Genomic DNA, 57,671 nt, shown 5'->3' on the forward strand with positions numbered 1-57,671 from the left:
GCGATGCGCCTGCTGATCGCCGAGCAGGAAGCGCCCCACAGCCAACCGGCCGCCACCGCCAACTTGCTCCGTTACATGCTGCTGCAATTAACCGCGCTGGCCAGGCCGGCCGAACCGGCGCTGCTGGTCCGGCGCGATGTCGAGCAACTCGCGCCGGCACTGAAAAAAATCACCGGCAGCTATATGGAAAAACTGACCGTGGCCCGGCTGGCCAGACTCTGCCACATGAGCACCAGCAGTTTCTACCGGCTTTTCACGGCAGTTTTCGGCCGGTCGCCGCAACGCTATCTCACCCAATACCGGGTTCAGATGGGCGCTTATCTGCTGCGTCACAAAAACTGCGGCGTCGAAGCGGCTGCCGTCGCCGTCGGCTACGAAACCCAATCGGCATTTCACCGTCAATTCAAAGCCGCTTACGGCCTCTCCCCGGTCGCCTACCGACAGGGAAAGAAGCCGTCGGAAACCCCGGCAGGCAAAAGCTGAAAGCGCCGGAAATTCCGGCGCTTCCAGGTCCTGAAACGGAGAATCGGGACAGCAGCGGCTTACCAGCCGTATTTGCCGCTCTTGTTATTGCCGATGCCGAAACCGGGAAATGCCATGCCGTATTCGCGGAAGTCGTTGACATAACGACCGGAATAGCTCTGGCTCTCGGCATGGCCGTCGCCAAAGCCCAGATTGTGGCGCATGCCATGCTGGGCGAAAATCATCGATTCGGTCCAGCCGTCCTTGACCGCCAGGTCATAGATCGCTCCGGTCACCGCTTTCCAGACCGAATCGAAATCCATCAGCACCATCAACTCCGACGGGCTGCCCAGCGAAGTGGATTTAACCGGCACGCCTTCCGTTCCGCCAGTGACCGCCTCGGCGCCGAACGCCTCCGAATTGTAACCGTAACTGCCGCACAATTTGCCGTTGGTCGCTCCCGGACACGCATAGACCTCGAAGGAACCGACATACGGATGGATCAGATCCATGTAGCTTTCGTAATAATCGCCGCCTTCCCAGCAGAAAACCGCCGTCTGGAATTCATTGCCCGGCACACTCGCATTTTTATCTTCCGGTTTCGTATAAGCTGCGGGATCCGGCCGGAACAGCGGAAAATAATCGTTGTAATCCATCGTGTACATCGTCGTCGCCAACGACAACTGCTTCACATTGCCGATACATTTGATCTCCTGCGCCTTGGCTTTGGCCTTGCCCAAAGCCGGCAGCAGCATGGAAGCGAGGATGGCGATGATCGCAATGACGACCAGCAGTTCAATCAACGTGAATTTCTTGTTCATCTTCTCGTACCCTTTCCATTGGTTGTTATGATTATTCGGACTCAATTCCGGATATTCAAGCGGATTCCCGCAAAATCAACTGAGGCTTCAAGGTCAAATTCACCCGGCTTTCCTTGTGCCTGATCAAGTCCAGCAGCCCGGCGGCGGCGGCCCGGCCGACTTCCCGGCGCTGCAGGTCCACCGTGCTCAAAGCCGGGACGGTGAACTGCGACACTTCGACATTGTCGAAACCGAACACCACCACGTCCTCCGGCACCTTGAGGCCGTGGGCGTGGGCGGCGGCCAGAAAACCGGTCGCCAGGATATCGTTGCCGCAGAACACGCAGTCGAACGAAGCGCCGGCCTGCAATAATTTCAGGCAACTGGCGAAACCGTCGGCGTAAGAATAACCGCCGCGAATCCAGACGACCTCCTCCCGGCCGGCCTTCATGCCGTCGAGGAAACCGCGCTCCTTGCCGCGGGCCAATGGCCGTTCGATGTCATCGAGACATTCCCGCTTGTAATCGCCGAGCACGACGACCGGCCGCCGCCGGCCGATCCGCCGGAAATATTCGCCGACCATGCGGCCGCCGGCTTCGATGTCGACCCGAACATTGTCGGCGCCATGCGGATTGTGGTTGCCGACCAGCACGAACGGCTTCGCCCAGCAGTCGAGCCGTTTCTTCAAATCCGGATATAAATCGGTGTCGCAGCCGCAGATGATGCCGTGAATGTTGGCCGCCTTGAACACATCGTAGTAAAAATCGCCGAGCAGCGGAATATCGTTGAACAGCAGATGGGGACTGACCTGCCAGCCGACCGTCTGGAACACCGCGTTGATGCCTTCGTACATTTCGGAAAAGAAGAAATCCAACCCGAGCCGGATCCCCGGCAACGGATGGATCACCACGATCTGCTCCCGGGCGAACGGCAGATTGTTGCTGGCCAGATGACCGTTCGGACGGTAGCCGAGCTCGGCCGCTTTCTGGAAGATGCGACGCTTGGTCTCATGCCGGACCGGCGATTTTCCGCTGAACGCCCGGGAAACCGTCGACTCGGAAATATCCAATATTTTTGCGAATGTCCTGATGTCCATCTCGTGCCCGCTCATAGGTTAAGTGCCTGCAACTGGTGTTTACTATAAGTATAGCAAAAAACGAAAGCAATGTCAATAGGTTGACAAAAAAAAATTTAATCTTTTTTTATTAGCATTAAAAATAAAGAGCTTATAAAGAAAATTTGCATGCAACCAGTTGCTGCAACAAAGATGAAACCGGCAGCATTTTTTTGAATTAATTTTTCCAGGGGGGTTGACTTTTTTTCCAAAATATAGTATAAATAACAAGGGGAGTCCGTCTGCCAAGGCAAACCGCCGAAGTCAGCCTCCCTGAACCCATATTTCCGGCACCGGAACGATTGGACCGGAAACTTCATTCCGCCAATCGCCGTTCCGGAGCGGTGCAAACCTTATTTATGGAGAAAATTTATATGAATCGGAAGCGCATTTGCCTGCTGGCCATCGGCTGGCTGGGGTGTTGCATGGCGGCACCCCTGCCGGCGGCCGAGACCGCCCCCGCCCGCCTGGTCACCGTGGAAAACGGCCCGGATTCGGTGACGCTGGACCTCGACACCGCCGATCTGACGGTGACCACCCCGGCGGGCACCCGGACGCTGCAATGCTACGCCTCCAACTATCTCGACTGGGGGGTTTACTGGCCGCGGCCGAAGGCCGCCGTCGCCGAAATCGCGGAGGAAGCAACCGGGAATCAGCGGTCGGTCACCGCGGTTTTTCCATTGCAGGACAACCGGGAAGTGACGGTCCGGCTGACGGTCTACGATCACCTGCCCGGCGTCCATGTGGAGAGCGCGGTGCGCAATCTGGAAGGCTTCCGGCGGGAGTTGTTCTTCTGGGGCTGGGATGAGAGTGTTTTCGACTACGCCACCCGCGACGAAACGGACGGCGTCTGGCGCGGCAAGGCGTCGGAGTACATGGCCTATCTGCCGCCAATCGAAGGCGATGTCGATGTTTACGGCTGGCTGGTCTGGGGGGAAAAGGACCAACCGCAATGGTGTCTGCTGGCACAGGCCAACTACTCGCTGGCGGTCCGCAGCTCCGAATACGTCGTACACAACGCGATGCTGGTGCCCTCGCCGCGCGATCTGCTGCTGAACAAGGATGAAAGCATGGCGGTGAATTTCTGCCTGACCTCGGTGCCGGACGAGCAGGCCGCCGAGGCACTCTATCAGCAGGTGCTGGCGGCCGGCGTCAGCGCCGCCCGGGCGCCGGAAGCGCCCTGCGACCTGGCCAACCTGGATTACGGCACCCCGGCGCCGGACTGGCTGCTGGCACAGGACAAATGCGGCCGTTTCCCGGTGCCGAACGCCTGGCAGAAGCCGATCGAGGAGTTGACGCCGGCAGAGGTCCAGGCGCGCTGGGGGCAGTTCTCCTTCTTCAACCATTCCCCCGCCAAGCTGCCGCCGCGCGAGGCGATGAAGGCGGGCGGCGTCCGCAGCATTCTCTATTATAACTGGATGGAAATTTACGAGTCGGACAGTGATTACGACATGGCGCACCACCCGGAATGGAAAGCGTTGAATCCGGACGGCACGCCGATGCATTCGCTGTGGTCGCTCAATCACAATCTGCCGGATTTATATTCCACCTGTGTGCACCAGAAAACGCTGCATTACCAGGCGGTCAAACAGATGCGCAACCTGATCGAAAACCTCAAGGCCGACGGCGTGTTCATCGACAACGCCTACAACCTGCCGCAATGCCGCGGCGAAGAGGCCGGAATGCACCGCCACACCCCCGGACGCAACGACCATGATTTGTACATGGAGCTGCTGAAACACGTCTACGCCACGGTAAAGAGTTACGGCAACGATCACATCGTCATGCACAACAACGGCAACGCGCCGCAGCAGTGGGCTTTCTGCGACACCGCGATGGCCGAAGAAACCGTCGCCAACGTCGACTGGGAAACGCTGGAATACAAGGGCATCTGCGCCGCCGACGCCTTCCGGCACGGCAAAGCGCCTACCCTGCTGAGCTACCTGAGCATTTATTACGACCGCGACAAGCAGGCTTATTCCTATCAGGCCGCCCCGCAGCAGATGGTCGAAAACTGCCTCTTCAGCGTCGTTTACGCCCGGCTGTTCGATCTGCAGTGGAACGACTGGAATACGCTGCGCGAAAATGAACAACTGCTCCCTTGGGCGGACCGCTTCTATCAGCTCGACCTGCGCCAGCCTTCCGGCGAACGGCAGGCCGACGGCGCCCTGCGTTACCGCTGGTTCGAAAAGGGGCTGGTCGTATTGAACAGTTCGCGCCGCCATCCGCTGACCGCGCAAATTCCGGTGGAAAGCGGCGAAACATTCCGTGATTTCCTCACCCCCGGGCAGGCCATCCCGGTGCAGGCCGGCGAAACGCTCACCGTGGAGTTGAAACCCTACGAAGCCAAGATCTTCCTCCGGGAGAAATGAACTAAAAAAAAACGGCGGCCCCCGCCGCCGTCTTATCGACAGACAATTTCGCTCCGGGGCAACCGGAGCGATTGATTTATCATCGATTCAGCATTGCACCGGCTGGCCGGTCGCCGCCGATTTATAGATGGCATCCAGCAGCCGCATGACGCAGACGCCCTCTTCCGGCTGGACCAGGAACGGTTTGTCGTCACGCACCGCATCGACGAACATGTGGAAGGCGCTTTTCACTTCCGGCACCGGCGGATGCAGCGTGCAGTCGAACTGCTTGCGGTCGATTTCCTGGTAATATTCGACGTCGTAGGTATAGCCTTCGTTCAGGTTGTACTGGTAAAGGCCGCCTTTGTCGCCGAGCAGGCGGGTCGACATCTGCTCATTTTCCTTGATGTTCGCCGCCCAGGAGGCATCGAGCTCCAGCGTCGCGCCGTTTTTGAATTTGATCATCGCACAGGCGAGGTCTTCGACCGTATAGTTCTGGTTGTAATATTTGGCCATTTCCGGCGCCAGTTTGCAATAAGTGCTGCCCATCACCCAGTCCGGTTCCGGATAGCCCATCAGCCACAGCGCCAGGTCGAGGCGGTGCACGCCCAGATCGATCAGCGGACCGCCGCCGGACTGGCTCTTGTCGAAAAACCACGAACCGGAGGCGCCCTGCGTGTTGAAACCGGCCACAAAGCCCGGCACGCCGCGCCGGCGCAGCCAGACGCTGCGGGCGTAATAGATCTCGCCCAGCCGGCCATCTTCCACCAGGGTCTTCATCGCCCGCGACTGCGGGCTGAACCGGTAGCTGAAATCGATGCCGAGTTTGAGGTTGTGCTTTTTCGCCGCGGCCAGCATCTCCTCGGCTTCGGCGGTATTCATCGCCATCGGCTTCTCGCAAAGCACATGGGCGCCGGCTTCCAGCCCGGCAACCGTCAGTTCCTTATGCTGGTTGTTCGGCACGGCGACCGACAGAATGTCCAGCTTTTCCTGCCGGATCATATCGATGCCCTCGGCATAAATTTTCGGCAGGTTGAATTCCTTTTTGGCCGCTTCGCGTTTCGCTTCGATCCGGTCGGCCACCGCCACCACTTCGACATCCGGGTGACTCGCATAACCGGCCAGGTGCCCCCAGCCCATCCCCAGTCCAATGACTCCGGCTTTCAATTTCGCCATGATCCACTACCTTTCTAACAATTATATTTCACGCCGGCAAACCGGCTTATTTGTTGGTGCCGTCGGCATTCTGAACCACGCCGGCCTTCGGCGCGCCCGGATCGACCGAACGGATCTCCTCCAGCGCCGGATAACAGGGGGCTTCCATCTCCCGGAAGAACACCGGCCTGGCCCAGCGCACCGCATTGCCGATCACCTTGAGGACGTCGGCATTGTAAAACGAACGATAGGATTCATGGCCCGGCTGGAAATAGAACACCTTGCCGTACCCCCGTTCAAACGTCACGCCGCTGCGGAACACATTGCCGCCCTCGAACCAGGAGATGAAAATCAATTCGCCGTCTTTCGGAATGTCGAAGCGTTCGCCGTACATCTCTTCATGCGGCAGCTCGAAATATTCGCCGATTCCCTGGGTGATCGGATGGAACGGCGCGATATTCCACAAACGCGCCTTTTCCGCCGCCTCCCGCCATTTCAGCGAGCAACTGCAGCCGGTGACCGCTTTGAAGATTTTCGAAAAATGGCCGGAATGCAGCACGATTAGTCCCATGCCTTCCAGCACCCGCTGGTGGACGCGCCGGACGACCTCATCCCGCACTTCGCCGTGCGCGCAATGCCCCCACCAGATCAACACATCCGTGGAATTGACCACCTCTTCGGTCAGACCGTGCTCCGGTTCATCCAGGGAAGCCAGGCGGATGTTCAAATCGTCGGCGGCGATCCCTCTGGCAATGGCGCTGTGAATGCCCTCCGGATAAATGGCCCGGATCGCTTCACTCTCCTTTTCATGACGGTACTCGTTCCAGATGGTAACATTGATTTTCGCACTCATTTTCTATCCTTTCAATCGGGTTGAAAAATTGATCTTCCTACAATTATAACCAATTTTCCGGTAAAAAGCAATATTTCCGGCATTGATAATTTGTGATAAGAAAAATCGATTTGTGAGTTGGACTTTGTGAGGTTGTGATGTTATTATATGATATCGGGAAGCATTTTCATGAGCGCATGATGGTATTTTTGAGGGAAAACATTAGACATTTTGTGATATCCATTGATTTGAGGAGAGTCCGCACATGTATGGAGGCTTTGCCTGCCGGCTCTGGCAGGTCGATTTTGAAGTTCATATGCCGCTGAAAACCCTGCCGTATCCGATGGTCGTCGTCGAAGAGGAGCAGGGCAAGCCGTCCTACCGGCTGGACGGCTACAACCGGCGGGAACGCGGCGGGCAACTGTCGGTGACGCTGCAGGGCCGCGGCAAATTCCGCCAGGGCAGGCACTATTACGATCTGACGCCCGGCATGGCTTTCCTGCACGCCCACGCCGATCCCGAAATCAGCTACCTCTACCCGCCGGACGGCACCGAAACCTGGCGTTTCCTCTGGATCAGTTTCGGCGGCCGGATGTCGGTGCCGATGATCCGGGATATCAACCGGCGCTACGGTTATCTGTTCCGGCTGCCGCTGGACCGCGGCATCGTCCGGCAACTCCAGAAATACCGCAACTGCCGCGGCGCACTGCAGTTGCTGACGCCGCTGGCGGCCGGCAAACTGGTGATGGATTTGTTCGCCGAGCTCGGCAACACCTATGAAAAGCAGTCGATCCAGACTCCCCAGAGCATTCTGGTGCGGCGGACTCAGGAGTATATCGTCGAGAACCTGCACCGGGCCGGGTCGGTCAACGCCATCGCCGCCGAGCTCAAGGTGTCGCGCGAACACCTGTCGCGCAGTTTCCGCGAGCAGACCGGCATGAATATCAGCGAATACATCGGCCGGCGGCGAATCAACCTGGCGCTGGATTTGCTGCTGCAAACCAACCTGAGCTGCAAGGAGATCGCCGAGCGCACCGGTTTCTCCGACAGCTCCAGTTTCTCCCGTTCGTTCAAGTCGCTGGTCGGCGTCACCCCCGGCCTGGTGCGGGAGAGCGGCTGCCGGCCGGACGTCTGAAAAATTTCATGTTATTTTCGCAGCGGGGGGTTGACTTTTCGGTTGTTTTTTGCTATACTGTTCTACGTAGAACAAAATTTCCCAAAACAACCAAGGATTGTCACGATTATGAACAAGAAATTCACCCTCATCGAACTGTTGGTGGTGATCGCGATCATCGCCATCCTGGCCAGCATGCTGCTTCCGGCGTTGTCCAAGGCCAAAGCCGCCGCTCAGGCGATCAAGTGCACCAGCAACCTGAAACAGGTCGGCCTGGACTGTTTCCTCTATTCGAACGACAACAACGACGCCAGCCCGCCGGCGGAATGGGGCTGGAAGCACATGTCGACCACGCTGGGCATGTACCTCGGCATCAAGGATGCTCAAAACGGACAAGGCTGGGGCAATTTTCTGAACACCGAATTTCAATGCCCGTCCTACAATGCCGACGGCTACAGCGGCACCGACGGTTTCGCCTACGTTCCGAACGTTTACGTCGGCGGCGTATACAACGACGACTGGACGCCGAAATATCCGGGCGATTCCAACTGGACCGGCCGCAAACTGTCGGTCATCAAGAATCCGGCCGGCAAATATTACTGGGGCGACAACAAGGCGTTCGTCAAATACGTCTCCTACGACACCGCCGATCCGAATTCGGAGTATTTCGCCTTCGACTACAAACATAACAAAAAGATGAACATCCTTTTCGTCGACGGTCACGTCGACAAAGGCGGCCGCGAAGTGAACTGGATCGACAATCAGGAATATTTCTATCCGCTGGATTGAACCTGACGCCATGAAACAGCGAGTCCGTCAAATCGATATTGCCCAGGCCGTCGGCGTTTCCCAGCGCGTCGTCTCCTCCGTGCTGGGAAACAATCCCGGCAGGACCTTCAAAGCCTCGCCGGCAATGCGGGAAAAAATCCTGCAGACCGCCAAGGAGATGGGGTATACCATCAACCAGAGCGCCAGCGAATTGCGCGGCGGCTCCAGCAAAATCGTCGGCGTGCTGATCAACAACTATTTCACCCAGGAGTCGCAGGATTTGCTGTTCCGCCTCGGCGAAGCCGCCCACGGCCGCGGTTACCATCTGCTGATCGGCCAGGTGATGGACACGTTGGATGATTTCACCAATTATTTCAACGAATTCGCCTCGCGGAGCGTCGAGGCGGTCATCTGCCTGCAGCACCAGCCGTTGATCGGCGGCAGCTACCCGTCGATCGAAAAGTGCATCCACCCGAACCTGAAAGTGGTGTACCTGGGACAGCCGGCTTTTCAAACCGAAACGGCGCTCTCGGTTTCCGTCGACCACCGCACCGCCTACACCCAGGCGGTGGAATACCTCCACCGCCACGGCGCCAGGCGGATCGGCTTCCTGTCGCCGAATAACCAGCACCCGCATATCCAGGACCGCCTGGCCGGCTATCTGGACGGTTTGCGGCGCTGCAACCTGGAACCGGAAGCGGCGCTGCAACTGGAATTCAGCCGGGGCAACGTGCCGTTGGACGAGGAGGAGTTGAGCCTGGTCATTCACGCGGCGCTGAAAGCCTGGATTCCCGGCGTGCAGCCGGATGCCATCCTGGCGACCAACGATATCCTCGCCAGTGAAATACTCCGCTTTGCGCTGCTGCACAACTACGCGGTGCCGAACGATTTCCAGGTGATCGGGTTCGGCAATCTGCTGCCGCTGGCATTGCGCATGCACCCGCAATTGAGCAGTTTCCAGGTTCAAAACGGCCGGATGGCCGAAGCGCTGTTCAAGCTGGCGCTGGAAACGGAAACCGTCTGCCGCCGGCTCGTCATTCCGCCGGTCTTCGTGCCGCGCGGCTCCACCCGGAATTGACGGCTTCCGCCGGGAGTCTTCCAGCGCAAACTCCAGAAAGTGCCGCGCCCGGCACAACTCCGGCGACAATTCGCCGAAAATTTCTTTGCATTCCGGGCCAGTCCGGCCTATTAAGCGAACCGGAAAAAACCGCCGGGACACTCCTGTTCCCATCCTCTCCCGTCCCGCCACTAACAGAGATTTGCCGGAAATTTCCGTATTTTTGTTATCGGCGGCTTGCAAAGCGCCACCGGAAATATATTATAAAATCGACGAAAAAATGTAACAATTCCGGAAACTCAGCCATGACCTTCAATCAAACCGAACCGGCCCGTTCTTTCCTGGTTCGTTACTGGATTTACCAGCGGGAACGCTTTCCGTTGTTTCAAACCGGCCTGCTGATCGCGGCCTTCACCTTTTCGGCCGCCTCCTATTCCCGTATCTGCCGCGGCGCCGACGGTTTCATTCCGTGGCGTTTTTTTCTGGGCGGGACTTTTACGGCAATCGCGCTTTTTTTATTGTTCCGGCTTTTCGACGAATTCAAAGACGCCGAGGAGGACGCCAAATACCGCCCTTACCGGGCCGTGCCGCGCGGCCTGGTTTCCCTGCGGGAAATCGGTTGGGGAATCGTCATCGCCGTCCTGGCAATGCTGGCCGTCAACCTGCTGCTGATGCCGGTCATGCTGCTGGCCTTGCTGCCGGCGCTCGGCTACCAACTGCTGATGTGGCGCGAATTTTTCATTCCGAAACTGCTGCGCCGCCATCCGGTCGCCTACCTGGTCACCCATATGGCGGTCATGCCGATGATCGACTTCTACACGACCGGTTTGGACTGGCTGAATGCCGCCGGCATCCTGCCGCCCGGGTTGCCGTTGTTTCTGCTCGTCACCTTCCTCAACGGCTGCGTCATCGAAATCGGCCGGAAAATCCGGGCGCCGCAAGACGAGGAGCACGGCGTCGAAACTTATTCGGTGCTGTGGGGGCCGCGGCGCGCCGCGCTGGTCTGGCTGGCAATCCTGACCGTGACCGGAGCACTCGGCCTCGCCTGCTGCCGTTTTGCCGGTTACGCGCTGCCGGCTTTGCCGTTCCTGCTGTTTTTCTGGTCGGTCGGGGCCGGCTTCGCGATTCGTTTCATCCATTCCGGCCGGGGAGCCAAATGGCTTGAAACCGCCTCCGGATTGTGGACGATTGCCATGTATTTAACAATCGGCGGCGTGCCGATGCTGATGGAATGGAGCAGCAGCTTATGGAATTGAAACCATTTCTTTTTTTACCCGGCGCGAGCGCCACGGCCGCAACCGGACTTGGCGGCAAAGCCGAAAATCTGTGGCGACTGGCTCAATGCCGGGTCGACGTGCCTCGCTGGATTGCGCTGGACGCCGCCTGTCTGGCTCAAGTGACCGCCGGCGCCCCGGATGCCGCCGCCGCCATCCGGACCTTTGCCTTTCCTCCGGAATGGCCGACCACCCTGAACGAAGCACTCGATCAAGCCGGCATCACCGCCGCATTCCTGGCGGTGCGCTCCTCCGCGGCCGGAGAAGACGGCGACCAGCACTCCTTCGCCGGGCAATTGGATTCCTGCCTCTTCGTCCGCCGCGACCGCCTGACGGAAGCGATCCGGCAGGTCTGGCTTTCGGCTTTCGGCGAACGGGCGGCAGCCTATCGCCGGCAGAACCGTTTGACCGATCAGCCGATCCGAGTGGCGGTGATTATTCAGGAAATGGTCGAAGCCGACGTTTCCGGCGTCGCCTTCGACGTCGACCTGACCACCGGGTCCCGCCGGGGCACCACCGTCTCGGCCGTCTACGGCCTCGGCGAAGGGCTGGTGTCCGGGCTGCTGAACGCCGATACCTTCTACTGTCGCGACGGCGCGGTCAGCCGCCGGGAAATCGCCGTCAAAAATCAGGCGGTCGTCTTCGCGTCGGCGCAGACCGGCGGCACCAAACTGGCCGACGTCCCGGTTGATTTGCGTCAATTACCGGCCATCGACGACGAAACCGTTAAACGAATCGCCGCCACGGTGCGGCAGCTTTCCGCCGCATTCGGCCGGCCGCAGGATGTCGAATGGGCCTTGAAGGACGGGAGTTTGAAAATCCTGCAGACCCGGCCGATCACAACGCTGGACCGCCTCGCCGACGGCGACGGCCTCGAACTGCTGTGGGACAATTCCAACATTGTCGAGAGTTATCCCGGGGTGACGACCCCGCTGACCTTTTCTTTCATCCGCAAAGTCTACCGGGAAGTTTACCGGCAGTTCTGTCTGATGATGGGAGTCGAACCGGCACTGCTCGAAGCCAATGCCGACGCCTTCGAAATGCTCGGCCTGATTCGCGGCCGGGTCTACTATAATTTGTACAACTGGTACAAGGTGCTGATGATGCTGCCGGGCTACAGCATCAACGCCGGCTTCATGGAGCAGATGATGGGAGTCAAGGAACCACTGTCGCGCCGGCCGGTAATCGTCGAAAGCAAGCGCTGGAAATATCGGCGGCTCGCCGCCCTCGTCACCGGCAACCTCATCAATTTTCTCCGGCTGGACGCCAAAGTCAAACATTTTCAGCGCAATTTCGACGCGGCGGTCGCACCATTTGAAAACAATTCGCCGGCCGGGCGTTCGCCGCACGAATTGGCCGCTATTTTCAACGATCTGGAAAAACGGCTGCTCGACAGTTGGCAGCCGCCGCTGATCAACGACTTTTTTGCGATGATTTTTTACGGCATCCTGAAAAAACTGCTGGTCAAATGGGACATCGACCGGCGCGGCACGCTTCAGAACGACTTGCTCTCCGGCGCCGGCGATATCATTTCGACCGAGCCGGTACGCCGTTTGCAGCATCTGACCGAACTGCTGGCCGCGACTCCGGAGCTCCGCAACTGCCTGCTGGCCGCGCCCCCGGCCGAATTCCTCCGCCGGCTGCCGGACTTTCCGGCGCCGCACACCGAATTTGAAGCGTATGTGAAAAAATTCGGCAAACGCTGCATCGGGGAATTGAAATTGGAAACCGTCACCTATCAGGATGATCCCACTCAGCTGGTGGAGCTGCTGCGTTCCTACGTCAAATGCGGCAAAACCGGCCACCGTTCCGCCGGCGACCGGGAACGGCAGTTGTGCCGAGCGGCCGAAACGCTGGCCGCCGAACGGCTGCGCCGCCATCCGCTGCGCCGGCTGCTGTTCGGCTATGTGCTGAAAAATACCCGAAAGCTGGTCAGGAACCGGGAAAATCTCCGCTTCGAGCGAACCCGGCTGTTCGCCGTCGTCCGTGATATTTTCCTGGCGTTCGGCAGTCATTTTCAACGAGAAGGCATCCTCGCCGACCGGCGCGATATCTTCTACCTGACCAAGGAGGAGATTTTCGACTTTCTCCACGGCACGGCGACTTCGACCGATCTACCGGCGCTGGTGGCGCTGCGGAAACGGGAATTCGATCGATACCGGCAAAGCGCACCGGATGAGCGGTTCACCACCTCCGGTATCGTTTATCACGGCAACACCTTTCGCCAAACCAGGACAACGCCGACAACGCAGCGCGCCCAAGCCGGGACGCTGGCCGGCATCGGCTGCTGCGGCGGAGTCGTCCGCGCACCGGTGAAAATCGTCCGCAACCCGACGCTGGCGGTCGACCTTGACGGCTTCATCCTGGCGGCGGAACGGACCGATCCCGGTTGGGCGCCGCTGTTTCCGGTCTGCCGGGGCGTCCTCGTCGAACGGGGCAGCATTCTGTCGCACGCCGCCATCGTCACCCGGGAGCTCGGCATTCCCTCCATCGTCGGCGTCCCCGATTTGCTCGCCTCGCTGCAGGACGGTGAAATGATCGAAATGGACGGCGCCGCCGGAGTCATCCGCCGGCTCGGCAGCGAGGTACAGCCATGAGTCAGGAAATCCAGGAGCGTACCCGGTTCGACTTCATCCGTTATGCGAACTGCTGGGAAGACCCCGAACTGCTGCTCGGCTGTTTCGAACTGCGCGACCGCTGTGCCCTGTCGATCGCCTCGGCCGGCGACAACTCCTTCTCTCTGCTGACGCTGGCGCCGCGCAAGGTGGTGGCCTTCGATCTCAACCCGGTCCAACTGGCCCTGGTGGAACTGAAAAAATGCGCAATCGCCCGCCTGGAATACCCGGAATTCCGGCAATTCCTCGGTTTCGACGCGTCGACGCAACGGCTCGAAGTCTACCGGCAACGGCTCCGGCAGCAGCTCTCCCCGGCGGCGCAGGCCTATTTCGACCGTCATGAAAACCTGATCGCAGACGGCATCATTCACCAGGGAAAATTCGAACATTATTTCCAATTGTTCCACCGCCGCATACTGCCGCTGATTCACCGCCGGTCAACGGCACAGGCGCTTCTGGCCGCCAAACCGCTGGAGCAGCGCCGGGCATTTTATCGCGACTGCTGGAACAATCTGCGCTTCCGGCTGCTCTTCCGCCTTTTTTTCAACCGGTTTGTCATGGGCCGCTTCGGGCGCGATCCGGAATTTTTCAAATATGTCGACCAGACCTTCATCGCCGACCAGTTGAAGCAGCGGACCGCCTACGCCCTGACCGAATTGCCGACCGACGACAATCCCTATCTGCACTATATCCTCACCGGCAATTTCGGCCCGGCTCTGCCGCACTACGCCAGAGCGGAACATTTCCGGACCATCCGGCAGAACCTGGACGCGCTGGAGTTGTTCCACGGCACGCCCGGCGATGTCGCGGCCCATTACCGGGAAAAATTCCACGCCTTCAATCTGTCGGATATTTTCGAATACATGGATGCCGGCCTGACCAGGCAAGTGGCGGCCCAGCTCCTGCAGTGCGCCGCCCCCGGCGCCCGGCTCGCCTATTACAACATGATGGTGGAACGCCGCCTGGCGCTTGATTTCCCAACCCGGCTCGCGGAACGGCCGGAGCTGGCGGCGGCGTTGTTCCGCGGCAACCGGGCATTCTTCTACCACCGCTTCCTCATCGACGAAGTGAAAGGATTTCCGGCATGAATCTCCTGCGTGAACTGGCCGGCATCGGCCTTGTCGGCGTCCTCTTTCTGTCGCTTTTTCTGCTTGGCGAGCTGTTGCGAAAAATTTGGCACCTCGACGGGGAGCTGACCAGAAAATTCGTCCATTTCGGCGGCTGTGCGGTAGCGATGCTGTTTCCGCTGCTGCTGTCCAGCCAGTGGAGCGTGTTCCTGCTGGGCATCGTATTTTCACTGCTGATCTACCTCTCCGCCCGCCGGGGCAAGCTGCAGTCGATCCACGGCGTCGAACGCAAGACCCTCGGCGGCATTTACCACCCGATCGCCATTTATCTGTGTTTTCTCATCTGCTCGCTGCTGAACAAAATGGTCTTTTACGAAATCGCCATCATGGTGCTGGCGCTGTCGGACAGCATGGCGGCCCTCGTCGGCAAGAGTTACGGTCAGCGCATTTACCGGGTGGAGCGTGACAGCCGGAAGAGCCTTGAGGGGTCAATCATTTTTTTCCTGCTGACGTTCCTGGTCGTTCATCTCTCTCTGCTGCTGCTGACCGGGATGGGCCGGCTCGAATCGGTGCTGACGGCATTGCTGATCGCGATTCTGGTGACGCTGTTCGAGGCTATTTCGCTCGGCGGGGCCGACAACTTGTTCGTCCCGCTGGGGACGGTGTTCCTGCTGCTGAAAAATGTTTCGCCGGCGATCGGTGAAATCGGCTTTCAGCTTCTCGCCCTGGCGCTGACCGCCCTGCTGCTCTGGCTCATCGTCCGGCCGTTTCGTAAAATCGGCTTTTCCGGCAACATCGCGCTGATCCTGGCGGCCTACACCGGCTGGGGACTGGTCGATTTTTACTGGATGCTGCCGATCCTTTACGGCGTGCTGCTGATCTGCCGAACCGGCTGGATCGTCGACACGCCGGAAGATCCGGAAGAGGTTTACCGGGTGCAGCCGGCCTTCTATCTGGTTGTGGTGCCGGTCGGCTGGGTCCTGGCGGCCAATCTCGCCGGCAAACTCTATACGCCGGCCATGCCGCCCTGGTTTTTCCCCCCTTATGCGGCAGCGCTGGTCGGTCAGTTGGCAATCCTGCGCCTGCGCAAACGTCTGGCCCACCGGCGGGATATTTCCGCCGGAAGCCTGTGGTACGACACCGTGTTGCTATGGCTGTTTCCGGCGGCGCTGTTTCCGGTGGTGTTTCAGGAGTTTTCCGTGCGAATCATTCTGCTGCAACTGGCGGCGCTGGCAACGGCACTGGCGGCGGTATTTTTCTACCGTTACGGCGTGGCCGGCAAAAGGCTGACGCCGGCGCTTTCGCTGCGGCTGCGGATGTCCCTGGTTCTGGTCAGTTCGATCGGACTGGGCGTGTTGAGTTTGTTTGCATTCTGTCCAGAAAGGTGGTGGCAAGGTGAGTTATGAAATACAGTCGTTTCCGGTCTCCGACGCCGATGCGGCCGAACAGTTCGTTTCCTTCCGGCGGCAGCTTTACGCCGACAGTCCCCACGGCCGGCCGGCGCCGGAAGTGATTCCCCCCACGGCCCGGTTGTTCATGGTCCGGCAAGCCGGGCAAATCGTCGCCCGGGCCGCCGCGCTGGTCAACGATCAATTGCGTTACCGCCGCCAAGTGCCGGGACTGCTCGGTTTTTTCGAAGCGCGCTTCGAACGGCAGGGCGCCGGCATGTTGTTTTCGGCCATCGGCGACCATTTCCGGCAAGCCGGTTTCACGACGCTGATCGGTCCGCTGAACGGCTCCACCTGGCAGGCTTACCGGGTGACGCTGCCAAGTTCCCGGCCGCCGTTCTTTCTCGATCACGTCAATCCGCCTTATTATCAGGAATTGTTTGAATCCAACGGCTTCGCCGCCATCGGCTCCTATCTTTCCAGCCGGGTGCGGTTGACCGGGACAAGTTTCTCCCGGCTGGAACGCTTCGAACCGTATTTCCGGCAGCGCGGTTTCCGCCTCCGCACCTTCGATGCCGGCAATGCGGTCGGGGAGTTGAAGAAGATTCACGCGCTCGCGCTGGAAAGTTTTCGTCACAATTTTCTCTATACGCCGATCTCCGAGGAAAATTTTCTGGCGCAATACCGCGCCATTCTGCCGTTTGTCAAGCCGGAGTTCGTGCTGCTGGCCGAAAAACCGGACGGCCGCCTGGCCGGTTTTCTGTTCGCCCTCGACAACCGTTTCGCGCCGGAAAAGCGGGAACTGGTCATCAAAACGCTGGCCGCCGCCCCGGAGCCGGCTTGTCGGGGCATCGGCGCCTTTCTGGTCGAAACCGTCCAGCGGCAGGCCTTTCTGGCCGGCTATGAAGCGGTCTACCATGCGCTGATGCACAGCGACAACACGTCGGCCCGCATCGGCAAAGCCGCCGCAGAACTTTATCACGAATACCGCCTGTACGGCAAGGAGTTGACCGGATGCTGACCAACATCGTCGAATTGCTGTTCGAACAGGAACAAAAACAGCCGGACCGTCCGGCCCTCCTGCACCGCGACCGGCGCATCACCTTCCGCGAACTGGCCGACAACGTTCGCCGCCGGGCCGGTTACCTGCGGAAACGGCAGCTCGGCGCCGGCGACCGCATATTGATTTTCGTGCCGATGTCGATCGAGCTTTATGAAATTCTGCTGGCTGTCTTCCAAATCGGCGGCACGGCGGTGTTTCTCGATGCCTGGGCGGACCGGCGGCGAATGGAACAGGCGCTGGAAATCGCCGGCTGCCGGGGCTTTATCGGCATTCCGAAAGCCTTTTTCCTGCTGCTGCGCTCCAGCCGGCTTCGCCGGGTACCGCTCAAACTCTTCTCCTCTTTTCCCGGACCAAAGGCGGCCGATGCCGCCGCCGGAGCGGCAACGGCCGCCACCGAACCGGACGAAGCGGCGCTGATCACCTTCACCACCGGCAGCACCGGCCGGCCGAAAGCGGCGTTGCGCACCCACGCCTTTCTGCTGGAACAACACCGGGTGCTGCGGCGGGAACTGGCTCTGCCCGCCGCAGCAATCGATCTGGCCACGCTGCCGATCTTCGTCCTGAGCAACCTTGCCGCCGGTCTGACTACATTGATTCCCGATTTCGATCCGCGGCGGCCGGGTGAAATCGACGGCCGGCAAATCGCCGCCGAAGCCGCCCGGCATCAAGTGACCTCCACCGCCGGCTCCCCGGCTTTTTACGACCGGCTCGCCGCCGCGGCCGACGGCAGCGCGATTCCATCGCTGCGCCAGATTTTCCTCGGCGGCGCCGCGGTATTTCCCAATCTGGCCCAACGACTGATCCAGGCCTTCCCCGATGCCGCCATTCAAATCGTCTACGGTTCCACCGAAGCCGAACCGATCGCCGCCATCGCCGCCCGGGAAGTCGCGGCCGCCTCCGGCGAGCGCATCCTGCGTGACGGGCTGCCGGTCGGGCGGGTCTGCGACAGCATCGAACCGGCCGTCATCCCGATCACCGCCGCTCCGCTGCCGCCGTTCAGCGAAGCCGAATGGGAGCAATTCAAACTGCCGCCCGGCGAAACGGGTGAAATCTGCGTCGCCGGCAACCATGTCCTGAAACAATATCTCAACAGTCCGGAGGCGATGAAACAGAATAAAATCGCCGTCGGCCAGCGGCTGTTCCACCGCACCGGCGATGCCGGCCGACTGGATGAAAACGGCAATCTATTCCTGCTCGGCCGGGCCAAGACCATTTTTACCCTGCAGGACGGCCGCCGCTGCTATCCGATGCCGATCGAGTATCTGCTGCAGCAGCTCCCCGGCGTCACCGCCGGCACCATCCTGCCGATCGGCGGCCGCGCCGTCTTGATCGTTGAGCCGGAAACGGACGACGAAGCCAGCCGGCAGGCCATCGCCGCACAAATCGGACAACTGGCGCTGCCCGGTGAAAAACTTCATTTTCTCAAGCCGATTCCGCGCGATCCACGCCACCAGTCCAAGTTCGATTACGACCGGATCGCCGCCCTCTGTCTCCCGAATGCGGCCGCCGGGCCGGCTTCCCGATAGGCGGCGGCGGTTCGCTCCGACGACGGCGCGGCCGCCGGCTTCTTTGCTTCAAGGTTGAAGCGGAAGGCCGCGGCCGCCGTTTCAAGTGGTTTTGCGCACCACCAGCGAGACATCCAGCACTTTCGATTTGATCTTTTTGCGGTTGATCAACTGGAACAGCATCTCCGCGGCCATGATGCCGAGCTCCTCCTTCGGCTGCGCCATCGTCGTCAACGGGTAAACGAGTTGATTCGCCGCCATCTCCAGATCGTCGAAGCCGACCACCGCCAGGCTCTGCGGCACCTTGCGCCGGCAGGCCAGCGCCGCCTTGACCGCGCCCAGCGCCGCCGCATCCGACGCAGCAAAGAGCGCATTGATCTCCGGATGGGCCACCAGCAGCCGCTCGGTTTTCTCGGCAGCGTCGGCGAGATCGAATTCGCATTCGACACACCATTCGCCGCGAAACGGCAGATTCAAACTGCGCAACGCTTCCAGAAAACCGAAATAACGCTGGTTGAGTTCGTAGGAAGAGCGGTTGTGCGTCAACATGCCGATACGGTGGTAGCCGCGTTCCTTGAGATGGGCAACCGCCAGATAGCTGGCATGATAGTTGTCGACGACGATATAGCCGCTGCCGACCCCCGGCAACTGGCTGAGCACCTGCAGCACCGGGATGCCGGATTCGGCCAGCAGCTCGTAACATTGACACAACTCCGGCCGGGCGTAAAGAATGATGCCGTCGACCTGGCGCTGCAGGAAACGCTCGATGGTATTCTTTTCCACCTGAAAATCACCGTTGGAGTTGCCGAGGATGATCGAAAAATTCTCCTGGGTGGCAATTTTCTCGATGCCGGCGATCACCCGGTTGAAAAAGCTGATGTTCAAGTACGGCAGCAGCACGCCGATCAGGAAGCTCCGCCGCGTCACCAGCGAACGGGCCAGCGCGTTCGGCGTATAATTCAACTGCCGGGCCGTCTCTAGAATCTTCTGCCTGGTCTCCGGCGCCAGGCGGCCGGTGCCGTTCAGGCCGAAGGAAACCGCTTTCGGCGACAGGCCGAGCTGGCGGGCGATATCGGTGATCGTGGTGCGTTTGGTCATTTTTCCACCTCATGAACCATCCGGTTTGCTTCAACATTGAAGCATTTTGTATCGAAATTCAACAATAATCTGAACATCAAACGGTTATCCAGCGAATGACTCATTTCAGGATATCCGCCAGATAAGTCATCTTCTTCATCCGCTGCCGGTATTCCCGCGGCGATTCGCCGGTGAACTGCTTGAAGGCCGCCGAAAAACTGAACTCGTCGCTGTAACCGATCTTATCGGCCAGAAAACGCAGCGGCAAGTCACTGCGCACCAACAACAGCATCGCCTGCTTCATCCGGTTTTCGACAATCAGCCGATGCGGCGATTTACCGTAGTATTTGCGGCAATAACGCTGCAACGTGGAAACCGACATCTTCAATTCCTTCGCCAGTTTCCGCTGGTCCCAGCCTTGTTCCGGATGCGCCGCCACTTCATTCCATAAATTCTGGAACGTCTCCCAGGAGTCGTTGTCGTTTCCCTTGAAAAAAACCCGCAGATAATGGACGATCAATTCGGCATAGTGCCGCGCCGCCTGGCCGTCGCGCTTCGCCTCCAGAATGAAATTGCGCATCGAAAATTCCAACTGCGGCATGAATTCCACCACCTTCAACTCCAGTGCCGAGGAGAACGCAACCTCCCACGGCGCAGCGGGATCCAGATAAAACCAGATCATCGACCAGCGCTCGCCGGCCACCCCGAAATCGGTCGCCCCGCTGCCCGCCGCATAAAAAATCGCTTCACCCGGCTGCAAATCATACTGCCGGTTGTCCGAACGCCAGTAGCCCCGGCCGGCGATCGTAAAGGTCAGCAGATGCTGGTCGTAACCGCTCGGACTGCGCATGAAATAACCGTCGACCAAGTCGCTGACGCCGGCAAATTGAATCCCGTGTGACCTCAATAATGAGGAAACCGGCAATTCCAGCGGCAAATATTCCTCCCGGCAGCCGCTCGGAATGCAATGGCTGATCTGCTGTTGACGATTTTTCACAATATCCGTCTCTTCCGCGTTTGCCGGCCGTACAGGCGTTCCGGCGTATTGTTGCAACTGATTTCTATGTTATTTGCCAATAAATATTAATAAAATACCTGCCAGCGCTGAAACGGAGCCGGATTCCGTTCCGCTGCCGGTTTAAAATATAGAATTGCCGGATCGGAAATACAATTTTCCGGAACGAAAAATCGCGTTTTTTTCCACTTTTTTTCAATTTGACCTTTTTTCACATGTTTTTGATTGTTTTTCCAATTTACTTTTTCCGTTTTTTCCAGTATAATTATTACAGACGCAATTATGAACGAAAAGAAATGGCGAAATGTTCTCATTCCGTCGAATCGAAAAAACAAGCAGAAAGGGTGAAAAAATGAAAAAGAGCTTCACATTGATCGAATTGCTGGTCGTGATTGCCATTATCGCAATTCTTGCCAGCATGCTGCTGCCGGCCCTCGGCAAAGCCAAGGCCCAGGCGATCAAAATCAACTGCGTGTCCAATATGAAGCAAATCGGTTTGGCCGAAGCGATGTATGCCGACAATTATGACGATTATTTCACGCCCTTCTCTTTCGCTACCACTTGGGGCAACCTGATCTGGGCCGGCGGTCTGATCGGAGATGGTTTGTCAGGTAAGGTATTGATGTGTCCGGGATTTTCCGGCGCACTCGACTTATCCGGCATCACCACCGACGAAGGACACAATCCGGATAACGGCAACTGGTGGTACTACTACACCAATATGGCATATGGCATTAATTCCATTCCGACTTATCTCAAGAAACTCAAAACAGCCAATATCCAAGCGCCCAGTACTACTTTTCTCATCAGTGATGTGGTCAACAGCACCAAATCCTCTGAAGGTCATTGGATCATGAATGACAAATTCGAGGATAACTACGGTTGCCCGGACGCCCGACATGGCGGAACGGTCAACACGTTATATCTCGACGGTCATGTCGACGGCCGCAAATCGAATGCCGGCAACGCGCCGTACACCGCCTCCCGCAGCCCGTACATGGATGCGTTCCACAACGGCGACGGCGGCTACGGTTCCCTCTGGATTCCGTAATTGCCGCCCACCTTCCTGTCAGACAACCCTCGAGGGGTCCGGTTCGCCGGCCCCTCTTATCCACGAATTATTTTCTAACTTCTGAACTGTAAGGCTGAAAAGCAAAATGCGTATCACAGGTACATTCTTGGACGAGATCAGCTTCGACATTCCCCACCACAACTGGGGTTATGCCGAATGGGACCATGATTTCTCGGCGATGAAAGCGATGGGAATCAAACGGGTTTTTCTGATCCGGGCGGCCAGCGGCAACTTTCTCACTTACCCGTCAAAAGTCATTCCGGCTTTCGGCGGCATTTACCACACGCCGCCGGTCGACCTGATCGACCTGTTTCTGGAACTGGCGGAAAAGCATGACATGGAGTTCTACGCCGGGACCGTTCACGGCCATCCGGGCAACTGTGTCGACTGGACCGAAAAAATATTCCAGGATGAGGCGCATTTCAATGAGGAGATCATCGGAGAACTGCAGGAGCGCTACGGTCATCGCCGGGCCTTCGCCGGCTGGTATCTGACCCATGAAGTCTGCGCCAACCATCCGGGCGTCATCGAACTGTTCATCCGCCAGGGCCAATTCGCCAAAAAGATTTCCGGCAATAAACCGACGATGATCTCTCCCTATTTTGCCGGCTTCAAAGCCAAGGAAGCGGTCATGGATGACGACACCGTGCAATTGACGGTCGAAGAGCACGCCAGGCATTGGGACCGTATTTTCGCCGCCCTCGCCGGTTCAGTCGATTATGTCGCCTTTCAGGACGGCCATGTCGGCTATCATGAACTGGCCGACTACCTGGCGGTCACCCGCCAACTGGCAAACCGGCACGGCATCGGCTGCTGGAGCAATATCGAAAGTTTCGACCGTGATATGCCGATCCGGTTCATGCCGATCAAATGGGAAAAATTTCTCTGGAAGATGGAATCGGCGGAAGCGGCCGGCATCACCGAAGGCATCACCTTCGAGTTCTCTCATTTCATGAGTCCCAACAGCATGTACCGTTCCGCCGCCGGCCTGTTCGATCAGTACTGCCGCCATTGCGGCTTGCCGGCCCGTTCCACCGACTTTCTGCCGGGCGGGCACAGCGAGGAACCGGCAGCAGCCAGACGGCACCGGAGCAAACGGCCGGTTTTTTACCGCTGAATCATTTTCTGCTGCGATCTCAATGCCAAGAAAGAGGAAAATCATGTTTCCGAAAAAGCGTTTTGTTACAATACTGCTTACGGCAGCCCTTTGGCAAACAATCTCAATGCATGCGGAGGAACGGATAAAATTGCCGGAACCGGATTGTTTTCCGCTGATGTCATACACTTTCAACGCAGAAGCGCTGCTCGGCAACCGAACGCTGGGAAAAGAGATATTTCTGGAAATGAAAGAGTGCGGCTTCAATATTGCCGGTTTCGCGCTCTCCAGAGCGGAACTGGATGAAATTCACGCCGCCGGAATGGTCGCCTATTATTGCGCTCCGGAACTCCGCCGCATGAATTGGGCCGATCCCGATACGGAAAATTATCCGGCCATCGTCGAAAAAATGATCGCCGAGGTCGGCGACCATCCGGCGCTCTACGGTTATTTTCTGGCAGATGAACCCAATGTGAGATTATTCGCCAACCAGGTAAAAATGCTCGAACTGATCCGCCAGGCCGCCCCGGATAAACATATCTACGTCAACCTACTGCCGAACTATGCGCCGTTGGAAGCGATCGGAACCCAGTCCTACCGTGAATATCTCGACCGTTTTATCCGGGATTACCGGCCGGAACGGGTGGGTTTGGACTATTATGCGTTGATGCAATGGAAAGACCGGCACCAATTACAGGGCGACTACTGGTTGAATCTGGAAGAAGCCCGGGAAGCGAGTCTGGCTGCCGGCATTCCGTTGGCAGTGTGCACACTGGCAATTCCTCATCTCTATTACCGGCAGCCGACCGAGGATGATCTGTATTTCGAGGTATTCTCCGCTTTGCTGTACGGGGCACGAGGGTTGGATTTTTTCACTTATTTCACGTTGGACTTGGACGCCGCCTTCCGCAACGGTCCGATCAATGAATTCGGTCGGAAGACACCGACCTGGTACGCACTGCAGAATGTTCTGTCCACCGTTCACGTCATCGCCGACTTGTGCTCGAAACTACAATCCGTCCGGGTGTATCACATCCCGCTGGTCCCGGAAGAAAAAGGTACCCGGCCGGCCGACAAAAACGCTTTGATCGCTTCTTTCGACTGCGATCCGGAGTTTCGTTTCGCGGTCGGAGAATTCAGACACACCGAAACCGGCGACACTTATGTCATGATCATGAATAAAAATCTCGACTTCACCCACTTTTTCGGTACCGTCAACTGGAATCGGAAGCCGAGTAAAATCGAAATATTCAATCAGCGAACCGGTAAACTGCGGCCATACCGAACCGACGAAGGTTTTCTGCCGCCCGGTAAAGCTGTCATATTGAAGTTGACTTTTTAATTCGGGCTGGGAACCGTCCCCAAAATCCGGCATTTCAAGCGTTAAAACAATATTACCCGGTGAGTATTTCGCCTCAATCGATGTAAGGGAAATAAATTATGAGTTTGATCATCAATATCCTGTTGGCAATCGTCATGATCGGCGGTCTGATCGGCATGCTCGTCTGCCAGAAAAAACAGCGGACCAACCCGCAATTGAAATCGGTGGCGCTGTTGCTGTTTGCCGCCGTGGTGATCTGCGGCGGATTTTTCCTCCACAACACCGGCATGCTGCGCCAGTGGGGACTGGACTTCGGCTTCAATGAGCGGGTATTGAACGCCGATGCGGCAATTTACGGCTCGCAGGCGGCGATACTGGCCGACACTTTGCGCTCCAACAACCTGCTGTCGGAAAAAATTCTGATCATCTACTCGGACGGCTTTGAGGCCTCCGCGGAATTCGCCGAATTCAAAAATCAACTGCTGGCGGCCGGCGTCGCCGAAGCCAATCTGATCTGCGTACCGGCATTCGAAACTCCGGCAGGCGGCCAGCCGCCGCGCCTGACCGCCCAGATGCTGGAAAAAGCGGCGGCCGGCAACAAGGATTGCAAAGTAATCATCTCCGCCGCCGGCGCGCCGAGTTTCGACGCCGCCCAGCTCTCCTGTTTCAAACGGCGCAGCGACCGGGCCCAGCAGTGGATCTTTCTTGAACCGCTGCCGGTTTCCAATCTGCTGCAGCACGGCCTGCAGAACGGCAACGTTCTGGCCGCCTGCGGCTTCAACCGCAATCCGGCCGGAGAAATCGGCAGCCTGCCGGAAGACCAGAAAGAAATCTTCGAGCTGCGTTATATGCTGTACAGCCGCGACGGTCAAACCGGACGCTGACCGCTTCCCCCTTCCCGGCAAGCAAGCCGGAAAAGCAACCGAACACAGAATACAATCAAATTACGAATCGGGAACTTATGGACACACCGACAGCACTTTGGATAGACAGCGCGATCCTGGCGGCTTATCTGCTGGCGTCGTTTCTGATCGGCATCTTCGCCAACCGGCTTTTGAAAAAAGACGTTTCGACCGAATCGGGTTATTTTCTCGGCGGTCGGAGCATGCCCGGCTATTTGACCGGCATTTCCAACGCGGTCAACGCGATGAATTCCGACGTGATGCCGACCTACATGGGGCTGGCGCTGGCGGTCGGGCTGCCGGTCTGCTGGTTCTATTTCTCCCGGGCCGGGCTGGGCATCTTCCTGGCCGGCATGCTGTTCTACGCCCGCTGGAAACAACTCGGCGTCGCCACCGGACCGGAGTTCTTCGCCGTCCGTTTCGGTTCCGACGGCGGCCGCTTCATCCGGGTGTTCACTTCATTGTATTCGGTGCTGTTCGGCATCATCCCGTGGATGGGAGCCGGTCTGCTGGCGGCCCATCTGATTTTCGGCTCCTTCTTCGGCTATGAAAGCAAGGCGCTGTCGCTGCTGATCCTGCTGCCGCTGATGCTGCTCTACGTCTGGTTTTCCGGTTATGCCGGCGTCCTGGTCACCAACCTGTTCCAGACCGTCATCATCGTCGTCGCCTGCGTCACCGTCTGTCTCGTCATCCTGTCCCATTTCGGCGGGCCGGCCGGTCTGACCGCTTCCATTCAGCAGGCGATGCCGGCGGAAACCGGCACGGCGGTGCTGTCGATCTGGCCGCAGAACGGCAACGCCTATGTCAGCCCGCTGCTGGTGGCAGTCTGGATCATTCTGACCGGCGTCGGCGTCGGCGCCAATGTTTCGGTCGACGGCCAGCGGATCATCTCCTGCAAAAATGTCCGGGAAGCGGTCAAAGTCAGCATCTGGACCCAGCTGGAGCTGTTCATCATGCTGCTGCTGGTGACGCTGCCGGCCCTCGGGCTGCTGGCGCAGACGCCGGAGTTGTTCTCCGCGCCGGCGGCGGAACGCGAAGCGATGTACGGCGTGCTGGTCCGCGAATACCTGCCGGTCGGCGTCAAGGGGCTGACGCTGGCGGCGCTGGCGGCGGCGGTGATGTCGACGGTCAGCACCCAGTTGAATTACAGCGCCCAGACCCTGACCCACGACGTGCTCGGCTCCTATCGGCATTTTTCGCCGGTCCGCGGCGTCCTCTACGGCCGGCTGGCGATGATCGTCGTCATGCTGCTGGCGATCGTCGTCGTTTACTGCGCCGGCAGCCTGATCAGGATCGCCATCTTCATCACCGGCCTGCTCGGCTCCTCGGCGCTGATCGGCTGGGGATACTGGTGGTACTGGCGGATCAACCTCTATTCCTGGTATGCCGCGATGCTCGGCGGGCCGCTGGTCTATCTGGCCTGCTTCTTCGGCCTGCCGCGGATCCCGTGGTGGGCGGCCCAGGCCGCCCTCAGCCCCAACCACGCCGACATGATGGGCATCTGCGCCGGCGTGGTCAGCATGGCGCTGACCACCGTCGTCACGCTGATCGTCACGTTTCTGACCCCGCCGGACGATATGGACGTCCTGACCGAATTCTACCGCCGGGCCCGGCCGATGGGGTATTGGAAGCCGGTGCAGGAGGTACTGCGCCGCCGCGGCGAACTGCGCGCCGAACCGCGCGGGCTGCTGGCCGGCGGCACCGTCACCGCGTTGTGCGGCGCCGCCTGGCTCTGCCTGCTGATCATGGGGCTGTCAGAGCTGTTCGTCGGCCGCTATCTCGAAGCCGCCGGGTTCGGGACAGCTGCCGCTCTTTTCGCCGTCATCTTCAAGAAGCTGTTCGACTGGCACTTGAAACGCCTCGAAGCCTGAAAGGATGTTTCCCGATGAAGATGATCTGTTATTTCATCGCGTTCCTGCTGGTTTTTTCGGCCCTGCCGACAACGGCCGGACAATCGTTGAAGGTCGTTTCCTACAACGTCATGGAGGGGTTCAACCGCGGTTCGGCGGTGACGGCGGTCTCCGAATGGCTGGAAGAGGAATCGCCGGATGTGGTGCTCTTTCAGGAGATGGATACCGACAGCGCCGGGCTGGCCCAAATCGCCGCCGCCTGGAATCACCCGTACGCCTGCGTTTTGAAGCCTTTCACGGTTTATTCGCTCGGACTGACCTCAAAATGGCCGATCGACTATCTGGAATTGCGGACCAACGACATGTTTCACGGTTACATCCTGGCCAGAATCGGCGGCGTCTATTTCATGTCGACGCACTGGTCCTCCGCCAGATACGAACAGCGCGACCACGAAAGCGACATCTATGTTTTCCGGCTGCGTCCGTTGCTGGAGGGCGGTGAAAAAATCGTCGTCATGGGAGACTTCAACAATCCGTCGCCATTCGACGCCGCCGAAGCGAACGCCGAATCAGAGCTGCTGGCCAGCCGGCGCCGGACCGACGCCGAATCGGAAATCGTCGAAAACCTCAAAGACGGGTTCTGGGATTTTCATTGCATCGAACAACTGCTGGAGCTCGGTTTGCAGGATGTCATTCATCAGCACCAGCACGAACACAGTGCCGCTTCCACCTTCTACATCTATGAACGGATCGATCAGGCGCTGCTCAGCCGCAACCTGGCCGGCAAGGTGACGGCCGCCTATCTCGAAGTCGAAGACCGGCCGCGGTTCGCGCCGCTCTCCGACCATCTGCCGCAGGTGGTTGAACTCGACTTCCCGCTGGAACCGGCCGCGGCGGACGGCGACCGGCTGCAACAGGAATTGATCCGTCTGCAAACCGTCGCGGAACCGGATAATTTCAAGCCGCAACCGGAACGATGGCGGGAAGCGACAGAATCAGGCGGCAGTTACCTGGACCTGGCAGTTCCGGGCGATGGCGAACGTTATTTCACGCTGACCCGGCCGGCCGGTTTCTTTTCCATCCGCTTCCATGCCGCCGCCGGACAATGGCTGTCCGGCAGCCATATTATCTGCACGCCGGTCCCGGTCGCCGAATCGCTGACCATCCCGGTTCCGGCCGCGGCGGACGGCATTCGACTGCATCTTCAGCAGTTGCCGGCCTCCCTGCCGGCGGAGCCAGCCGTTGCCCAGTCCAATCAACCGGAAAGGAACAAGTAATGTACAAAACATTCCTGATGCTGTGCGCTTCCCTGGCCATGACAAACTGCTTTGCCGGCGTCGATGAAGCATTCACGCCCAAAATCAAAGAAGTCAAGATCTTAACGCCGGTCGTCCGTCCCGGCGATCCGCTGGTCGTCGATTTGACCTTCGAGGCCGAAGGGGCACTGCCGACGATCAAATACAACGGGTTCCTGCACATCGAACGGGAAAAGACCGAGCCGGTTTGCATGACCAACCTGGCGCTGACCGATTTCGGCATCGACTGGTGGAAAACCGGCGAACGCACCTATCGCGGCACCTATACGATCAATGTGCCGCCGGGCGCGCCGGAAGGCGAACGGGTGCTGCACGTCGGTTTTTATCTGACGGCGCCGGATTTCCTGACCGAAGCGACCTATCCCTTCACGGTTTCCAGCGAAGCGCCTCCGGTGCAGTTTACACCGCCCCCCGCCCTGACGGCGGCGGAACTGGCCGACCGCCGGCGGCAGGAGGCTGAGTTCGTCGCCGCGCCGCTGGCGGTACTGGAAAATGAAAATTTCAGCTTCAAAGTCGCCGCGGACGGCCGCTGGAGTTTTACCGACAAGGCGCACAACCTGCCGTGGCTGTCCAGTACGGCGCGCCGCGCCTTCGGCACGGCGGCTTTCGTCAAAGGGGAGGAAAAACGGGGTTTTCCGATCACCGAACTGACCGTCGCCGCGGCGGCGCCGGGCGAAATCAAACTGCATTATCAGGCCCCGGACGGAACCGGCAGCGTCGAATTCACCATCGCCGTCAGGGCGGACGACGAACGGGCGCTGCACTTTTCCTGGCGCCAACTGGACGGCGAATGGCAGTTGAGCGACCTGGTTTTCCCGGAGAACGCCTTTGGCGCCACCGGCGAAGAGAATGCCATTGCACTCATTCCGAACTGCCTCGGCGTGTTGATGTACGCCGCTGAAAACCTGCCGACCAGCCTCTCCTGGCTGCCGTTCAACAGTTACGCCGGCCTGTCGATGACGATGGCCGGCATGGTTCGGGCCGACGGCGGCATCCTGCTCAGTTGGAACGACGTCGACACCGCACTCGGCGCCGAACGGGTCTGGGGTCCGGAACTATTGCCGGGCACCACCGCGCTGAACCTTTCGCTGACCCACCCGGGAACGAGCGGCGAATTCACGCTGGTCAACGTCGGCACCAGCGATTATTGCCGGGTGGCCAACGCCTACCGGCCGCTGGCCCGGGAAAAGGGATTCCTGAAAACGATGCGGGAAAAATACGGTGACCGGCCCAATCCGATCGACGGCTTCATGAGCTACCGGCCGATGGCGATGCGCCATTATGTCGCCAACACCCGGCACAACAAGACGGATCAGGACATCTGGCAACTGGATTTCTCCTTTGCCGACGTCGCCGACACCGCCGAATACATCCATGACAAACTCGGCGTCGAAAAGGCGCTGGTGGTAGTGGCCGGCTTCGGCAACCAGGGTTACGATTTCCATCCGGACGTGCTGCCGGCCAATGCCGAAGCCGGCGGCAACGCCGGGTTGCGCGACTGCGCCGACCGGATCAAAAAGCTCGGCTATCTGGTCGGCGTCCATGACAATTATCAGGATTTCTATCCCCGCGCCGCCAGTTGGGACGACAACGACATCATCCGCCAGCCGGACGGTTCGCTGCTCAAGGGCGGCGAATGGTGGAACGGCCAATGCTACATCGGCACTCCGAAGGCGATGCTCAAATTCGCCAGGCGCAATGTGCCGGAAATGAAAAAACTGTTCGGCTTCAATTATCATTTGCTGGACACCGTTTTCGCCGTGCCGCTCTACCGCGATTACAACCCGGCCGCGCCGATGAGCCGCGAAGAGGATATGCGCGGCAAGCAGGCGTTGTGCGAATACGTCCGCGGCCAGATCGGCCTGGTCGGCAGTGAAGAGGGCGTCGAATGGGGCGTGCCGGTGGCGGATTACTTCGATTCGCTGTTCATGCAGCGGGTGAACCGCCGTTCCGGCGATGTCGTCGTGCCGCTGTTCCAGATGGTCTACGGCGACTGCGTCGTCGTCTGCCAGGGCAACCGGACGTTGACGACAACGCCGGATTTCGTCCTCGATCACCTGATCGCGGCGGAACTACCGCAGTTATTGTTCGACAAACAGCCGGGCTGCGATCTGTCGGTCGACATCGCCGACGCCGAATTCGTCAACGACGCGGTGCTGCAACTGCAATTCGGTTGGCGGTCGAAAAACGGCTTGCCGAAAAAGGATTATAAAGCAATCGTCCATCTCGCCAAAGTGCGCGGCAATCTCGGCTACAACGAGAGCGCCCTGGCCGGCGTCGACGTCCCGGTTCCGCTGGCGGACTGGCGGCCGGACGGCACGCTGCAGACGGAAAAATACAACATCGCCGTCGACGCCAACCAGGATTTCCGCTATGAAGTGCTGCTGATGCTGCTGGACGGCAGCGAACGCATCGCGCTGCACGACGTCGTGGACATGGGCCATGCCCGCTATATGATCGGCATTCTGGACGTCAAGGACGGCAAAGTCACCGTCGAACCGCCGGCGGCGCCTCCGGAAAGCTGTTTCACCCGGCTCGACAGCCGTCCGGAGCTGACCCGGACCAATGAAGCGTTCACCATCAACGTGATGAACATCTTCACCCCGCTGATGGACCGGGCGCGCGACTACCCGATGACCGCCCATCGTTTCCTCACGCCCGACCGCCAGGTTGAACAGAGCGAATTCGGCGATGTCAGAATCACCGTCAATTACGGCGATGCGCCTTACGATACCGGAAGATTCCTGCTGCCGAAATGGGGCTTCGCGGTGGAAGCGCCGGACTACGCCGCCTGCCGGGCCGACAGGATCGACGGGGTGCCCCTGACCGAAACCACGATGCTGTCGGCGGCGCCGGAAAAACAGTTCTTCGCTTACGGCGACCGGCAGGCGATGGCGTTGCTGACCCGGCGGCAAACAAAGTGAAACAAATTATAGTTCCATAAACAGACGAAAAGGAAATCAATGACGATGCTCAGACAATTGTTGTGTTCGCTGCTGTTGGGCGGCGGCCTGCTGTTCACGGCCGAAACCGCCCTCGCTGAATTCAAACCGCAGGTGGAATCCTCCCGCCTGCTCAATCCGACCGTCCGCCCCGGTTCGCCGCTGGTGCTGGAATTGACCTTCGCCAATGCCGGCGAGCCGCCGACCATCCAGTACAACGGCTTCATCCACCTTGAACGCGGCGACGGTTCGCAGAAAGCGAAGCCGGAATGCGACGGCATCGTCTCGGTGCTCGATTTCGGCGTCGACTGGTGGAAAACCGGCGGCGATACTTATCGCGGCACTTACAGCATCACCATCCCGGAAAATATGCCGGAAGGCGAGCGTTTCATCCATACCGGCCTGTGGCTCGGCGAAACCCGTTTCTGCGAAGCGTTCATCCCCTTCACCGTCGATGCCGACGCGCCGGAAAGCGCCAGAATCACCGCGCCGCCGCCGACCGCCGCCGAACTGGCCGAACGGCAGCAGCGGCTGAACAGTTATTTCACCCGGCCGGACGCCGAACTCGGCAATGCCAATTACGCTTTTGCGCTCCAGCAGGACGGCCGCTGGCGGTTCACCGATAAATTGAATGATTCGGTCTACTACTCCAATCTGGCCCGGCCGGCCTTCGGACTGGCCGCCTTCGGCCGGAACGGGGAAAAACGCACTTTCGCGATCGACAATTTGCAGTGGCTGGAAAATTCCGCCGAACGGATCCGCTTCGCCTGGACGGCGGAAACGCCGGACGCCGAAGCGATCGGCCAACTGGAATTCACCCTCGAACCGGACCGCAACGACCGGACGCTGCACGTCAGTTGGCGCCAGACCGGCGGCGACTGGGAATTGACCGACGTCATCTTTCCGGACGAATCGTTCGCGTCGACCGGCGAAGAAGGCGGCGTACTGGTCATCCCGAACCGTCTCGGCATTCTGATGTACGCGACCGAAAACCTGCCGTCGAAGATGTCCTGGCTGACCTACGACGGTTACGGCGGTCTGTCGATGGCGATGGCCGGCGTCGGCCGAAACGGCAGCGGGATCCTGCTGTGGTGGAAGGATGCCGACACCGCCCTGACCGGACAGCGGAGCTGGACGCCGGCAAACCTGCCCGGCGCCACCGCCGTCGACCTGACACTGAGCCACAAAGGCAAACAGGGCGAAGTCTATCTGGTCAATGTCGGCAGCGGCGAACCTTGCGCCATCGCCAACGCCTACCGCGACGGCGCCAGGGCCAAAGGCTTCCTGGTGACGATGCGGGAAAAATACGGCGAACACAACCCGATCGACGGAGTGATGAGCTTCCGGCCGATGGCGTTGTACAATTTCGCGCCGAATACCCGCTGGAACGAGACCGACCAGCGCAAAATCCGGGTCGGCTACAGCTTCGGCGATGTCGCCGACACCGCCGAATTCCTGAAAGACCGCCTCGGCCTCGACCGGGTGATGATCACCATCATGGGCTGGATTCACCGCGGCTACGACAACCAGCACCCGGATGTGCTGCCGGCAGCGCCGGAGGCCGGCGGCAATGAGGCGCTGCTCGACTGCGTTCAGCGAATCCGCCGGCTCGGCTACCTGATCGGCCTGCACGACAATTACGGCGACTTCTATCCGGACGCGCCCTCCTGGAGCGAGGATTATGTCCAGCGGATGCCGGACGGTTCGCTGCGCAAGGGCGGCGTCTGGTGGGGCGGCCAGTGTTACCTGGTCAATCCGACCGCCTCGCTGCAGTTGGCCCGGCGCAATCTGCCGGAAATCAAAAAACTGTTCCCGCTGAACTATTATTATATCGACACGACTTTCGCGGTACCGCTGTCGGAAGATTTCAATCCGCTCAATCCGATGGACCGCAACGAGGATGTCAGACGCAAACAGGCGATGTGCAAATTCGCCCGGGATCTGTTCGGCCTCTTCGGCAGCGAAGAGGGCGTCGAATGGGGCGTGCCGGTAGCAGATTACGCCGAATCGATGCTGTTCCAGCGCACCAAGCGGCAGTCCGGCGAGGTGCTGGCGCCGTTGTTCGAAATGGTTTACGGCGACTGCTTCGTCATCTGCGAAGGCGACCGGACGCTGCCGGCGACGCCGGAGTACGTACTGGACCACCTGATCTGCGCGGAAATGCCGCAGGCGATCTTCAACAAAGCGATCGGCTGTGATCTGAGCTGCCGGATTGCCGGGGCCGAATTCATCTCCGATACGGCAATCGCGCTTCAGTTGGAATGGCAAAGCGACCACGGCTCGCCGAAAAAAGATTACCCGATCTTCCTGCACCTCGACCGCCACGGCAGCAATGTCGGCTACAAAGAGAGTGCGCTCGCCGGCAGCGATTTCGTGCCGGAGCCGGCGCCGAGCGCCTGGCAACCGGATACGCCGGTCCGTATCGCTCCGGTCCAACTGCCGCTGGACCGGACGGCCGACGGTTATTACGACGTCATGGTCGGCATGCTGGACAACGGCGAACGGCTGCCGCTGCGCCGGGCCGTCGATCTCGGACATACCCGCTATCTGATCGGTCACTTGAAAGTTGAAAACGGCAAGCTGACCGTCGAACCGCCGCAGCCGCCGGCCGAATCCTGTTTCAGCCGCCTCGACGGCAATCCGGAGTTCAGCTACACCAATGAAGGCTTTCTGATGAATCTGGATGCGATCTTCTCGCCGCTGATGGCGCGAACCCGCGATTTTCCGATGACCGGCCACCGTTTCCTCTCTCCAGACCGCAAGGTTGAACAGAGTGAATTCGGCGGCGTCAGAATCACCGTCAACTACGGAGACGAACCGTACGACACCGGCAGATTCGTGCTGCCGAAATGGGGTTTCTGCATCGAAAGCGACGACTTCCTGGCGTTCCGGGCCGACAGCGCCGATGATCGCCGTTTCAGCGAAACGACGCTGATGACCGTTGAAAAACAAGACGAACGGCTGGTTCGCAAGGTAATCTACGGCGACGATGCCGCCGTCGAATTACGGAGCAGCCTTTGACCATGCGCCCAAAACCGTTCAGACGCATTTCGCAACTGGCGTTGCTGCTGCTGCCGTTCTTATCGGGCGGTTGCGGCAGCGTATCCCAACCGGCGACGGTCCGCTTCGCCGCCTTTGCCGATGTCCAGTACTGTTCGGAGCATGAGGAACTGGCCGGCCGGCACTACCGCCGGTCCAGGGAATTGCTGGCCCAGACCATCGAAGCGCTGAACGGCGAACGGGTGGATTTCGCCGTCAACCTCGGCGATCTGGTCGACCACGGCTGGCAGAATTATCCGCCGGTCCTGCAGGAACTGGAACAATTGCAAATGCCGCTCTACAGCGTCCTGGGCAATCACGATTTTGAAGTGGGCGACCGTTACAAACGGCACGTATCGGTCCGGCTCGGCATGCCGGCACCCTATTACGCCTTCCGGCTCGGCAACTGGCGCTTTCTGGCACTGGACACCAATGAAATCAGCCTTTACGCCTGGCCGGCCGGCAGTGCCGAAGCGGACCGATACGCCCGTCTGATCGCCGAACAGTACCCGGAGGAACGCCGGCACGGCTACAACGGCGGTTACAGCGCCGAACAGCTCCACTGGATCGAAGCGCAACTGGCCGAAGCGGCCGAAGCCGGCGAAGCGGTAGTGATTCTGCAGCACTGTCCGATCGAACCGGGCGGCAAGTGCCCGGCGACGCTGAATTCAGACCGGCTGCTCGAACTGCTCGACCGTTACGAGGACACGGTGAAACTTTGTCTGTCCGGCCATCATCACGCCGGCGGCCAGTTCGTTCGCCGCGGCGTGCTGTTCAAGACCGTCAAAGGCCAGGTGGAAGCCGGTATGCCAACTTATGTCATCGTCGAACTGAGCGAAAAAAACGTGACCGTTCACGGCTTCGGCGACGAGGCCGGCAGCCGCCTTCCCGCCGATTGACCCAGCCAGCAAAGAAATCAAACCGAAAGGAAATTCACCAATATGATCATTCACAGTTACTTCCGGTGCCTGGCCGCCCTGGCGACCGGCTGGGGCATCATGCTTTCCGCCGACGCGGCAATTACAGTAAAATGCACCCCGGATCACGCCGATCATCTCTACCGCAGCAGCGAACCGGTCCGGCTGACCTTTGCCGCCGACGATGACGGCCGGCCGTTGCCGCGCCACCCGATTTGCTATACACTCCGCCAGGAAGACGGCCTGACTGCCGGCGGTGAAATCATCACCGGCCCCGACGGGACGGCGGTTCTGACCACCGCGCTGCAGCAGCCCGGTTTTCTGATTCTGGCGACCACTGCGCCGGACGGCCAACGGACTTCATTGACCGGCATCGGCTGCGAACCGGAAAAAATCGCCATCGACGCCCACCGGCCGGCCGATTTCGATCAGTTCTGGGAAAAACAACTCCGCCTGCTGGAGGAAGTGCCGCTGCAGGAACTGGCCGCCATCCCGGTGGAAGTCGAACCCGGTTACCGTCCGCAAGTGGAAGCGTTCGACGTCAAAGTCTCCGCTTACGGCGAACGGCCGGTATCCGGTTATCTGTCCATGCCCAAAGACGCCCGGCCGGGTTCGCTGCCAGCTTTCGTCTGGTTCCACGGCGCCGGCGTCCACTCGTCGACGATCAACGCCGACATCGCGGCACAGGGGCTGCTGGCCTTCAACGTCAACGCCCACGGCATCGAAAACGGCCGGGACAAAGCGTATTATCAGGAGTTGGACAGCGGCGAATTGCAGAACTATTTCCTGTCCGGCCGGACCGACCGGGAACGGTACTATTTCCGGAATATGTTCCTGCGGGTGGTGCGGGCGCTGGAATACCTTAAAAGCCGGCCGGAGTGGGATGGAAAGAATCTGATCGTTTTCGGCGGCAGCCAGGGCGGCGCCCAGGCGCTGGTCGCTGCCGCCTTGGATCGAGACGTCAATTACTGCTTCGCGCAAGTACCGTGGATGTGCAATTTCCGGGGCGCCGAAACGGGATGCCATATTCCGGAATGGCCGGGCTTCCTGCCGCCGCCGGACGATCCGGATTATGCGGCGGCCTGCCGGACGCTGCCATATTACGATATGATCAATTTCGCCGGCCGCATCGGCTGCCACACCGAGATCACCGTCGGCTTTGTCGATGAAGTGTGCTGTCCCTCCGGCGTTTACGCGATGTTCAATGCGCTGAGGAGCCGGGAGAAGACCATCTTCCCGGTGCCGTCCGAAGGCCACGGCGACAGTATTATCTATGTCAAAGGCGTCGAACAGATGCTGGCGGTGTTGAAAAAACTGCAGGAAACTGAACCGGCGCCGTAAGCGCTTCACCGGGAGCTGGTGATCAACATCGATTCTTCCACCCGGAAGCGCAGCGTGTCTCCCATCCGCCAGCGTTCGAACTCTTCGATCACCAGTTCCGCCAATCGATGCACTTCGTCGTTGACCGAACCGGCGATATGGCTCGACAGCCGGACGTTCGGCAGCGTGTACAGCTTCGAACCGGCCGCCGGCGGCTCCGGATCGGTAACGTCCAGCAGCGCGGTCAGATCGGGCCGGGTTTCCAACACCGCAATCAGTTCCGTTTCATTGACCTGGCGGCCGCGGCCGGTGTTCAGAAAGACCGCGCCGGGCCGCATCGAAGCGAACAAATGGCCGTCGAGCACGCCGGCATTGTCATCCCGGTCCGGCAGATGGTTGCTGACGACAAAGGACTCGGCAAAAACCTCCTCCAGCGAAACAGTGCGCCAAGCCGGCCGCGACGGCACCATCGTCACCGCCAAACGGTAGGGTTCCAGCAACTGTCTGGTCCGACAGGCGACGGCGCCATCGCCGATCAGCGCCACTTTTTCGCCATAGCTGCCCGGACCGACAAAAGCGCCGCCGCGCCGCCATTGCTCCGGCGAAGTCAACTCCCGGCTGTTGCGAAAATATCCTTTCATCGCCAGCACGATCTGGGCGACGCAGAATTCCGCCACCGGAATCGCATTGGCCTGCCAGGCGCTGACGACGGCGATGCCGCGCCGCAGCAACGGCCGGACAAACGCATCGGTGGCGCCGGCGGCATAGAAAAGCACTTTCAATGTCGGCAGCGCCGCGAGTTCTGCCTCCCGCAACGGTTCCATTCCCCAGGTGGAAAAGATCACTTCGGCGCCGCCGTGGCGCTCGGCGGAAAAATTGGCATGGTTGACCACTTCCGGCGTCAGGTCGGTCAACCTGGCCAGCCGACGGCGCTGCTCCGGAGAAAAAACTTCCCCGATTCGCTCCGGCGTACCGCACCAGAACAACGCTTTCGGCTTCATCGCCCCTCCTTCCCGCACCGCAACAGATAACGCATCAAAACCGCCACATTGTCGATCAGCGCCGGCAGCATCACCGCTGCCATCCGGTGTCCGGGCAGAAAGCCGGCCACGTCGCCGCCCCACGGCGTCCGGGTCAGATAAGCCTGCAGGAACGTCCCCTCGCCGACCGTCGTTTCCAACAGCGGCTCAATCGGAGCGGTGTATTCCAGCCCGAGGTAAATTTCATCCTCCGGCAGCGACATTTCGGTCAGTTCCGCCGCCAGCGGGTGACGCGTCCTGCACCGCCGCACCTCATACGGCCTGACCGGGTGCCAGCTCGGTTCGCCGCCATCCGGGTCCTCCGGGCGGACCCAGCGCAGGCCGACCAACTGCCGCCACCATGCCCAGTGGTGGAAGGCGGCGCTGGCGCCGTGCAGCAACAGCAGCGGACCGCCGCGTTCGCAATAACGCCGCACCGCCCGTTCCGCCCCGCTGCCGGGCAACGGCAGGCCGCCGCTGCCGCCGATCAAATGCAGCACCAGCAATTCACATGCCGGCACCCAGCCGCCCGCCTCCAGCGCCGCGATATCGTCCTCATAAAAATCGATGACGAAACGCTCCGACAACGCTTCGGCCAGCCGGCGGCCGGGATGCGCCCCATAGTGATTGTCCGCCCAAAACGAGATCATAACCTTCCTCCGCGCTGGTTCCGTCAGCAGTCAAATTCGTCTTTGTCGTTGATCCGGCGCAGGCAACAGTACAGAATCCAGGCCAGGCCGAACACCATCACCGCAATCGCCAACGGCAACAGCCAGGACAAATCCTTTTTGCCCTGGGCCAGCAGCGACGGTTCGTAATTCGGATTGTCGCTGATCGGCCCCAGCGTATAATCCGCCGTCGCCGGAGCCCGCAAACTTTTCAATACCGCCAGAACATCGTAGTTCGGGCTTTTGAGCGTCCCGCCGAAAAATACCTGCAGCGATTCCGGCTGCGGCGGCAGCAAACAGGCGTCATAAACATTACCGTAGGCGGAAACCGTTACATTTTCCAACGGCGCATTGTCTTCATTGACAATGATCAGCCGGTAATAGCGGCTGCGCTGCTCCGGAAAAGTGAGCTTCGACTCATTGACCTGGATCGCACCGGACTGAATACGGCAGAAACGGCCGGAAACCAAATGCCGGAACTCATCCGGCGTGTCGCCGGCCGCCAGATGAATGCGGCGGAGAAAGTTCGTCTCGTAAGTCGACAGCATCAATTCGGTCAGCGGCTCCCGGCTGCTCTCGAAAATCATCACCGTATTGCCGTTGGCCGGATTCACCTGCTGTTCGACCAGTTTCAGCGGATATTTTTCCCGTTCCGGCAGAAATTCGTCGGTCGGCTGTTCGTAAGTCAACTGGATGCTTTTGATTTTCAAAGTCTTGGTCAGCAAATGCCGGTACTGCTCTTCGCCGCCGTCCATTTTGGAAACGATCCATTTCTCCGGCGCGTACTCCTGTTCGGAAAAATTATCGATGAACATCCGGTAATGCCGGGCCGGAGACGGCCCGTCGAAGGCAATGCGGTCTTTGACCAGGTCAATCGTATCGGAATAATCGAAAAATGGCTGATAATCCGCCAGCAACCGAACGCTGCCCGCCTCGTCGACCGACCAGATGGTCACCCGCTTCTCGAAATTATTCTGCGCGACGTCGATTTTGATGCCGGTAAACGCCTGGAGCGGAATTTTTTCCGGCACTTCAAACTCGACGATCGCCCGGTCTTCACACTGTTCGAAACGGGTTACTTTCGTATTGACCGTTTTCGTCACCGTCTGGCCGAGCGGCCGGCGCCGCTGCCGGACGGCAAACGCGACATTCTTTCCATCCGGCGCCAGAATCCGCACATCGCCGTAATGAGGCTGGCTGTAGCGGTAAATACTGTCGTTGAACTTGATCCGATAAACTTCGACCGCGGTTCCTTCCCCGCGCACCGCTTCACTGGTGAATTGCAGCTGCTTTTCCCAAACCGGCGGCGCGGCCCACAGCGCCGTACCGCCGACAATGCCAAGCGTCGCACACCATAAAAATTTCCAGCTCGATCTTCTCTTCCTCATTGATTCGCAGGTTCCGTTCTGTCAAAATTATCCTTGAATTTGATATAAACAAAGGCACCGGCCAGCATGACCAGCCCCAAAAGCACAAACGCCACCACCTTCGCCGGCGTCGGAATATCCCGCAGATCGAGCAGAAAAATTTTTCCGAGCGTCACCACGAACATACCCAGCCCGGCATACCGGGCCGCCGCATTGCGCCGGACGATGCCGAACACGGTCAGCCCCAGCGCCCAGGCGCCCCACCAGACCGACAAGCCGCCCAGCCGGAACTCCGCCAGATAATGCTGCAGCAGCGTATTGACCTCCAGACTGCTGTAGATGAAGAACAGTACCGTTCCGCTCAAGCCGAAGAACCAGCGTTCCTCCTTCAGCAGCCTCCGGCGGCTTCCCAGCCAGTAAAACACCGCGCCGACCGACAGCACTTCCGCCAGCCGGATCGCCAGGCCGCCCAGTTGATAGTGCCAACCGAAACAGGCGTGCTGCAATTGCCAGAACGCCAAATCCCGCGCCAGCATCGTCAGCACAGCACCGCGCCGCCGCCGGCCAGCAGATTGCGGACGAACGTTTCCCGGCATTGGAAACTCTTCCAGTAGAGAAAACCCATGCCTCCCAGGATCACCCAGGGCTGCAGCAGCAGCCGCAACGGCGGATAAACCGTCTGGCTCATATAATAGCTCTCCATCAGCAGATAGCAAATGCTGCAGGCGAAAGTACTCCACCACATTACCTCGGCTCCCCAGCCGTGGTTGATCTCATGCAGATCATTGCCGGATTCCAACTGTTTTTCCGGCGTCAGTTTTTTCAGCAGCCAGCAGCCGGCCAGCAAAGCCAGCGCATACAGACCGAAATTCCAGAACCGGTCCGACAAGCCGTCCCAATATATTCCGCCCGACCGATCGATAACCCGGGCCGGAAAATACCACAACAGCCGGCCGGCGGTGACGGCATACAGCAGATAGGCCAGATACCGCAGGAAGTTGCTGCCGATTTTGATGCTCAGATAAAGCATCAGCACCGCCTGGATCGCCCAGGCCGCCGCCAGATAACGGCCGGACAGCAGCAGCGGAAAGGTCAAGGCCAGATTGAACGCCGCCAACGAAAACAGTGACAGCAACAGGTTGCGGTCGCGAATGCGGCGATGCAGGAAAACGACGATGCCGACGATATAGAATACCGCCAGCGCCACCGTGATCAGCGAAGCGGTCTCCTTGTCGGCATACCGAATCGTCAGCGGCAGCGCCAAAGCCAGGTAAATGATCATATCGGCCAGCAGCAGCAGCAGTTCCAGCGCATTGATCTGCAAGGCGTGGAACATATTGTAAGCAATCGCCTGCAGACTGAACAGCACGAACGAGGCGCTCAGGAAAGCGATCAGCACCGGATAATCGGTCTCCGGCACATACCAACTGCCGTTCATCAGCAACATGCTCCAGCCGTAAGCGGCCAAGAAGCTGACGATCGTCAGCAGCTTCCAGTTGCGGAAACGCGCCAGGACGGTCACGCCGAGGCCGAGCAGCAGCAGATAGCCGAACAAACCGATGAGATTCCGGTGCCCGCTGTCCAGCACCGCCGGCGTCAGATAACCGCCCAGCGTACCGATCAGCGCCACCAGCAGCGCATTGAACCGTACCGCCGCCACGCCGGCGGCCAGCGTAATCAGCGACATCGCGCCGAACGCCACGCCGAAGGAAATCAGCCCGTACATTTCATAGGCGGCGAACACGCTGAAATAAAGCGTGGCAAAACCGCCGCCCAAGAGGCCGATGCCGATCAAATGGTATCTGCGGCGCGCCAGCCGCATCCCGCAGATCAACATCACCATGCCGGCCGACACCGACAGCACCACCCGCATCGTCTCGTTCAACAAACCGTTTTCGATCGAATATTTGAGAAAGAAGCCGACGCCGGTCAACAGCGCCAGAATCGCACCGCGAACCAGCCAGGTGGTGGCAATCGCATATTCCGCCGCCATCCTGCCGGAACGGAACTCCTCGCCGACGATCAGCCAGTTCCAGATCTGTTTCAGCGTCTCGAGCGCTTTCGCTTCAAATTCATTCCGCTGCCGCGGTCCGGCCGACGCAGTCCATTGTTCCGGGGCGGACTCCACCGCTCCGACGCCGGAAGACGGTTCCGGCGCTTCGCACTTTGCCGGCCCGGCTTCCGCCGCTGCCATCGCCGTCACCACCGGTTTCACCGCCGCCTCCAGGACAGCGGCTTCGGCGGCGACGCGCTCCGCCGACCGATCATGGTCAATTTCTTCCTCCAGCCCGGCCGCTTCGACCGTCGCTTCATCCGGTTCCGGTCCGGCGCCCGAATGGGTTTCGCGACCGGCCCAGCCGGTATTTGCCAGCGTCGTCCGGGACCTGCCCCGCCAATATTCTCCGGCCTTTTCCTCCGGCACCCGCAGATGACGCCGGAGCGCGCGGAGCTGGGCTAAAACCTGCCGGTTCTGGTTCAGAATCACAATCAGCAACCCCAACAGAATTACAGCAAAAATACCATCCATACCCATCTTTCCTTCTCTTTATTCTTTACCGAACGGTATAAAAAATAAATAGCCGGACATTTTGTCAGCCTTCCGGCGGAAACTCGCCAGGCGCCACCAGAAGGAAAACTGCCAATCATCATTTTCGGTCGTATACGAGCATCCCGGGAAAAAGATGCGTCGTTCCACCTCGCCGTTGCGCCGGTACCAATAGAAATAACGCGCCAGCCGGGTTTCTTCCTGCTCCCCTTCCCGCCAGCCGCGCCATAAAGCCCATTCGGACGAAATACCGAGGAACCGCCAGTCGACGCCGAGGAGCCGCCCGTGGTAATTCGCTCCGCAGCGCTCGCTATCGTAAAGAAACGGGAAATACGGCACCCGGCAGGATTCGACGGTAATTTCCCGGGTATATTGTTGAAATTCATCCGCCAGCTGCCAGCGGTTCAACAATTCCGGCGCCTCTTCGCTCCACGGTTCGGTCAACACCACCGGACAGTCCAGCCCCAACTGATACAGCAACGCCCGCAGTTCCCCGCGGTTTTCGTCGTAAGATTTTTCGGTCTCCGCCACCCGCCGCTTCAGCCAAGCCGAATCCGCGGAACTTTCTTCCGTCAATTCCTGCCGGAGAGAAGCGAGCCTCTCGGCATCCCGGCACAACTGTTCCAGCGTATCGACCGCCTGCTTACATTGCTCCGCCAGACCGTCGCCCAGCGCGATTTCATTCCAGGTGCGGTAAACAGCCGAGGTTCGCCGCAGCAGCGACGACTGAACGCCTTCTTCGCGAATCAAAGCCTTGCCGCCCGGCACCGCCGGCCAGTCGTCTTCGGCCGCGTCGTTCTGCGGCAATGCCGAACGGTTTTCCGACAACACGCCGGAACGCCACACCAACGAACCGATCACACTCCAGGAATCTCCGTCGACATTGAGCAGCGACGGCACCATATCGCGGCGGGAAATCAACGGCCACAGCCGCCATTCGCTCCGACCGTCCCGATTTTCATCGTAACGGAACAACGGCCACAGTCCCCAGCCGGAACGTTTCGCCCCCTCGCGGCCGAACGCGAACAGCGGAAAACTCCAGAGCGACCAGTTTTCCGGATCGTCGTATTCGTAATTGCCCAGAATTCCAAGCACATTCAAAGCATTTTTCCCGTCGTTTTTGCTGTGGCTGCGCCAAAAGAGCGGAAAACTGATCCAGCGCGACACCGCCGGATCCTCCCAGTGCATCAGAAAAGGAAACGGCACGGCTGTAAACGTTTCCCGCTCCTTTTCATTCCGGTAACGATGAAACAGGCCGGCGACATTCAGATGCGCCGCGTCCGACTGCTTGTTCCACTGCGACCAGAACAGCGGAAAACTGATCCAGCGCGACACCGCCGGATCCTCCCAGTGCATCAGAAAAGGAAACGGCGCGGCTGTAAACGTTTCCCGCTCCTTTTCATTCCGGTAACGATAAAACAGGCCGGCGACATTCAGATGCGCCGCGTCCGACTGCTTGTTCCACTGCGACCAGAACAGCGGAAAACTGATCCAGCGCGACACCGCCGGGTTCTCCCAGTGCATCAGAAAGGGAAACGGCGCGGCCGTAAATGTTTCCCGCTCCTTTTCATTCCGGTAACGATGAAACAGGCCGGCGACATTCAGATGCGCCGCGTCGGATGCTTTGTCCTGCCGGTACCAGAACAGCGGAAAACTGCCGATATTGCAGCGTTCCGGCGAGTCGTTGCGGAAAAACAGCGGACCGCAAACATTGAGCATCTCCGTTTGACCGCTGCCGTAAACCACCGGCAGCGTCCACAGCCAGCGCTGCTCCGGCCGTTGCTGCCAGTAATAGAGCGGCAGTACGGCATGGTAGGATTCATCCCCGTCCCGGCCGCCCAGCGCGGCAAGACAATGCCAATAAGAACGCGATTCGGACGGGTTGTCATAAGCGCCGCCCAGCAGGCCGAACAATACCCGGTGCCGGCTGTCCGTCGCATCGGCACGATAAGAATAAAACGGCAGGGATATCACATAACGACTGCCGCCATCCCGGAACCAGAACGTATTCAGAAAATAGCCGCCATCCGCATCGAAACGACAGAACGGCGCAACGCCGAATGTACTGTCATTCCAGTAGGCCGGCAACAGCCAGCAGTCATCCTGATTCTGCATGAAGAAAGGCAGCAGCATATAGCGCCGTTCCGGCACGTTCCAGTAACAGAACAGCATCCAGCCGTCCCGGTTGACCGGATTCCAGGCGCACAATGGAAAAAGAATCGAATACTCGTCGCCGTCCCGATTGAAAAACGGCCGGACCGCCATGCCGTCGGCATCGGCGTCGATCATCGGCCATAAAATACTGGTAAAAGCGTCGTTGTCATACAACAGCGGCCAGAGGTTGACTTCGCGGGAATCGAAAGAAAGTTCTGCAACGGCGTCATCGGCCTTCTGATCGCCGCCGAACGGAGAAATTCGCATCATACGGTCACTGGACGCGCAGCCGGCCAGCGCCACAAGCAATACACTTCCGGACAATAATTGCCAGAATTTCATTTTTTGCTCCAGAATTAGATTCAGGCGCCAGCCTAACAGATATCATAACATCGTTTTCACAAAAAGTCAATCAATCTGGCTGGAATCCCTAAAAATATCGATCAAATTTTCAAAAAAATCGGCGAAAATTCCCCGCTTCGGCCGGGAATGGCATTTCCTTCCATAACCGATCTGTTTAGCAATAGGACGGAATTTCCGGGTGATATTTTGAAAAAAATTTCCGGAAATCTCCGGATTTTTATTTACAAAATGCCTGTCGGCGATATATTAGACTTGAAAAAGCATCAAAACACACGGAGCTTACATTATGAAAATCATTCAACTGTCTCTGTTTATTGAAAACAAGCCCGGCGCCCTCAACGCCGTCTGCCAGGTTCTGAAGAACAATCATTTATCGATCCGGACGCTGTCGCTGGCCGACACCCAGCAGTTCGGCATCCTCCGGCTGCTGGTCGCCGAATGGGAAAAAGCCAAAGAGGTGCTGGAAGCGGCCGGCTTCATCGTCAAAACCACCGAAGTGCTGGCGCTGCCGGTCGCCGACCGGCCGGGCGGGCTGGCCGCCATCCTCGACGTGCTCGACAAACACAATCTCAGCGTCGAATACATGTATGCGTTCACCTTCGGCCAGAAGGACAGCGCCGTCATCGTCTTCCGTTTCGAAGACCCGGACAAGGCGTCGAAAATCCTCGAAGAAGCGCATATCAATATCATCGAAAGCGTCGAGCTGTTCCATCAGTAGTAATGCGCCGGCGTCAGCCGCTGCCGTCGCCAGCACCGTGCCGGGCCGGGCACGGTTGTTTTTTTGTCAATCAAACCAATTTTATCATTCAGAGTTATCAAGCAAATGTCGGAGTTAGTTATTGAAAATCGCCTCTGGAATCCGGCGGCCGAAACGATGCCGCCGGAAGATATCCGCGCCCTGCAACTGGCCAAATTGAAAAAGACGGTCGATTACGCCGCCAGCCACGTCGAATTCTACCGGCGGGAATACCGGGCGCGCCATCTGTCCGCCGCTTCGATCCAATCGCTGGATGACTTGCGCCGGTTTCCCTTCACCACCAAACAGGATTTACGCGACAATTACCCGTTCGGCTTCTTCGCCGTCCCCAAAGCGCAATTGGCCCGCATTCACGCTTCGAGCGGCACCACCGGCAAACCGACCTTCGTCGGCTACACCCACAACGACCTGGAGCTCTGGTCGGAGTTGTGCGCCCGTTTCCTGACCGCCGGCGGCCTGACCAGCGACCAGGTGGCGCAGATCGCTTTCGGCTACGGGCTCTTCACCGGCGGTTTCGGTTTGCATTACGGCATCGAAAAGGTCGGCGCGGCGATCGTGCCGGCCTCCTCCGGCAATACCCAGCGCCAGATCATGCTGTTGAAGGATGTCGGGATCAATACGCTGATCTGCACGCCCTCCTATGCGCTGAACATCGCCGAAACCATCGAACGCATCGGTCTCAAGCCGGCCGATTTCGCCTTGCGTTTCGCCCATTTCGGCGGCGAACAGTGGACGGAGGCCATGCGCCGGAATATCGAGGAGGCGCTGCACATCCACGCGTTCAACAACTACGGCTTGTCCGAAATCATCGGTCCGGGCGTCAGCGGCGAATGCGCCGCCCGGCAGGGGATGCACATCCAGGAGGACCATTTCCTCGTCGAATGCCTGAATCCGGAAACCCTCGAACCGGTGCCGGACGGCGAAGAAGGCGAACTGGTCATCACCGCGCTCAGCAAAGAGGCCTGTCCGATCATCCGTTACCGTACCCGTGACCTGGCGCGCATTTATCCGGGTCACGACTGCCCGTGCGGGCGGACCACCCGCCGGATGAGCCGGATCAAAGGCCGGACTGACGATATGATGATCATCCGCGGCGTCAACGTCTTTCCGTCGCAACTGGAGGAAGCGCTGCTGCGGGTCGGCGGCACGGCGCCGCACTACCTGATCGAGCTGTACCGGCCGAACAATCTGGATGAAGCGGTGCTCAAAGTCGAAATGCGCGAACAGGAGTTTTCCGACAAAATGGATGAGATGCAGCGGCTGCGCGACCGCATCGACCGTGAGATCAGTTCGATCACCGGCATCAAATTCCGCATCGAACTGGTGGCGCCCAATTCGATCGAACGCTCGGTCGGCAAAGCCAAACGGGTCGCCGACCACCGCAACCTGAAAGTGGAGTGAAAAACACCATTATGCCGCTAAAAATCACTTATGAAGAATTTTGCCGCCGGCTGCAGCTCGACCCGGAAGCGGAAGCTCTGGTGGCGACACTGCCCGATTTCGCCTTCTCGGCGGCGACGTTGCCGGGCATGCCGCATTTCATGCAGCGGGAATATTATGAAAAATACTGCCTGTGGATCGGGGCGGACAGCGCCGAACTCCTGCCGTGGATGGACCAGGTCAGCGCGCTGACGGCGGCGGACCGGATGCTGCAATTGTACGCCTGGCACGCCTACAATGTATTGTTCATTTTCCGGACGCAGTCCCATACCTTCAGTTCATGGCCGGCGGCCGAAAGCAAACTCGGCAAGTTAACCGGCATCTTCGACCTGATGATCGCGATGAGCGCCATCGAACTGTACGAGGCGAACTACCGCAAGCTCGGGTTGCCGGAACATTTCGCCCGCGATGCGGCCAAATGGCTCGGCGGCACGATCGAGATCCATCGCGCCTCGCACCAGGGATTCCCCGGCATCTGCCGCAGCCAGGTTTACTGGCTGCGCCATTATATCGAAACCCGGCTGTTCCGGATCGGCCGCTTCGAATTCATGACCGAACCGTTGAATACCGAAACCGCCCGGTTGTTCCGCCACAAGGACACCGGAGAAATCGTCGCACTGTGCAACGACGGCTGGGCGTTGACCAGGGAAGGATACCGGCTCCGCTGGGATGAGCCGCCGGAAAATGCCGTTGTCACCACCCGTTACCGCAACGACGGCAAAATTGCCGTCGGCACCCTGATCGACCCGCACGGCTTCGCGCTGCCCGGCCGGGAAACGACGTTGGATTTGAATGTTTTCGAACCGGCCTTCCGGCCGCACGACATCGTGCCGGGCGTCCATATCCCGGCCGGCGGCCATATGACGCTGGAAGCGGCGCGGGAATCGTTCAAACAGGCGGTCGATTTCTACCGGCGCTATCTGCATTTGAACGTCCCGGCTTTCTGCTGCTTCTCGTGGATCTTCAACACCGCCTTCGAACGGGAACTGCCCGGTTCCAACCTGGCCAAACTGATGCGCCAGCTCTATTTGTTTCCCTGCCCCGGCGGCAGCCGGGACGGGCTGTTCTTCGCATTCGGCCGCAGCGACGGAGACCCGGCAACTTACCAGCGCGACACGTCGCTGCGCTGCGCGTTCCACCGCATCCTGGAAGCCGGTGAATCGTTGCGCAGCGGCGGCATGGTACTGCTGACCGCCGACCTCGACGCGTTCGGCACCGAATTCTACCGGCGCAACTTCGCCCGCTTCCACGGCAATCAATCATAAAGGAGATGGTATGATAAATAACTGACGTTCGCGGAATCAGCTTTCTGCGTGTAATTTATGGCGATTAACTTACACGTTTGGAAGCGGACAGGTTGCAGACTGAATGTTTCAATGAGGCGCATCAGAAACGATGACGACCCCGGAAAGGAGATTAGTCAGATCTGTAAACCAGAGCGCCACCGTAGAGAGCGACTGATTAATCGACTACTCTGTATGGGAGGATGGTGAGGCCGTGACAGCAGTTCCGCTTCGATTCGTGAAAAACGAATGGAGGCAGAGAATGATGACAAGTTTTGTTGGAGTGGATTTGCACCGGAACAATTTTACTTATTGCATCCGGGTAAATGGGGAAGAACGGAAAATCGGCAAGTGTGAGATTACCGAACTGAAGGGCTTTGCCGCAATGCTCGGTCCGAACACGGCGATGGCGGTGGAGGCGACCGGAAATACGTTCATGTTTTGCAGCTCGCTGAAAGCTCATGTCGGGCGACTGGTGGTGGTGAATCCATCACAGTTCAAAGTCATCAGCATGTCCACCAAAAAGACGGACAAACATGACGCAAAAGTGTTGGCGGAGTTCCTGGAAAAGGATATGCTTCCGGAGGTAAGAGTGAAAGACGATTTGCAGGCGAAAATTTCAAGTCTGACGCAGACCAGGGAAAAACTGGTTCAGTTGCGTACCGTATTGAAAAACAAAGTCAACAATCTGTTAGCAGCTAACTTCATCGTGCTGAAACGGGAAGAACTGTCCACGGAGAAAGGGCTTTTGAAAGCATTGAGTTATCACTTCGACCCGATCACCGACACGGAAATGCTGGTGGTTGTCGAACAGATTCGCAGTCTGAACAAAAGCATTGAAAAACTGGATAAGGCGATTGAGGATCACGGCAGCAAGATGGACGGCTTCGACAACCTGAAATCCATCAAGGGAATCGGCTCGAAAGGTGCGGCGATCCTGTTGGCAACCATCGGCAATATCGCTGATTTCCGATCGGCAAAGCAGTTGGCCGCTTATATCGGAATCGTCCCCAGAGTGAGCAATTCAAATGACACGGTTTGCCACGGAAGAATCACGAAGAGCGGCAGCAAGATCGCCAGAACCGCTTTGGTGCAATGCGCTTTGATCGCCAAACGCTACAGCCCGTATCTCAATGCCTTTCATGAATCGGTAAAAAGTCGGCGGGGAGGTGCGAAAGCCAATATCGCCTTGGCTCGCAAATTCCTCGATATCGTGTATAGAACATTAAAAAACAATTGGATGTTTGAGAATTTTACTCAATTCAAGCTCGTAAAAAATTGAGTTTTTCTCGACATCGAAGTGGAAATTTATCATGGGAGCTGTTTTCATGTATGAAATTGAAATAAACCGGATGATTTCCGGCGCGCACCAGTTGCGCGATTACCCCGGCGACTGCGTCAAGCTGCACGGCCACAACTGGCAGATCACCGCGATCCTGGAAATCAAGGAACTGGATGAACTGGGCATTTCCATCGACTTCAAGCGTCTCAAAAAGGAGCTTGACGCGATCATTCTGCCGCTGGACCATGCCTTTCTGAACGATCTGCCCGATTACCGGCACCAGAATCCGACCAGCGAAAACATCGCCCGCACCCTGTACCGGGAATTGAGCCGGCGGCTGAATGACGGCAATGTCCGGGTCGCCCGCATCAAAGTGAGCGAGTCGCCGAGTTCCTGCGCCAGCTATTACGAATAAAATGAGGCCGGAACCACAACAATCCGACCGTTTTCAGGTCGTCGAAGCATTCCTGAGTCTGCAGGGAGAGTCGACCCATGCCGGGAAGCTGTGTTACTTCATCCGGCTGGCCGGCTGCAACCTGCGCTGCTCCTATTGCGATACGGCGTACGCCCAGTCCGCCGCCGCCGGCGCGCCGCGACGGCTGGCCGAGCTGTTGGACCAGGTCCGCCAATCCGGCGCGCCGCTGGTCGAAATCACCGGCGGCGAACCGCTGGAACATCCGAACCTGCCGCTTTTGTGCCAGGCGCTGCTGACAGCCGGACTCGAAGTGCTGCTCGAAACCAACGGCTCGCGTTCCATCGCCGCCGTGCCGGCCGCCGTCCGCAAGATCGTCGACTGCAAACTGCCGTCCAGCGGGATGAGCGCAGCCAATTGTTTCGACAACTTCCGCCATCTGCAGCCGCACGACGAAGTGAAATTCGTCATCGGCGACCGGACGGATTACCAATACGCCCGCCGGGTGATCGACGAATACCATCTGACGGACTCAACCTCCCACTTACTGTTCAGCCCGGTCTGGGGCAGCGTCGAACCTGCCGAACTGGCCGGCTGGATCATCGAAGACAAACTGCCGGTCCGCTTGCAGATTCAACTGCACAAACTGATCTGGGGACCGGATAAAACTGGAGTGTGAACCATGGATACCCCGAAAAAACGTGCCGTCGTGCTCTTGAGCGGCGGCCTGGACTCCGCCACCTGTCTGGCGATCGCCCGGGCGGAGGGCTTCGATTGTTACGCGCTAAGTTTCGACTACAGGCAGCGTCATCATTGCGAGCTGGACGCGGCCAAAAAAATCGCCGCTTCTCTGCAGGCAGCCGACCATATGGTCATCGACATCGACCTGCGGCGCTGGGGCGGTTCGGCGCTGACCTCCGACCTGCCGGTGCCAGACGCCCATTCGACCGACGGCATTCCGGTCACCTACGTGCCGGCGCGCAACCTGATCTTCCTGTCGTTCGCGGTCGGTTATGCCGAAGTGCTGGAGGCGCGCGATATTTTCATCGGCGTCAACTCGGTGGATTATTCCGGTTACCCGGACTGCCGGGCGGCTTTCATCGATTCGTTCCGGGAAACCGCCCGGCTCGGGACCAAAGCCTGTGATGAAAAGTGGCAATTCAACATCCGGACGCCGCTGCAAACCCTGTCCAAAGCCGAAATCATCCGGCGCGGCCTGGCGCTCGGCGTCGATTACAGCCTGACCACCAGTTGCTACAATCCGGACGAAAACGGCTTCAGTTGCGGCAAATGCGACAGTTGCGCCCTGCGTCATGCCGGATTCGCCGAGGCCGGCGTCGCCGATCCCACCCGCTACCGGACCGACCGGCCATGACGGTATTCAGCCAGATCAAAGCGTTCATCCGCTATTATCTCCCGCACCGGCGACTGTTCTACTGGGACTTGGCTTCGGTGATCAGCCAGGCGGTGCTGACCGTGCTGATTCCGTACGTCACCTACCTGATTTTCGACACCTATCTGCCGGGCGCCGAACTGGGACCGCTGCTGGCGGCGGTCGCGCTTCTGCTGTTCCTGACCATTCTGACCACCATCGGCGAATACGTCGCACTGCGCTGGGGACACTACCTCGGCGCCCGGATGGAGGCGGACATGCGCAGCGACCTCTTCTCTCATCTGCAGAAGCTGTCGTTCAGCTATTTCGACCGGACCAAGACCGGCCATATCATGTCGCGGATTTCCAATGATCTGACCCAGTTGGCCGAAGTCGCCCACCACGCGCCGGAGGACCTGCTGATCGCCGTCATCACGCTGGCCGGCGCTTTCGGCGTCATGTTCTACCTCAACTGGCTGCTGGCCGGCATCACGCTGCTGCCGCTGCCGCTGATCGTTTTCTGGGGAGCCATCCACCAGCGGCGCATGCACGCCGGTTTCCGCGACGTCCGGGTCAAGGTAGCCGAAATCAACAGCCAGGTGGAAAACTCCATCCAGGGGATCCGGGAAGTCAAGTCCTATACCAACGAACCGCTGGAAATCGACCGCTTCCTCCGGGTGAACCGCGACTACCGCACCGCCAAGGAAAGCGTCTACAACGTCATGGCTTCCTTCCATGCCGGCATCACCTTCCTGATCCAGAGTTATTCGCTGCTGTTCATCGCCGCCGGCGCGATCATGGTCTATTTCGGACGGGCCAACCTGGCGCAGGTCATCGCCTTTTCGATGTATTCGCGTTATGTGACGATGCCGATCTTCCGGATGGTCAACTTCACCGAGCAGTTCCAGCAGGGGCTGACCGCGTTCGAACGCTTCCAGGACATCCTGAACGAACAGCCGGACATCAAGGACCGGCCCGGCGCCGTCGCGCCGGCCTCGATCACCGGCCGCATCCGCTTCGAACAGGTGTTCTTCCGTTATCCGGAACAGGATGAGCACCAGGATTGGGTGCTCAATAACGTCAACCTCGATATCCCGGCCGGTCACACCGTCGCGCTGGTCGGCGAGTCCGGCGCCGGCAAAACCACGCTGGCCGCGCTGATCCCCCGCTTCTATGAAGTTTCCGGCGGCAAACTGTTGATCGATGACTGGGAGGTGGCCCAATTGCAGCAGAAGGCGTTGCGCGCCAACATCGGCATCGTTCAACAGACGCCGTTCCTGTTCGACACCACCATCCGCGAAAACATCCTGTTCGGCAAACCGGGCGCCAGCGACGCGGAGCTCATCGAAGCGGCCCGGCTCGCCAACATCCTCGACTTCATCGAAACGCTGCCGGACCGCTTCGACACCGCCGTCGGCGAACACGGCGTCAAACTTTCCGGCGGTCAGCGGCAGCGCATTTCGCTGGCGCGGGTATTCCTCAAAAATCCGCCGATCCTGATTTTCGACGAGGCGACCAGCGCACTGGACAACCAGTCCGAAGCGCTGGTGCAGGAGGCGATGGGACGGTTATGCCGGGGGCGGACCACCATCATCATCGCACACCGGCTGTCGACGGTGCGCAACGCCGACTTCATTTACTGCCTGCGCGACGGCAAAATCGTCGAAGCCGGCACCCACCAGCAATTGCTGGCGCTGGAAGGCTATTACCAAATGTTGTATTCCATGCACTCATTTTAACCGATAAGAGGGTTTGCCATGAAGGAACTGCTGCATCAAGCCAAAATCATCTGGAACGACAATCCGCTGCCGCAAAAAAATCAATACGTCGCGTTCCGCCGGGAATTCCAAACCTCCGGCGGCGGCGGACGGGTCGCCCTTGCCGCCGACAGCAACTTCCTGGCTTACCTGAACGGCCGCGAAATCGGCCGCGGCCAATTCTCCGACGCGCCGCAGGACCGGACCTACACCGTCTTCGACACCGAATTCCGGCCGGGCTGCAATGTGCTGGAAGTGCTGGTCTATTACTGCGGCGGCAATTTCTCCACCTATGCGGCCGGCCAGGCCGGCCTGATCGGCGCCATCCGCTGCGGCAACACCGCCATTGTCACCGACCGCCGCTGGCATTGCGCCGTGCAGACCGGTTTCCGGCAGGGCGAGTATGAGAAACTCACGACGCAACTGGGTTACGTCGTCTGTTACGACGCCGCCCGCGCCATTGAATTTCCGCTCGGCGCCCAGCCGCCCGGCCCGGAGTGGCGGCCGGCGGTCGAACTGGCGACCGGCGTCGAAGGATACTGGCGCTCCCTCGAACCGCGGCCGCTGCCGCCGCTGGAATTGCGGCCGCCGCTGACCGCTCATATCGTCAAAGCCGCCTGGCTGCGGCGGACGCGGGAGCTGGACACTTTTGCCGAAACCGCCGACGCCGACGCGCTTGTTTTCATCGACCCGGCCGAACTGTTCGAAGCCGGACAACTGAAATCGCCGCCCGACGATTACAACGGCTATTGCCTGATCGCCGACCTCGGCGGCGAAGCGTTCGGTTTCATCGACCTGGAATTGACCGCGCCGGCCGGCACTGTCGTCGATATCTCCCACGGCGAGCACCTCGACGACGGCAAAGTGCGGATGTTCGTCGGCGGCCGTCATTTCACCGACCGTTACCGCTGCCGGGACGGCCGCCAGAGTTTCCAACTGCCGTTCCGGCGGGTCGGCTGCCGTTATCTCCAGTTGAACATCGCCAACCTCTGCGGACCGATTCGCATCCACCGCATCGGCCTGACGCCCCACGAGGCGGTACGGCCGGCCGCCGGCAGCTTCAACTGCGCCGACCGGAATTATCTGAAACTGCGCGAATTGTCAGTCCGGACGCTGGAATTGTGCATGCACGAGCACTATGAGGATTGTCCGTGGCGGGAGCAGTCGCTGTACGCCTATGACTCCCGCAACCAGGCGCTGTACGGCTATTATGTCTGGGGCAACTACCATTATGCGGCGACCAGCTTCACCATCCTCGGCCGGACCGTCGGCGACGACGGGCTGTTGAACCTTTGCGCGCCGAGCATGCGGACGCTGACCATCCCGTGTTTCAGCTTCGTCTGGGTGGCGGCCATTCTGGAAAATGTGCTCTTCAGCGGCTGTTTCCAGTTGTTCCGCCGCTTCGACCGCCAGATCGCCTTCATGATTTCCAAGGCGCTGTCCGGCTATTGCGAAAGCAATCAACTGTATCATCCCGGCAGTGAACCGCAAACCTGGCACTTCTACGAGTGGGCGCCGGAGCTGTTCCCATTCGGCTCCTGCCGCGCCGATGAATTCCACGCATTGTACAATCTTTACCTTTGCGAAATGCTCGAATCCTACGCCCGGCTGCTCGAACTCGACCGGCAGCCGGAACGCGCCGAACGCTACCGGAAAATTCTGGCGGCGCTGCGCCGGGCGATCGACCGGGCCTTCTGGGTGGAAGAGCGGCAATGCTACGCGACCAAGCTGATCGGCGGCAAACCCTCTGACCTGGGCCACGACCATACCCAGTTTCTGGCGTTGTGGACCCGGACGGCGCCGCCGGAAAAAGTTCCGGCCGTGCTGGACACCATCTACAGCGGCCGGCTGACGCCGGTGACGCTGAGCGCATTGCCCTATCTCTGCCGGGTCATGTTCTCCGGCGGCCCCGAAGGCCGGCGCTATGTCGGACGCAAACTGCAGGAGTACTTTGACGGCATGCTGCAGCGGGAAGCGACCAGCCTGTGGGAAACTACCGTCGGCGGCGACGACTTCGAGCAGGCCGGCAGCCTCTGCCACGGCTGGAGCGCGCTGCCGGTCTATTTCTACCATGCCGGCATTCTCGGCGTCACGCCGCTGGAACCGGGCTTCCGGCGCTTTCAGGTTTCTCCGTACGGCGACCGGCTCGACGCGGCGGAGGGAACGGTCCCGACGCCGGAAGGGTTCATCCGGATCGCCTGGCGGCGGGACGGTGAAACGCTCGCGCTGGAAATCGAGCATCCGCCGGCGCTGACTCCCGTCGTCGTGCCGCTGCCGGAATGTCCGGTCGGCAGTTTGACGATTAACGGCGCCGCCGTTGACCGGGCTTCGGCGGTCATGCCGTGAATTTTCGCCGCTCCGGCTTTTCGCGCCGTTCGGAAGGGCCGGGGCGAAAAGCAATTTTTTTTTAAAACGATGATTCTTTCGCCTTGCACAATGTCCGGCAGAGGATATATTACGGAAAGTATCCAGTATTTATCCGGGATCATTCGGCCGGGGGTGCCGTCCGGTGTGTTTTCCCGGTCCGGCAACAGGTGAAGAGAGACATTCAAGGAGTGGATTTTATGAAAAAAACGTTACTGCTATCGGCTCTGGCGCTGTTATCCGTCAATGTGGTTACGGCTGCCGAACCCAGTCCGGAAGAAGCCGCCGGCATGTTCGATCCGGCCCGCGAAAACCGTTTGGAGCAGTCGCTGTGCAACGCCGGCAAAGCAATTCTTCTGTACATTCCCAACCGGCTGCTCGATTTGAGCGATGTCATCTCCCTCAGCCTCGGCGCCGGCCCGGAAGCCTCCCTTGACGTGGCGGTCACCCAGTACGCCCAGCTCGGCGGCGCGTTCGGCACGAGCTACACGTTGCAGAACGGTTTTCATCGCCAGTACGGCGTCGCCATGATCGAATCCCAGCGTTTCGGCGCCGGCTGCTGGAACTATGACGAAACCTATGTGCGCAGCGTCTGGGGCCCGATCAACGAATACTGGGTCAACAACCAGGAGTTCTCGCTGGTCAACCGCCATCGCGACGTCTACCGCGACAAGGATCTCGATTTCTGGGCGATTTCGGTCAAAGCCGGCTGGCTGGTCAATGCCGGAGTCGCCATCCATCCGCTGGAACTGGGTGATTTCTTCTGCGGACTCCTGTTCATCGATTTGGACAACGACGATCTGTAAATTTTGCCAGTGCTTTCGCGCAACAGCGGTAGAACGACAGAACTGCCGCTGTTTTTTTGTTAAAATCTTCCAGACCTCCCGGCGGACGCCGTTTTAGCGCAAACCGACGATCCGGCGGGCCGGTGCGGAAGCCCGAACGGCCGGAATTCCCTTCCGCAATTCCGGCCGGGATTTCACGAAATATCCGGATCCCGGCTCCGGGTTCAACGGCAGATTGGATATCCTTATGGAATCGGTTCGCTTAGACAAGAAACATATTCAGAATCTTCTGCGGAACGGCCTTTACGACGAGTTGCGGCGGACGATTGCCGAGACCGACCCGGTCGACGTGGCCGATTTGATGGAAGAACTTGATCCGGAAGAAGTCGAGCTGATTTTCTCCATTCTGGACAATGAACTGGCCTCCGAAGTCATCGTCGAAATGGACGCCGGCGACATCGAGGATGTCGTCGAAAACCTCTCCCCCGACAAACTGGCCGGCATGCTGCAGGAGATGGCGCCGGATGACGCCGCCGACATCCTCAACGAGATGGACGAAGCCGACCAGGATACCGTGCTGCATTTGCTGACGCCGGACAAGAAGGAAGAACTGCAGGAACTGGCGGAATACGACCCGGACTCCGCCGGCGGCCTGATGACGCCGGAATTTTACGCCGTTCCGGACAACCTGACCGTCGAACAGGCCATCCAGGCGCTGGCCGCCGATGATTTCGACGACCCGGTCACCACCGTGTTCGCCGTCAACGCCGACGGCAGGCTGGTCGGCAGCATCCATATTGCCGAATTGATCGCCTTTCCCGGCGACGCCAAAATCCATGACATCGTCGACCAGCAGTTGATCTACGCCACCGTCGACGAGCCCGGCAGCGAAGTCGCCCGCAAAGTCCGCAAGTATGACCTGATGGTGATCCCGGTGGTCGACCACGATTCCAAGCTGGTCGGCCGGATCACCGTCGACGACATCATCGACTTCATCGATGACGAAGCCGCCGAAGACATGGCCAAAATGGCCGGAGCACCGGACATCGAACAGCGGGAAATTTCGCCGCTGTCCATCGTCCGGCTGCGGCTGCCGTGGTTGTTGATCACGATGCTCACCGGTTCGATCGTCAGTCTTATCGTCCAGAAGCTGCTCTTTCTGCCGACCGCCGCCGGGCTGGCCGCTTTCGTCCCGGTCATCCTGGGCATGGGCGGCAACACCGGCATGCAGGCCACCGCGGTGACGGTGCGGAGCATTGCGCTCGGCGAAATCGAATTCTCCCGGCTGGTCTGGGTATTCCTGCGGGAACTGCTGGTCGGCGCCATCATGGGGGTGGTTTGCGGCGTCATCATTTCGGGCGTCGTCTTTCTCAATCTGCATTATTTTTCCGACGCGACGGCGACCGGCAATCTCTCGCTGCTCAAATTGATGGTGGTGGTCGCCTGCTCGATGTTTACGGCGATGAGCTTCGCCGCCTTTTCCGGCGCGATGATGCCGATTCTGCTGCACAAATGCAAGATCGATCCGGCGGTGGCCTCCGGCCCGTTCGTCTCCACCGGCAACGACCTTTCGGCATCGCTGATCTATCTGGGCATGTGTACGTTGTTGTTGTGAACGGGGATTCAGCAAGAGGTTTCGAATTATGGCACGCTATGAAGAACATCCCGTCA

General features: G+C 59.2%; 45 protein-coding genes (2 of these 45 cut by a window edge). 33 read left to right on the forward strand and 12 right to left on the reverse strand.

Annotated elements, in window-relative coordinates:
- On the forward strand, nt 1–483 hold the 3' portion of the coding sequence (locus HWX74_RS01320; RefSeq protein ID WP_176011809.1) for an AraC family transcriptional regulator. The gene continues 411 nt to the left of window position 1, outside the view; only the last 483 of its 894 coding nucleotides appear in the window; the start codon falls outside the window, past its left edge; the stop codon is at nt 481–483.
- Between the two features lie 59 nt (nt 484–542).
- On the opposite strand, the gene HWX74_RS20400 is transcribed toward HWX74_RS01320, so the two are convergent.
- Entirely contained in the window at nt 543–1,283 is a 741-nt protein-coding gene (locus tag HWX74_RS20400) for a type II secretion system protein (RefSeq protein WP_217704816.1), read from the reverse strand.
- Nucleotides 1,284–1,338: 55 nt separating this feature from the next.
- Nucleotides 1,339–2,358 (reverse strand): LacI family DNA-binding transcriptional regulator, encoded by a 1,020-nt coding sequence (locus HWX74_RS01330; RefSeq protein WP_176011810.1) that lies wholly within the window; start codon nt 2,356–2,358, stop codon nt 1,339–1,341.
- Nucleotides 2,359–2,750: 392 nt separating this feature from the next.
- Here HWX74_RS01330 and HWX74_RS01335 point away from each other — a divergent pair, with 392 nt between their 5' ends.
- Nucleotides 2,751–4,748, forward strand: a complete 1,998-nt coding sequence (locus tag HWX74_RS01335) for a hypothetical protein (RefSeq protein WP_176011811.1) — start codon at nt 2,751–2,753, stop codon at nt 4,746–4,748.
- Nucleotides 4,749–4,835: 87 nt separating this feature from the next.
- Here the strand turns inward: HWX74_RS01335 and HWX74_RS01340 are convergent, their stop codons facing one another.
- Nucleotides 4,836–5,903: a Gfo/Idh/MocA family protein gene (locus HWX74_RS01340; RefSeq protein ID WP_176011812.1), complete on the reverse strand. Its 1,068-nt coding sequence runs from the start codon at nt 5,901–5,903 to the stop codon at nt 4,836–4,838.
- A gap of 46 nt (nt 5,904–5,949) precedes the next feature.
- Nucleotides 5,950–6,735, reverse strand: a complete 786-nt coding sequence (locus tag HWX74_RS01345) for a ThuA domain-containing protein (protein WP_176011813.1) — start codon at nt 6,733–6,735, stop codon at nt 5,950–5,952.
- Nucleotides 6,736–6,979: 244 nt separating this feature from the next.
- Between HWX74_RS01345 and HWX74_RS01350 the strand changes: the two genes are divergently transcribed.
- From HWX74_RS01350 to HWX74_RS01390, 9 genes are all read left to right on the forward strand, one after another.
- The gene (locus HWX74_RS01350) at nt 6,980–7,849 is read left to right on the forward strand and encodes an AraC family transcriptional regulator (protein ID WP_176011814.1); all 870 of its coding nucleotides are present in this window, start codon (nt 6,980–6,982) and stop codon (nt 7,847–7,849) included.
- A gap of 108 nt (nt 7,850–7,957) precedes the next feature.
- Complete coding sequence (locus HWX74_RS01355; RefSeq protein ID WP_176011815.1) at nt 7,958–8,617, forward strand: prepilin-type N-terminal cleavage/methylation domain-containing protein; 660 nt, start codon at nt 7,958–7,960, stop codon at nt 8,615–8,617.
- Between the two features lie 10 nt (nt 8,618–8,627).
- Nucleotides 8,628–9,674 carry a LacI family DNA-binding transcriptional regulator gene (locus HWX74_RS01360; protein ID WP_176011816.1) on the forward strand — a complete coding sequence of 349 codons (1,047 nt, stop codon included), beginning with the start codon at nt 8,628–8,630 and terminating at the stop codon, nt 9,672–9,674.
- A gap of 284 nt (nt 9,675–9,958) precedes the next feature.
- Complete coding sequence (locus HWX74_RS01365; RefSeq protein ID WP_176011817.1) at nt 9,959–10,909, forward strand: UbiA family prenyltransferase; 951 nt, start codon at nt 9,959–9,961, stop codon at nt 10,907–10,909.
- A complete protein-coding gene (locus HWX74_RS01370; RefSeq protein WP_176011818.1) occupies nt 10,900–13,524 on the forward strand; it encodes a PEP/pyruvate-binding domain-containing protein in 2,625 nt (874 codons plus the stop codon). Before HWX74_RS01365 ends, HWX74_RS01370 begins: the two co-directional genes overlap by 10 nt.
- On the forward strand, nt 13,521–14,630 hold the full coding sequence (locus HWX74_RS01375; RefSeq protein ID WP_176011819.1) for a DUF3419 family protein: 1,110 nt from the start codon (nt 13,521–13,523) through the stop codon (nt 14,628–14,630). The genes HWX74_RS01370 and HWX74_RS01375 overlap by 4 nt, the downstream gene beginning before the upstream one ends.
- A complete protein-coding gene (locus tag HWX74_RS01380) occupies nt 14,627–16,015 on the forward strand; it encodes a diacylglycerol/polyprenol kinase family protein (RefSeq protein WP_176011820.1) in 1,389 nt (462 codons plus the stop codon). The genes HWX74_RS01375 and HWX74_RS01380 overlap by 4 nt, the downstream gene beginning before the upstream one ends.
- A complete protein-coding gene (locus HWX74_RS01385) occupies nt 16,005–17,018 on the forward strand; it encodes a GNAT family N-acetyltransferase (protein WP_176011821.1) in 1,014 nt (337 codons plus the stop codon). Before HWX74_RS01380 ends, HWX74_RS01385 begins: the two co-directional genes overlap by 11 nt.
- Nucleotides 17,012–18,586: an AMP-binding protein gene (locus tag HWX74_RS01390; RefSeq protein ID WP_176011822.1), complete on the forward strand. Its 1,575-nt coding sequence runs from the start codon at nt 17,012–17,014 to the stop codon at nt 18,584–18,586. The genes HWX74_RS01385 and HWX74_RS01390 overlap by 7 nt, the downstream gene beginning before the upstream one ends.
- 81 nt (nt 18,587–18,667) lie before the next feature.
- On the opposite strand, the gene HWX74_RS01395 is transcribed toward HWX74_RS01390, so the two are convergent.
- The gene (locus HWX74_RS01395; protein ID WP_176011823.1) at nt 18,668–19,663 is read right to left on the reverse strand and encodes a LacI family DNA-binding transcriptional regulator; all 996 of its coding nucleotides are present in this window, start codon (nt 19,661–19,663) and stop codon (nt 18,668–18,670) included.
- A gap of 100 nt (nt 19,664–19,763) precedes the next feature.
- Nucleotides 19,764–20,639 carry an AraC family transcriptional regulator gene (locus HWX74_RS01400; RefSeq protein WP_176011824.1) on the reverse strand — a complete coding sequence of 292 codons (876 nt, stop codon included), beginning with the start codon at nt 20,637–20,639 and terminating at the stop codon, nt 19,764–19,766.
- 370 nt (nt 20,640–21,009) lie between these two features.
- Here HWX74_RS01400 and HWX74_RS01405 point away from each other — a divergent pair, with 370 nt between their 5' ends.
- The 10 genes from HWX74_RS01405 (at nt 21,010) to HWX74_RS01450 (ending at nt 36,453) form a co-directional block, all read left to right on the forward strand.
- Entirely contained in the window at nt 21,010–21,708 is a 699-nt protein-coding gene (locus HWX74_RS01405; RefSeq protein WP_217704817.1) for a prepilin-type N-terminal cleavage/methylation domain-containing protein, read from the forward strand.
- 106 nt (nt 21,709–21,814) lie between these two features.
- Nucleotides 21,815–22,846 (forward strand): DUF4434 domain-containing protein, encoded by a 1,032-nt coding sequence (locus HWX74_RS01410; RefSeq protein WP_176011826.1) that lies wholly within the window; start codon nt 21,815–21,817, stop codon nt 22,844–22,846.
- Nucleotides 22,847–23,003: 157 nt separating this feature from the next.
- Entirely contained in the window at nt 23,004–24,167 is a 1,164-nt protein-coding gene (locus HWX74_RS01415; RefSeq protein WP_176011827.1) for a hypothetical protein, read from the forward strand.
- Between the two features lie 98 nt (nt 24,168–24,265).
- Entirely contained in the window at nt 24,266–25,030 is a 765-nt protein-coding gene (locus tag HWX74_RS01420; protein WP_176011828.1) for a hypothetical protein, read from the forward strand.
- A gap of 77 nt (nt 25,031–25,107) precedes the next feature.
- Nucleotides 25,108–26,919 (forward strand): sodium:solute symporter, encoded by a 1,812-nt coding sequence (locus tag HWX74_RS01425; RefSeq protein WP_176011829.1) that lies wholly within the window; start codon nt 25,108–25,110, stop codon nt 26,917–26,919.
- A 14-nt stretch (nt 26,920–26,933) separates the two neighbouring features.
- Complete coding sequence (locus HWX74_RS01430; RefSeq protein WP_176011830.1) at nt 26,934–28,175, forward strand: endonuclease/exonuclease/phosphatase family protein; 1,242 nt, start codon at nt 26,934–26,936, stop codon at nt 28,173–28,175.
- Complete coding sequence (locus HWX74_RS01435) at nt 28,175–31,138, forward strand: DUF5696 domain-containing protein (RefSeq protein WP_176011831.1); 2,964 nt, start codon at nt 28,175–28,177, stop codon at nt 31,136–31,138. The genes HWX74_RS01430 and HWX74_RS01435 overlap by 1 nt, the downstream gene beginning before the upstream one ends.
- A 45-nt stretch (nt 31,139–31,183) precedes the next feature.
- A complete protein-coding gene (locus HWX74_RS01440) occupies nt 31,184–34,177 on the forward strand; it encodes a DUF5696 domain-containing protein (RefSeq protein WP_176011832.1) in 2,994 nt (997 codons plus the stop codon).
- A 2-nt stretch (nt 34,178–34,179) separates the two neighbouring features.
- Complete coding sequence (locus HWX74_RS01445) at nt 34,180–35,094, forward strand: metallophosphoesterase (RefSeq protein WP_176011833.1); 915 nt, start codon at nt 34,180–34,182, stop codon at nt 35,092–35,094.
- Between the two features lie 42 nt (nt 35,095–35,136).
- The gene (locus HWX74_RS01450; RefSeq protein ID WP_176011834.1) at nt 35,137–36,453 is read left to right on the forward strand and encodes an acetylxylan esterase; all 1,317 of its coding nucleotides are present in this window, start codon (nt 35,137–35,139) and stop codon (nt 36,451–36,453) included.
- 5 nt (nt 36,454–36,458) lie between these two features.
- Here the strand turns inward: HWX74_RS01450 and HWX74_RS01455 are convergent, their stop codons facing one another.
- Genes HWX74_RS01455 through HWX74_RS01480 form a run of 6 tightly spaced genes read right to left on the reverse strand, consistent with a single transcriptional unit; the run spans nt 36,459 to nt 44,527 of the window.
- Nucleotides 36,459–37,433, reverse strand: a complete 975-nt coding sequence (locus tag HWX74_RS01455) for a hydroxyacid dehydrogenase (RefSeq protein WP_176011835.1) — start codon at nt 37,431–37,433, stop codon at nt 36,459–36,461.
- A complete protein-coding gene (locus tag HWX74_RS01460) occupies nt 37,430–38,101 on the reverse strand; it encodes a ThuA domain-containing protein (protein ID WP_176011836.1) in 672 nt (223 codons plus the stop codon). The genes HWX74_RS01455 and HWX74_RS01460 overlap by 4 nt, the downstream gene beginning before the upstream one ends.
- Nucleotides 38,102–38,124: 23 nt before the next feature.
- On the reverse strand, nt 38,125–39,507 hold the full coding sequence (locus tag HWX74_RS01465; RefSeq protein ID WP_176011837.1) for a hypothetical protein: 1,383 nt from the start codon (nt 39,505–39,507) through the stop codon (nt 38,125–38,127).
- The gene (locus HWX74_RS01470; RefSeq protein ID WP_176011838.1) at nt 39,504–40,082 is read right to left on the reverse strand and encodes a DUF2339 domain-containing protein; all 579 of its coding nucleotides are present in this window, start codon (nt 40,080–40,082) and stop codon (nt 39,504–39,506) included. The genes HWX74_RS01465 and HWX74_RS01470 overlap by 4 nt, the downstream gene beginning before the upstream one ends.
- Nucleotides 40,025–42,013: a DUF2339 domain-containing protein gene (locus HWX74_RS01475; protein WP_176011839.1), complete on the reverse strand. Its 1,989-nt coding sequence runs from the start codon at nt 42,011–42,013 to the stop codon at nt 40,025–40,027. The genes HWX74_RS01470 and HWX74_RS01475 overlap by 58 nt, the downstream gene beginning before the upstream one ends.
- An 18-nt stretch (nt 42,014–42,031) precedes the next feature.
- A complete protein-coding gene (locus HWX74_RS01480; RefSeq protein ID WP_176011840.1) occupies nt 42,032–44,527 on the reverse strand; it encodes a hypothetical protein in 2,496 nt (831 codons plus the stop codon).
- Between the two features lie 307 nt (nt 44,528–44,834).
- Between HWX74_RS01480 and HWX74_RS01485 the strand changes: the two genes are divergently transcribed.
- The 12 genes from HWX74_RS01485 to HWX74_RS01540 all read left to right on the forward strand — a co-directional run.
- Nucleotides 44,835–45,266, forward strand: coding sequence for an ACT domain-containing protein (locus HWX74_RS01485; RefSeq protein WP_176011841.1), 432 nt, complete (start codon nt 44,835–44,837; stop codon nt 45,264–45,266).
- Nucleotides 45,267–45,371: 105 nt separating this feature from the next.
- Nucleotides 45,372–46,706, forward strand: a complete 1,335-nt coding sequence (locus tag HWX74_RS01490; protein ID WP_176011842.1) for a phenylacetate--CoA ligase family protein — start codon at nt 45,372–45,374, stop codon at nt 46,704–46,706.
- Nucleotides 46,707–46,717: 11 nt separating this feature from the next.
- Nucleotides 46,718–48,010 (forward strand): hypothetical protein, encoded by a 1,293-nt coding sequence (locus HWX74_RS01495; RefSeq protein WP_176011843.1) that lies wholly within the window; start codon nt 46,718–46,720, stop codon nt 48,008–48,010.
- 283 nt (nt 48,011–48,293) lie between these two features.
- Nucleotides 48,294–49,310: an IS110 family transposase gene (locus HWX74_RS01500; protein ID WP_176014518.1), complete on the forward strand. Its 1,017-nt coding sequence runs from the start codon at nt 48,294–48,296 to the stop codon at nt 49,308–49,310.
- Nucleotides 49,311–49,341: 31 nt separating this feature from the next.
- A complete protein-coding gene (locus tag HWX74_RS01505) occupies nt 49,342–49,725 on the forward strand; it encodes a 6-carboxytetrahydropterin synthase (protein WP_217704820.1) in 384 nt (127 codons plus the stop codon).
- 1 nt (nt 49,726) lies between these two features.
- Nucleotides 49,727–50,401, forward strand: coding sequence for a radical SAM protein (locus tag HWX74_RS01510; RefSeq protein WP_176011844.1), 675 nt, complete (start codon nt 49,727–49,729; stop codon nt 50,399–50,401).
- A 3-nt stretch (nt 50,402–50,404) separates the two neighbouring features.
- Nucleotides 50,405–51,097, forward strand: coding sequence for a 7-cyano-7-deazaguanine synthase QueC (queC, locus tag HWX74_RS01515; RefSeq protein ID WP_176011845.1), 693 nt, complete (start codon nt 50,405–50,407; stop codon nt 51,095–51,097).
- Complete coding sequence (locus tag HWX74_RS01520; protein WP_176011846.1) at nt 51,094–52,833, forward strand: ABC transporter ATP-binding protein; 1,740 nt, start codon at nt 51,094–51,096, stop codon at nt 52,831–52,833. The genes queC and HWX74_RS01520 overlap by 4 nt, the downstream gene beginning before the upstream one ends.
- An 18-nt stretch (nt 52,834–52,851) precedes the next feature.
- Nucleotides 52,852–55,197 (forward strand): family 78 glycoside hydrolase catalytic domain, encoded by a 2,346-nt coding sequence (locus HWX74_RS01525; RefSeq protein ID WP_176011847.1) that lies wholly within the window; start codon nt 52,852–52,854, stop codon nt 55,195–55,197.
- Nucleotides 55,198–55,415: 218 nt separating this feature from the next.
- Nucleotides 55,416–56,021 (forward strand): hypothetical protein, encoded by a 606-nt coding sequence (locus HWX74_RS01530; RefSeq protein WP_176011848.1) that lies wholly within the window; start codon nt 55,416–55,418, stop codon nt 56,019–56,021.
- Between the two features lie 226 nt (nt 56,022–56,247).
- The gene (gene mgtE / locus HWX74_RS01535) at nt 56,248–57,615 is read left to right on the forward strand and encodes a magnesium transporter (RefSeq protein ID WP_176011849.1); all 1,368 of its coding nucleotides are present in this window, start codon (nt 56,248–56,250) and stop codon (nt 57,613–57,615) included.
- A gap of 28 nt (nt 57,616–57,643) precedes the next feature.
- Nucleotides 57,644–57,671, forward strand: the beginning of a protein-coding gene (locus HWX74_RS01540; protein WP_176011850.1) for a glycosyltransferase family 39 protein. Its footprint extends 1,619 nt past the window's final position; the window shows 28 of its 1,647 coding nt (coding positions 1–28); it begins with the start codon at nt 57,644–57,646; its stop codon lies beyond the right edge, outside the window.

Source organism: Victivallis sp. Marseille-Q1083, assembly GCF_903645315.1.
Lineage (GTDB): Bacteria > Verrucomicrobiota > Lentisphaeria > Victivallales > Victivallaceae > UMGS1518.

Bases quoted from the DNA above. Each gene is read 5' to 3' on its own strand.
- HWX74_RS20400 (WP_217704816.1), bottom strand. From the start codon at position 1,283: ATGAACAAGAAATTCACGTTGATTGAACTGCTGGTCGTCATTGCGATC.
- HWX74_RS01330 (WP_176011810.1), bottom strand. From the start codon at position 2,358: ATGGACATCAGGACATTCGCAAAAATATTGGATATTTCCGAGTCGACG.
- HWX74_RS01335 (WP_176011811.1), top strand. From the start codon at position 2,751: ATGAATCGGAAGCGCATTTGCCTGCTGGCCATCGGCTGGCTGGGGTGT.
- HWX74_RS01340 (WP_176011812.1), bottom strand. From the start codon at position 5,903: ATGGCGAAATTGAAAGCCGGAGTCATTGGACTGGGGATGGGCTGGGGG.
- HWX74_RS01345 (WP_176011813.1), bottom strand. From the start codon at position 6,735: ATGAGTGCGAAAATCAATGTTACCATCTGGAACGAGTACCGTCATGAA.
- HWX74_RS01350 (WP_176011814.1), top strand. From the start codon at position 6,980: ATGTATGGAGGCTTTGCCTGCCGGCTCTGGCAGGTCGATTTTGAAGTT.
- HWX74_RS01355 (WP_176011815.1), top strand. From the start codon at position 7,958: ATGAACAAGAAATTCACCCTCATCGAACTGTTGGTGGTGATCGCGATC.
- HWX74_RS01360 (WP_176011816.1), top strand. From the start codon at position 8,628: ATGAAACAGCGAGTCCGTCAAATCGATATTGCCCAGGCCGTCGGCGTT.
- HWX74_RS01365 (WP_176011817.1), top strand. From the start codon at position 9,959: ATGACCTTCAATCAAACCGAACCGGCCCGTTCTTTCCTGGTTCGTTAC.
- HWX74_RS01370 (WP_176011818.1), top strand. From the start codon at position 10,900: ATGGAATTGAAACCATTTCTTTTTTTACCCGGCGCGAGCGCCACGGCC.
- HWX74_RS01375 (WP_176011819.1), top strand. From the start codon at position 13,521: ATGAGTCAGGAAATCCAGGAGCGTACCCGGTTCGACTTCATCCGTTAT.
- HWX74_RS01380 (WP_176011820.1), top strand. From the start codon at position 14,627: ATGAATCTCCTGCGTGAACTGGCCGGCATCGGCCTTGTCGGCGTCCTC.
- HWX74_RS01390 (WP_176011822.1), top strand. From the start codon at position 17,012: ATGCTGACCAACATCGTCGAATTGCTGTTCGAACAGGAACAAAAACAG.
- HWX74_RS01395 (WP_176011823.1), bottom strand. From the start codon at position 19,663: ATGACCAAACGCACCACGATCACCGATATCGCCCGCCAGCTCGGCCTG.
- HWX74_RS01405 (WP_217704817.1), top strand. From the start codon at position 21,010: ATGAAAAAGAGCTTCACATTGATCGAATTGCTGGTCGTGATTGCCATT.
- HWX74_RS01410 (WP_176011826.1), top strand. From the start codon at position 21,815: ATGCGTATCACAGGTACATTCTTGGACGAGATCAGCTTCGACATTCCC.
- HWX74_RS01415 (WP_176011827.1), top strand. From the start codon at position 23,004: ATGTCATACACTTTCAACGCAGAAGCGCTGCTCGGCAACCGAACGCTG.
- HWX74_RS01420 (WP_176011828.1), top strand. From the start codon at position 24,266: ATGAGTTTGATCATCAATATCCTGTTGGCAATCGTCATGATCGGCGGT.
- HWX74_RS01425 (WP_176011829.1), top strand. From the start codon at position 25,108: ATGGACACACCGACAGCACTTTGGATAGACAGCGCGATCCTGGCGGCT.
- HWX74_RS01430 (WP_176011830.1), top strand. From the start codon at position 26,934: ATGAAGATGATCTGTTATTTCATCGCGTTCCTGCTGGTTTTTTCGGCC.
- HWX74_RS01435 (WP_176011831.1), top strand. From the start codon at position 28,175: ATGTACAAAACATTCCTGATGCTGTGCGCTTCCCTGGCCATGACAAAC.
- HWX74_RS01440 (WP_176011832.1), top strand. From the start codon at position 31,184: ATGCTCAGACAATTGTTGTGTTCGCTGCTGTTGGGCGGCGGCCTGCTG.
- HWX74_RS01445 (WP_176011833.1), top strand. From the start codon at position 34,180: ATGCGCCCAAAACCGTTCAGACGCATTTCGCAACTGGCGTTGCTGCTG.
- HWX74_RS01450 (WP_176011834.1), top strand. From the start codon at position 35,137: ATGATCATTCACAGTTACTTCCGGTGCCTGGCCGCCCTGGCGACCGGC.
- HWX74_RS01455 (WP_176011835.1), bottom strand. From the start codon at position 37,433: ATGAAGCCGAAAGCGTTGTTCTGGTGCGGTACGCCGGAGCGAATCGGG.
- HWX74_RS01460 (WP_176011836.1), bottom strand. From the start codon at position 38,101: ATGATCTCGTTTTGGGCGGACAATCACTATGGGGCGCATCCCGGCCGC.
- HWX74_RS01465 (WP_176011837.1), bottom strand. From the start codon at position 39,507: ATGAGGAAGAGAAGATCGAGCTGGAAATTTTTATGGTGTGCGACGCTT.
- HWX74_RS01470 (WP_176011838.1), bottom strand. From the start codon at position 40,082: ATGCCGGGAAACGTTCGTCCGCAATCTGCTGGCCGGCGGCGGCGCGGT.
- HWX74_RS01475 (WP_176011839.1), bottom strand. From the start codon at position 42,013: ATGGATGGTATTTTTGCTGTAATTCTGTTGGGGTTGCTGATTGTGATT.
- HWX74_RS01480 (WP_176011840.1), bottom strand. From the start codon at position 44,527: ATGAAATTCTGGCAATTATTGTCCGGAAGTGTATTGCTTGTGGCGCTG.
- HWX74_RS01485 (WP_176011841.1), top strand. From the start codon at position 44,835: ATGAAAATCATTCAACTGTCTCTGTTTATTGAAAACAAGCCCGGCGCC.
- HWX74_RS01490 (WP_176011842.1), top strand. From the start codon at position 45,372: ATGTCGGAGTTAGTTATTGAAAATCGCCTCTGGAATCCGGCGGCCGAA.
- HWX74_RS01495 (WP_176011843.1), top strand. From the start codon at position 46,718: ATGCCGCTAAAAATCACTTATGAAGAATTTTGCCGCCGGCTGCAGCTC.
- HWX74_RS01500 (WP_176014518.1), top strand. From the start codon at position 48,294: ATGACAAGTTTTGTTGGAGTGGATTTGCACCGGAACAATTTTACTTAT.
- HWX74_RS01505 (WP_217704820.1), top strand. From the start codon at position 49,342: ATGGGAGCTGTTTTCATGTATGAAATTGAAATAAACCGGATGATTTCC.
- HWX74_RS01510 (WP_176011844.1), top strand. From the start codon at position 49,727: ATGAGGCCGGAACCACAACAATCCGACCGTTTTCAGGTCGTCGAAGCA.
- queC (WP_176011845.1), top strand. From the start codon at position 50,405: ATGGATACCCCGAAAAAACGTGCCGTCGTGCTCTTGAGCGGCGGCCTG.
- HWX74_RS01520 (WP_176011846.1), top strand. From the start codon at position 51,094: ATGACGGTATTCAGCCAGATCAAAGCGTTCATCCGCTATTATCTCCCG.
- HWX74_RS01525 (WP_176011847.1), top strand. From the start codon at position 52,852: ATGAAGGAACTGCTGCATCAAGCCAAAATCATCTGGAACGACAATCCG.
- HWX74_RS01530 (WP_176011848.1), top strand. From the start codon at position 55,416: ATGAAAAAAACGTTACTGCTATCGGCTCTGGCGCTGTTATCCGTCAAT.
- mgtE (WP_176011849.1), top strand. From the start codon at position 56,248: ATGGAATCGGTTCGCTTAGACAAGAAACATATTCAGAATCTTCTGCGG.